35 protein-coding genes, 1 rRNA gene and 1 riboswitch (1 of these 37 cut by a window edge) are annotated in these 42,663 nt (G+C 35.3%); of the genes, 23 read left to right on the forward strand and 13 right to left on the reverse strand.

Annotation, left to right across the window (positions count from 1 at the left end; translation table 11 throughout):
- The 6 genes from B6C84_RS05465 to B6C84_RS05490 form a co-directional block, all read left to right on the forward strand.
- Window positions 1-986 carry the 3' portion of a nickel pincer cofactor-dependent isomerase, group 22 gene (locus tag B6C84_RS05465; RefSeq protein WP_086320874.1) on the forward strand. The gene continues 313 nt to the left of window position 1, outside the view, so only the last 986 of its 1,299 coding nucleotides appear in the window; its start codon lies beyond the left edge, outside the window; it ends in the stop codon at window positions 984-986.
- A gap of 75 nt (window positions 987-1,061) precedes the next feature.
- Window positions 1,062-2,339 carry an MFS transporter gene (locus B6C84_RS05470; RefSeq protein WP_086320873.1) on the forward strand — a complete coding sequence of 426 codons (1,278 nt, stop codon included), beginning with the start codon at window positions 1,062-1,064 and terminating at the stop codon, window positions 2,337-2,339.
- Between the two features lie 127 nt (window positions 2,340-2,466).
- On the forward strand, window positions 2,467-3,768 hold the full coding sequence (gene larC, locus B6C84_RS05475; RefSeq protein ID WP_086320872.1) for a nickel pincer cofactor biosynthesis protein LarC: 1,302 nt from the start codon (window positions 2,467-2,469) through the stop codon (window positions 3,766-3,768).
- On the forward strand, window positions 3,765-4,586 hold the full coding sequence (gene larE, locus B6C84_RS05480; protein WP_086320871.1) for an ATP-dependent sacrificial sulfur transferase LarE: 822 nt from the start codon (window positions 3,765-3,767) through the stop codon (window positions 4,584-4,586). Before larC ends, larE begins: the two co-directional genes overlap by 4 nt.
- Window positions 4,587-4,610: 24 nt before the next feature.
- Complete coding sequence (larB, locus tag B6C84_RS05485; protein ID WP_065578388.1) at window positions 4,611-5,288, forward strand: nickel pincer cofactor biosynthesis protein LarB; 678 nt, start codon at window positions 4,611-4,613, stop codon at window positions 5,286-5,288.
- Between the two features lie 16 nt (window positions 5,289-5,304).
- Complete coding sequence (locus B6C84_RS05490) at window positions 5,305-6,081, forward strand: class I SAM-dependent methyltransferase (protein WP_086320870.1); 777 nt, start codon at window positions 5,305-5,307, stop codon at window positions 6,079-6,081.
- 107 nt (window positions 6,082-6,188) lie between these two features.
- Here B6C84_RS05490 and metA read toward each other — a convergent pair whose 3' ends face one another.
- The 6 genes from metA to rne all read right to left on the reverse strand — a co-directional run bounded on the left by metA (window position 6,189) and on the right by rne (window position 13,671).
- A complete protein-coding gene (gene metA, locus B6C84_RS05495; RefSeq protein ID WP_065651708.1) occupies window positions 6,189-7,121 on the reverse strand; it encodes a homoserine O-acetyltransferase MetA in 933 nt (310 codons plus the stop codon).
- Between the two features lie 188 nt (window positions 7,122-7,309).
- Window positions 7,310-8,122 (reverse strand): peptide ABC transporter ATP-binding protein, encoded by an 813-nt coding sequence (locus tag B6C84_RS05500; protein ID WP_086320869.1) that lies wholly within the window; start codon window positions 8,120-8,122, stop codon window positions 7,310-7,312.
- Window positions 8,123-8,143: 21 nt separating this feature from the next.
- Window positions 8,144-9,133, reverse strand: a complete 990-nt coding sequence (sapD, locus tag B6C84_RS05505) for a putrescine export ABC transporter ATP-binding protein SapD (protein WP_086320868.1) — start codon at window positions 9,131-9,133, stop codon at window positions 8,144-8,146.
- Window positions 9,134-9,135: 2 nt separating this feature from the next.
- Window positions 9,136-9,996, reverse strand: coding sequence for an ABC transporter permease subunit (locus B6C84_RS05510; protein ID WP_086320867.1), 861 nt, complete (start codon window positions 9,994-9,996; stop codon window positions 9,136-9,138).
- The gene (locus B6C84_RS05515) at window positions 9,989-10,918 is read right to left on the reverse strand and encodes an ABC transporter permease subunit (RefSeq protein ID WP_086320866.1); all 930 of its coding nucleotides are present in this window, start codon (window positions 10,916-10,918) and stop codon (window positions 9,989-9,991) included. Before B6C84_RS05515 ends, B6C84_RS05510 begins: the two co-directional genes overlap by 8 nt.
- A 68-nt stretch (window positions 10,919-10,986) precedes the next feature.
- Window positions 10,987-13,671 carry a ribonuclease E gene (gene rne / locus B6C84_RS05520; RefSeq protein ID WP_086320865.1) on the reverse strand — a complete coding sequence of 895 codons (2,685 nt, stop codon included), beginning with the start codon at window positions 13,669-13,671 and terminating at the stop codon, window positions 10,987-10,989.
- A gap of 740 nt (window positions 13,672-14,411) precedes the next feature.
- Here rne and syd point away from each other — a divergent pair.
- The 5 genes from syd to gluQRS all read left to right on the forward strand — a co-directional run bounded on the left by syd (window position 14,412) and on the right by gluQRS (window position 18,510).
- Window positions 14,412-14,945: a SecY-interacting protein gene (gene syd, locus B6C84_RS05525; RefSeq protein ID WP_086320864.1), complete on the forward strand. Its 534-nt coding sequence runs from the start codon at window positions 14,412-14,414 to the stop codon at window positions 14,943-14,945.
- Between the two features lie 129 nt (window positions 14,946-15,074).
- On the forward strand, window positions 15,075-16,250 hold the full coding sequence (locus B6C84_RS05530) for an amino acid aminotransferase (RefSeq protein ID WP_086320863.1): 1,176 nt from the start codon (window positions 15,075-15,077) through the stop codon (window positions 16,248-16,250).
- 257 nt (window positions 16,251-16,507) lie between these two features.
- Entirely contained in the window at window positions 16,508-16,993 is a 486-nt protein-coding gene (gene folK, locus B6C84_RS05535; protein WP_065614637.1) for a 2-amino-4-hydroxy-6-hydroxymethyldihydropteridine diphosphokinase, read from the forward strand.
- A gap of 135 nt (window positions 16,994-17,128) precedes the next feature.
- A complete protein-coding gene (gene dksA, locus B6C84_RS05540; RefSeq protein WP_065614638.1) occupies window positions 17,129-17,584 on the forward strand; it encodes an RNA polymerase-binding protein DksA in 456 nt (151 codons plus the stop codon).
- Between the two features lie 35 nt (window positions 17,585-17,619).
- Window positions 17,620-18,510 carry a tRNA glutamyl-Q(34) synthetase GluQRS gene (gene gluQRS / locus B6C84_RS05545; protein WP_086320862.1) on the forward strand — a complete coding sequence of 297 codons (891 nt, stop codon included), beginning with the start codon at window positions 17,620-17,622 and terminating at the stop codon, window positions 18,508-18,510.
- On the opposite strand, the gene moaA is transcribed toward gluQRS, so the two are convergent.
- Entirely contained in the window at window positions 18,490-19,464 is a 975-nt protein-coding gene (gene moaA, locus B6C84_RS05550) for a GTP 3',8-cyclase MoaA (RefSeq protein WP_065578418.1), read from the reverse strand. The two genes, gluQRS and moaA, sit on opposite strands and share 21 nt — an antisense overlap.
- Window positions 19,461-19,586: riboswitch (molybdenum cofactor riboswitch) on the reverse strand. (Overlaps the previous gene by 4 nt.)
- Window positions 19,587-20,000: 414 nt before the next feature.
- Here moaA and ppnN point away from each other — a divergent pair.
- A complete protein-coding gene (gene ppnN, locus B6C84_RS05555; protein WP_086320861.1) occupies window positions 20,001-21,377 on the forward strand; it encodes a nucleotide 5'-monophosphate nucleosidase PpnN in 1,377 nt (458 codons plus the stop codon).
- Window positions 21,378-21,471: 94 nt separating this feature from the next.
- On the opposite strand, the gene radA is transcribed toward ppnN, so the two are convergent.
- From radA to B6C84_RS05575, 4 genes are all read right to left on the reverse strand, one after another.
- Entirely contained in the window at window positions 21,472-22,848 is a 1,377-nt protein-coding gene (gene radA / locus B6C84_RS05560; protein WP_086320860.1) for a DNA repair protein RadA, read from the reverse strand.
- Window positions 22,849-22,857: 9 nt separating this feature from the next.
- On the reverse strand, window positions 22,858-23,832 hold the full coding sequence (gene serB, locus B6C84_RS05565) for a phosphoserine phosphatase (RefSeq protein ID WP_086320859.1): 975 nt from the start codon (window positions 23,830-23,832) through the stop codon (window positions 22,858-22,860).
- Between the two features lie 234 nt (window positions 23,833-24,066).
- Window positions 24,067-25,356, reverse strand: coding sequence for a 16S rRNA (cytosine(967)-C(5))-methyltransferase RsmB (gene rsmB, locus B6C84_RS05570; RefSeq protein WP_086320858.1), 1,290 nt, complete (start codon window positions 25,354-25,356; stop codon window positions 24,067-24,069).
- A 31-nt stretch (window positions 25,357-25,387) separates the two neighbouring features.
- Window positions 25,388-26,731 carry a Na+/H+ antiporter family protein gene (locus B6C84_RS05575; protein ID WP_086320857.1) on the reverse strand — a complete coding sequence of 448 codons (1,344 nt, stop codon included), beginning with the start codon at window positions 26,729-26,731 and terminating at the stop codon, window positions 25,388-25,390.
- 360 nt (window positions 26,732-27,091) lie between these two features.
- Here B6C84_RS05575 and B6C84_RS05580 point away from each other — a divergent pair, with 360 nt between their 5' ends.
- The 11 genes from B6C84_RS05580 (at window position 27,092) to B6C84_RS05630 (ending at window position 41,670) form a co-directional block, all read left to right on the forward strand.
- Window positions 27,092-27,964 carry a shikimate dehydrogenase gene (locus tag B6C84_RS05580; protein WP_086354088.1) on the forward strand — a complete coding sequence of 291 codons (873 nt, stop codon included), beginning with the start codon at window positions 27,092-27,094 and terminating at the stop codon, window positions 27,962-27,964.
- A gap of 23 nt (window positions 27,965-27,987) precedes the next feature.
- Window positions 27,988-28,752 (forward strand): type I 3-dehydroquinate dehydratase, encoded by a 765-nt coding sequence (gene aroD / locus B6C84_RS05585; RefSeq protein ID WP_065614646.1) that lies wholly within the window; start codon window positions 27,988-27,990, stop codon window positions 28,750-28,752.
- A 349-nt stretch (window positions 28,753-29,101) separates the two neighbouring features.
- On the forward strand, window positions 29,102-31,522 hold the full coding sequence (plsB, locus tag B6C84_RS05590; protein WP_065614647.1) for a glycerol-3-phosphate 1-O-acyltransferase PlsB: 2,421 nt from the start codon (window positions 29,102-29,104) through the stop codon (window positions 31,520-31,522).
- A gap of 287 nt (window positions 31,523-31,809) precedes the next feature.
- Window positions 31,810-34,878, forward strand: a complete 3,069-nt coding sequence (fdnG, locus tag B6C84_RS05595; protein WP_086320855.1) for a formate dehydrogenase-N subunit alpha — start codon at window positions 31,810-31,812, stop codon at window positions 34,876-34,878.
- A gap of 15 nt (window positions 34,879-34,893) precedes the next feature.
- Window positions 34,894-35,868 (forward strand): formate dehydrogenase subunit beta, encoded by a 975-nt coding sequence (fdxH, locus tag B6C84_RS05600; protein ID WP_086320854.1) that lies wholly within the window; start codon window positions 34,894-34,896, stop codon window positions 35,866-35,868.
- Window positions 35,861-36,559, forward strand: coding sequence for a formate dehydrogenase subunit gamma (locus B6C84_RS05605; protein WP_065614648.1), 699 nt, complete (start codon window positions 35,861-35,863; stop codon window positions 36,557-36,559). Before fdxH ends, B6C84_RS05605 begins: the two co-directional genes overlap by 8 nt.
- 89 nt (window positions 36,560-36,648) lie before the next feature.
- A complete protein-coding gene (fdhE, locus tag B6C84_RS05610) occupies window positions 36,649-37,557 on the forward strand; it encodes a formate dehydrogenase accessory protein FdhE (protein ID WP_086320853.1) in 909 nt (302 codons plus the stop codon).
- A 119-nt stretch (window positions 37,558-37,676) separates the two neighbouring features.
- Window positions 37,677-38,639, forward strand: a complete 963-nt coding sequence (locus B6C84_RS05615; RefSeq protein WP_065578409.1) for an ABC transporter substrate-binding protein — start codon at window positions 37,677-37,679, stop codon at window positions 38,637-38,639.
- Window positions 38,640-38,888: 249 nt separating this feature from the next.
- Complete coding sequence (locus tag B6C84_RS05620) at window positions 38,889-39,866, forward strand: ABC transporter substrate-binding protein (RefSeq protein ID WP_217332101.1); 978 nt, start codon at window positions 38,889-38,891, stop codon at window positions 39,864-39,866.
- Window positions 39,867-39,928: 62 nt separating this feature from the next.
- Window positions 39,929-40,873: an ABC transporter permease gene (locus B6C84_RS05625; protein WP_086320852.1), complete on the forward strand. Its 945-nt coding sequence runs from the start codon at window positions 39,929-39,931 to the stop codon at window positions 40,871-40,873.
- A 2-nt stretch (window positions 40,874-40,875) separates the two neighbouring features.
- Window positions 40,876-41,670: an ABC transporter ATP-binding protein gene (locus B6C84_RS05630; protein ID WP_065578412.1), complete on the forward strand. Its 795-nt coding sequence runs from the start codon at window positions 40,876-40,878 to the stop codon at window positions 41,668-41,670.
- A 101-nt stretch (window positions 41,671-41,771) separates the two neighbouring features.
- Here B6C84_RS05630 and B6C84_RS05635 read toward each other — a convergent pair whose 3' ends face one another.
- On the reverse strand, window positions 41,772-42,275 hold the full coding sequence (locus tag B6C84_RS05635; protein ID WP_108720919.1) for a riboflavin biosynthesis intermediates N-glycosidase: 504 nt from the start codon (window positions 42,273-42,275) through the stop codon (window positions 41,772-41,774).
- 285 nt (window positions 42,276-42,560) lie between these two features.
- Window positions 42,561-42,663: ribosomal RNA gene (gene rrf / locus B6C84_RS05640) — 5S ribosomal RNA — on the reverse strand; the annotation flags it as partial.

Genomic DNA, 42,663 nt, shown 5'->3' on the forward strand with positions numbered 1-42,663 from the left:
TTCTAGAAAAATTAGGCATGACAGAAGAATTTTTAGGATGTGAAATTCGCTCTTCAATGGAAACAATAAAAGTTGGACAGTTACCTAATGGGCTTGAAGTATTAATGGATAAAAATGCCATGCAAGCTGATGGTATTATTTGTATTAATCGCATAAAAGCACATAACGCATTTACTGCACCAATTGAAAGTGGAATTATAAAAATGCTTTCAATTGGTTTTGCTAAACAAAAAGGTGCGGATTCTTGCCATACTTATGGATTTGGTTGTATGGCAAATAATATTGTCGAGATGGCAAAAGTAAAAATAGCCAATACACCTTTCTTATTCGGAATCGGAACAATTGAAAACGCCTATGATCAAGTCGTTGATATCGAAGCTATTCCTGCCAATAAACTTGAAGAACGTGAAAAAATATTGTTATCAAAATCTAAAAGCTATTTCCCGAAAGTGATGTTTGATAATGTCGATGTTTGTATTGTTGATCTAATGGGAAAAATTTATTCTGGTGGAGGCATGGATTGTCATGTAACAGGCAGAGCTTGTACACCATTTATGCAACCGATTGCCACAATCCGTCCTGACCGAATAGTAGTTTTAGATCTACATGAAAAAAGTGGCGGAAATGCTACCGGAATGGGATTTGCGGATTTTTCAACTCAACGTTTGTTAGATAAAGTAGATTTTCCTGAAACTTATCCAAATGTACTAACCTCTCGATTAAGCCAAGACGGCTATGTACCAGTAATATTAGCTAATGATAAACAAGCCATGCAAGCAGCTATTAAGACATGCATTATTTTAGATGGACGAAAAGAAGCACGCATTATCAGAATAGCTAATACATTACATATTGATGAGTTTTATATTTCAGAAAATATGCTTGAAGATGCAAAGTCAAATCCACAAATCGAGATTCTAACTAAACCTGAATACATATCTTTCGATGACAATAACAATGTAACTGATATAGGTATTGGCATGTAAATATGTGATTAATAATAGCTAAGAATTATTAAAAATTTAAATTATAGTCTTCAATTGAAGGCTAGGGAGTTCTCTATGAGTAATATTAACTTATTATCGGTAATAAAAAAAACAAAAATTCGATTAATTCCATTTATGTTAATACTTTATGTTTTAGCATTTTTAGATCGTTCAAATATTGGTTTTGCCAAAGAAAGTTACCAAATTGACATTGGATTAAGTAATGAAGCTTATGCATTAGGAGCAGGATTATTTTTTGTAGTATATGCATTTTTAGGTGCACCAGCAAACTTATGTCTAAAGAAATTTGGTGCCAGAAATTGGATTGGTGTAACTACATTGGCTTGGGGTGTTTTATCAGCAGGAATGGGATTTGCTGATTCAGAAGTTAAATTCTTAACAATCAGGGTATTACTTGGTGTTACTGAAGCTGGTTTCTTTCCAGGTATGATCTATTTAACATCACAATGGTTCCCTCAAGCAAATCGTGCCGCCGTGATGGGCTTATTTTATATGGGTGCGCCATTAGCTATGGCATTCGGTTCACCGCTTTCTGGTGCTCTTTTAGAACTTCATGGATTTTTAAACCATCCGGGATGGTTTTGGATGTTTATAATTGAAGGTGCACTTGCAATTATTGCAGGTATTTGGACATTCTTCTATTTAGATGATACCCCTGAAACAGCAAGATTCTTATCTGCCGAAGAAAAACAATTGCTGGCAAATCAAATGCAATCAGAAGAAAACAACAAAAAAGCAGCTTCAGCTAAACTTATGGATGCCTTAAAAAATCCAAGAATATGGCACTTTGCTATTATTTATGGCTGCATTCAATGTGGTGTATATGGTCTTATCTTCTTTTTACCAAGCCAAGTTGCTAGCATTATGGGAAGTAAAGTTAACTTCATGACATCTTTAGTTACAACATTACCATGGTTATGCGCATTATTAGGTACATTTTTTATACCTAGATATTCAGATAAAGTTCAAGAAAGACGTAATACCTGTGCAACAACATTATTAGTCGGTGGACTGGCATTGGGATTATCGGCTTATGTTGGAGCTGTACCTGCTATTATTGCGCTATGTATCGCGGGTACTGCTTATTTCGCCTGCCAACCTATTTTCTGGATTATGCCTTCATCAATTTTAACTGGTAATGCTCTAGCTGCAGGTATTGGTTTTGTTAATATGTTTGGTGCATTATTTAGTTTTGGCGCACCTATTTTAAGGCAACATTCTGAAAATATCGTCGGTACTCCTGCTGCCGGTTTATTATCAATTGGCATTGTGGTAATAATTGGTTCTATCCTTATTTTTGTGCTACCAAAAAATGTGGGTACAAATGATTAGGTTATAACAGAAAAATAACCAATAAATTAAGTAATATACAGATTAAATAACTAGTATAACGAATACAATGTATTTAGAATAAATTTTAAGTACATTGTATTTTAGGAAAATTTTAAAAGGTTAAATAATGCATATTCATCTGGACATCGTTGGAGGAATAGCTGGAGATATGTTCTGTTCAGCAATGCTAGATGCATTTCCTGAACTAGAATCCCCATTACGGGCATTTTTATCTCCTTTAGCTATTTTTAGATCATATCAATTAGAAATCAAAACAACACGACAAAAAGAGATTGTAGGTAAACAGTTTGTTGTTTTAAAAAATAATCAGGCAATTGATGATTCTCAACATCTGATATTAAAACCTTTAAAAACACAAGCTCACTTTGTAGCTAAAAATACACAAACAAATAATCATGAACACTATGCATGGCAAGATATATTAGTGAAGTTAAATCAAATTAAAGCACATGATAAAACTTACCAATGTGCAAAAGAGATTTATATGATTCTTGCTCAAGCTGAGAGCGAAATACACGGCATTGATTTACAAAATATAGCTCTACATGAAGTAGGTGCCGACGATGCCATAATCGATATAATTACAGCTGCATTTCTAATCACCCATAGCAATGTATCAAGTTGGTCTTGTTCTGCACTACCTTGGGGACAAGGTTCGATAAAATGTGCACATGGAACCTTACCCGTTCCGGCGCCAGCTATATTAAAGATACTAACAAATTTTCAATGGATTCATGATGATGAAATTGGTGAACGCATCACTCCAACAGGAGCTGCCATTCTTGCTTGGCTAATGAAGCACAATTCAAGCTTCTTAAATGGTTCATTTGTTAAAAGTGGTTATGGTTGCGGACAGCGAACTTTTAAACAAAAACCAAATATTTTAAGAGCCAATGTTTTTACAACACAATCACAAGCTAATTTAGAACAAGATAGTATTTTTATTATTCAATGTGATATTGATGATATGACATCTGAAAGCCTTGCAATAGCAGAAGATAAATTAAGAATATTATCTGGTGTTATTGATTTAGTTAGTCTACAAATAAAAGGCAAGAAAGGACGTTGGATGAACCGAATAGAGATATTATGTTTATCAGAACAATTGACCAATATCTGCCATCAATTATTTACAGAAACCAGTACATTAGGTGTTAGATATTGGCCGATTAATCGTTTCAAACTTTCAAGAGAGCATATCACGTTAAATATAGACCAACAACAATGGCCAGTGAAAGTCGCTACTCGCCCTAATCATAATTACACAGCGAAATTAGAATCTGACAAATTAAAATTAATAGATAAATCATATGCTGAATGCCAAATAATCAAATATAAAATTGAGCAAACAGCCTTAAAAAATCTTAGTCAAAAATTAAATGATCATGAAAAGGATATCAAATCATGACAACTTTAGATATTGAATCAACCGTTTTATCACTAACAAAGTGGTTTCAAACAATCAAAACATGCACAATTGCGACAAGTGGTGGCATTGATAGTATGTTACTTGCTTATATAGCCAATAAGACTATAGGAAAAGAAGCTCTAATTGCTCATTCAACGTCAGTTTCTGTTCCTATTTTAGATGCTAATCGTATCCGAGATTATGCTAACAAATATTGTTGGCATGTAGAATTTATTGATACTGGAGAATTAAATAATGAATCTTATAGAAATAATCCCGTCAATCGCTGTTATTACTGTAAAAGCTGTCTATTTGAAAAATTGAAAAAACTAAACCATGGAGTTTTGATAACCGGAACAAATCTAGATGATTTAGGTGATTATCGACCAGGACTAATAGCAGCAAAAGAACAAAATGTAAGACAACCCTATGTTGAACTAAACATTGATAAAGCAATGATAAGGAAAATAGCTAATTATTTTCAACTTCATGATTTAAAAGATATTCCAGCATCACCTTGTTTATCAAGTCGTATTGAAACAGGTGTTAAAATTGATATTAATCATCTACAAACAATTGATAAAATAGAAAATATTATTCGTTTAGAATTAAAAGTATCTTTGGTTAGATTTAGGATACGCAATGATAAAGTCGTACTTGAATTAGAACCTCATATTGTTGAACAGTTAACAAATTCTCAAAGAGATCTCATTATCAATAAAATAAAAATTATCATTACTCCACTAGCTATTCCACATGATATCCAGATATCAACTTATGAAAAAGGAAGTGCGTTTATTGGCGTTAAAAATAATTGATTATATTTCAAAGGAGCAATAAAAATGAAATCCTCTGATATTATTATGGATTTTGAACGGAGCCAAAGATGTGGTATTTCAGAAGCCGTGTTTAGCCAATATAAAACAGTTACACAACTTGAAAAGATCTTATCTATTGCTGAACAAAACCAAACATCACTACTATTCACTCATTTATCTTATGAAAAATATAATAATTTAAATAACTATTGGCAAAAACAAATCAAGTATCATGAAATTAGTCAATGCGCTATATTTGCTAAACGAGAATCAGTCAATGAAAAAGAACAAACTCATATAGCTATCGTCTCTGCTGGTTCGTCTGATGCTTCAGTGTGTGAAGAAACACTAATTACCTTAAATTACCATGGCATAAAAGCAGATTTATATCAGGATATAGGTGTTGCAGGATTATGGCGTCTACAACAACAACTTCCTAACTTGCAAAAATACAGCATTATTATTGCTATTGCAGGTATGGAAGCGGCATTACCTACTGTTTTAGCTGGCCTTATTGATACTCCTATTATTGCTGTACCTACATCAGTTGGCTATGGCGTAGCTACTGGAGGTCATGTTGCTCTCAATGCCTGCTTATCAAGTTGCACAGGAGGAATCATGACAATGAATATTGATAATGGTTATGGGGCTGCGTGTGCTGCAATAAAAATTTATAAAAAAATAATTAAAAATGTAAAATAAAAAGCGAGAAGAATAAGTGATATTAGCAAATAATATTGATGATAATATTTTGAGAGATCTTATTATCTATTGGGCAAGCCGAGCAAAAGAGTACAGCCAAACTAATCAAGATGAACTGGCTACTGAAAAAAAAATTATCTGGCAAGAGTTAATTTTGCGTCATGCTCCGCAAAAAGAGAAATTACGCGTATTGGATATAGGTACTGGTCCCGGTTTTTTAGCTATCACGTTAGCGTTAGCCGGACATGAGGTAACTGCTGTAGATGCTACTGAAGAAATGATAAATCAAGCAAAAAACAATGCAATACAATACCAAGTAAAGGTTAATTTTGTTTTATCAGATGTTCATTGCTTACCATTCCAAGACAATAGTTTTGATTTAATTATATTGCGTAATGTAACGTGGAATTTGAGTAATCCAACTTTAGCATATCAAGAATGGTTTAGAGTGTTAAATACTAAAGGTAAATTACTTAATTTTGATGCCAATTGGTATCTATTTCTTTTTAATAAAAATCTTTATTCACAATATATGCAAGATAGACAAAATACCATGGAATATGGCATTGAGGATCATTATCGACAAACCGATACACTAGAGATGGAACGAATAGCGAAATTACTACCATTAAGTAAGGAAATTAGACCTGAATGGGATAGGAGTATTTTACAATCAATTGGTTATAAAAATATTCGTATTGAAAACGATATATCAAAAGTTGTTTGGGATGAAATTGAACAAATTAATTACCATTCAACTCCAATGTTCTTAATAGTAGCCGAAAAGGAATAAAATAGTTTTCCCATAAAATCTAGTCATTACTAAATTTGACCAAGAAAATGGTCAAATTTAGATTAATTATTTATATTACAACGTAAAATAACTGATATATATAATTTTTAATCATCAATCGTCAAATTACGAGTCGTTAAATCAAATGGCGTTAATTGATAAACGTAATAGTTGAGCCAATTACTAAATAGTAAATAAGCATGACTTCGCCATGTTGCTTTCGGAGTTAAATTAGGATTATTTTCTGGGAAATAATTAAAAGGGATTTCAGGGTTTATACCTGCTTTCAAGTCACGATAATACTCATTAGCCAAAGTAAATGAATCATATTCTGGATGCCCAGTAACAAACGCCATTCGTTTATCAGCGGTTGCCATTAAGTATGGGCCAGTTATATCTGATTCAGCTAAAATATTTAAATCGGTATAGTTTTTAATTTTATCAATTGGAAAATCAGCATTACGAGAGTGTGGAGCTAAAAACGTATCATCAAAGCCTCGGGTTAAAATAGCATTTGGCTGCAAGATTTGGTGTTGATAAACACCGGATAACTTTTGTGAACGAGTGAATTTAGGTAAATCATATAAAACATTTAATGCTGCTTGCACCCCCCAACAAACAAACATGGTTGAGGTTACATGATCTTTCGCCCAAGTAATAATTTCAGCTAACTTAGGCCAATACACAACATCTGAAAAAGCGACTTTACCTAATGGCGCTCCAGTAATAATAAGTCCATCAAAATTCTGTTCACGAATATCATCAAAATCACAATAAAAGCTATTCAAATGTTCTATTGGCGTATTTTTGGATTCACGTTGATCTATTCTTAATAACTGAATATTCACCTGTAAAGATGAGTTAGAAAGTAACCGCAAAAATTGATTTTCAGTCTCTATTTTTTTCGGCATCAAATTTAAGAAAAGAAGCTTAAGTGGGCGAATTTCTTGAGTATTAGCACGCGTTGAAGTCATTACAAATACATTTTCATTACGAAGAACATCAACTGCCGGTAATGAATCAGGAATACATATAGGCATAACAAAAGCTCCTAACAATAATAAATTATCTTCTATAACATTGAAAAACGGACGTCTAGAAATCTATATAGCTAAATATAGAGCGTTTTAAAAAATTTGTCGAGTATTTATTGGAAAATAAATAGAATATTTTAAACAAAATCAGAATAATAACTAAGTTATTTGGTTTATTCTGCTGCAAAATAAAACTAAAAAGCTCGAGTATCTGTCCGCCAAGTATCGGCTGTTAATGCTTCACCAAAATAACTATTTATAAGTTTTTGAGTAATATCACTTAGTGGCGAAGCTAAAACTTCGGCAGTATTACCATATTCAACCAATTCACCATTATGCATAACGATAATTTGGTCACTAATATGTTTCATCATGCCAATATCTTGTGTGACATAGACATAAGATATATTTTGTTCTTGTTGTAGCGACAGCATCAAATTAACAATTTGTGAACGCATTGAGATATCTAAAGCCGCTAAAGCTTCATCAAGAATAATCACTTTTGGTTTTAAAATTAAAGCTCTAGCTAACGCAACGCGTTGTTTTTGCCCGGCAGCCATCACAGATGGATAATAAGAGGCGTGTTCCGGCAATAAACCTACTTGTTTTAAAACATCATTGATTAATTTTTCCCGTTCATGACTGCTATAATTGGCATTGCGTTTAAGTGGAATTTCAAGCAATTGGCCAATACGCAGCCGTGGATCAAATGAACTTTCAACATGTTGGAATATCATTCGAATCAGTTGAGAACGATGGCCAAAATCGCCATATTCTACTTTGTTACCATCAATCCAAATATCGCCACTATCTGGTTTAATCATACCAACCAGCATTTTAGCTAATGTCGATTTTCCGGAACCATTTTGTCCAATTATGGCTAACGTTTTCCCTTCATTTAGCGAAAACGACAAGGGTTTAACGGCATCAATTTGTAAATGACCAAAGAGTCCTTTAGGGATTTTAAATCGCTTTGATAAATTTCGGACTTTTAATATTGGGTTCATTAACTATTCCTATATCTCAAACTACTCATCAGTATTTAATGGAAAATGACAGGCTACCGAATGATCTTTGATTGGGATAAGTTCTGGTGCTTGTATACATTTTTTTTGTGCATAAGGACAACGAGGCCCCAATCGACAACCAATGGGTAAATGTTCCAATGATGGAATAACGCCAGGTAAGGTATTTAAAGGGCTTTTATGAGGCATCGCTTTACCAAAATCAGGAATAGCATAAATCAATGCCTGAGTATAAGGGTGATAAGGTGATTTAATCAAATCTTCACTATCAGCAACCTCAACAGTTTGTCCGCAATATAGGACATTGATACGATCAGTCCAGCGAGTAACCATTTGCAAATCATGGCTAATCAATAAAATAGTTGTCCCCATATTTTGATTCATACTCGCAAGCAAACGAAATATTTGCGCTTCGGTGGTTGCTTCCATGGCATTGGTTGGTTCATCGGCAATAAGTAATTTAGGTTGATTAGCTAATGCTATAGCGATCATCACTTTTTGACATTCGCCTTCCGTTAATTCAAATGGGTATGATTTAAGTATTTCTTTATGATCTTTAATCCCAACACGATGTAGTAACTCAATCGCGCGATGCTTACGCCAAAATAGTCGTTGCCACCAATGTCCTTTAAATGTTCTTCGCGGAATAGCCTCAATTAACTGTTGGCCAATTTTCATAGATGGATCTAAACAAGATTGTGGCTCTTGGAATACCATGGATATATTATCACTAATCACTTTTCGTCGTTGTTTCGGTGTCAACTTCAATAAATCAACATCATTAAAATAGAAGCGATCAGCAGAAATCTTCCAATTATGGTTATTCACACCTAATATCGCTTTAGCAATTAAACTTTTACCTGAACCTGATTCACCAACTAGACCTCGAATTTCACCTTCTGATAGTTTTAAATTGACGCGATCAATCGCCCGTAGCAGGCCATCAGGAGTAATAAACTCTATAGTTAAATTACGAATGTCTAATAGTGCCATGATTAATGCCCTACTCGCTGACCATATAACCCAAAATTGAATAAGTAAACCAAAATAATTGTAACAGAGACGGCGATTCCTGGAGCTAAAAAGGCCAATAAATTAACATCCATTATGTCTTTCATCTTAAACATCATCATGCCTAAATCAGGTCGAGAAAAATCATTCGCAAAGCCTAAAAACGTAATGGTTGTGATAGCTAAAATAACCGAACCAAATAATGACACTATCTCGGTCAAATAAACCGGTAGGATATTAGGTACAATATAATGATTTAAAATAGAAAATGAAGATAAACCATCAAGTCGATAAGCGGTGATGTAGGTTTTATTCCATTCTTTAATAACACGTTGATGGATATTATAAATAAATCTTGGCGCATAAGATAAACCAATGATCACTAAGATATTGGTAATATCATCTTCTAATAGCAAACTAATTACAATCACACCCAATAATGGTGGCACCACCATAAAGAATCTAAAGATAAATAAGATAAACGGTCGAATAAATGCGACAAAAAACATCAAATAATTAATCACACCACTAATGATAATGACATAAAAAACCGCTTTTAATGTCATTGAGATAGTTGACCGATAGCCGATCAATAAAAAATCGAAAATATCTTGTCCCTGAGCCGTTGTTCCTAATATATGATTGATATCACCAGTCGGCCACCAAGCGGGAGGCAAAGAAGCGACATATACTGGATTTAAATGAGCATGAAAAAACCATTTAGTCGATAATGCAATAAAAGCAATTGCTAAAATCCCATAAAAGCTGACAATCAGATATAAATTGCTATGAAGTCGATGAAAGCACGAATTTATTCGCTTACCTAACTGAATTATCCTAGACATAATGTTCCTTATGACGTAATGGATAAATAGCAATAGCCGTTATCTCACCTAATAAAGTTAATAAGCTAATTACTGTTCCACAAGCAAGGATTGCTATCGAAATAATAAAATAATTATGATTACGATAAGCCAACATAACCCATTGGCCAAGACCAACACGGTTAAACAAGATTTCAATCACCATCGTTGAAAATAATAGAGTCGTTGTATTATATGTCAATTGTGGGATTGTCGCCGGAATTGAATTTGGTAATAAATGTCGACGTAAAATCTTAAATGGTGAGCGCTCGCGTATAATTGCCATTTTAATATAGTTTTGCCTTGAGGTATTTTTAACATTTTCACTGACTAATTGAATAGTCATAATGCTTGGTTGAATCGCTAAAATGATTGTTGGCAAAAGTAAATAATGTAGTTGATCCATAATTGCCGGTAATTTGTCTGTTCGCGATGAAAGAATAATATCTAATAAAGAACTTCCCGTTACTGATATTGATATATCGAAGTTCATTGATATTGGCAATGTTGATGAAAGATAAAACATCACTAATGCTGCTAACATAACAATCGGACAGGAATAAAAGATTAAACAACCTAATCGAATTGTGGTATTTAGCCAATTTATATTACTTAAACCAAGAAAAATTCCTAACGGAATACCAATAAATAACGCAACAAGTAACGCTAAAATACAAAGCTCAAATGTCGTTAATAACGTATCGAAAAAAGGAACGGTTTCACCAGATATTAACTTAAATTGACCTTGCAATAGTTGCTTAAAAAAAGCGCTATATGCATCAATAAAAGTTAAATCACTAAAAATAGATTGAGGAACAAAATAAACCAGACAAAAGCTGATCTGGGCAAGTACGCAGATAATAAATAAAAACGTCACTATTTTTTTTAAAATATAGATAATCATTGTTTATCTTTATCGCTTTTATGAGTTAAGAATAACGGTGACATTTGTCACCGTTATTTATCTATACACTACTCAGGTATAACCGGTTTACTTGCAGCTGCATAAGCGTGATCTTGTGCACTTAAGCCACCCGCGTTACCTTTACCTTCATAATGATAATCTAACTCTTCTCGAGTTTTTATCCCACTATTAGATTCTACATAATCTGGAGCAGGAGCCTTTGTCATCACTGATGAAGAATAACCAGCAGTCGTTTCTGTTGCAGGCATAGTGACGACTTCATCTGTCTGCGGTTTATTTTCTTGAACATCAATATCAGCTTGAGAGCTTGTTGCTGCTACTTTTGGTTGTTGTGGTTTTCGGTCACTAACAACCGCTTTTTCAGAACTATTAGTATTCACCTCATCTTTAATTACGATTGGTAATAAAAGTGAAGGAATGACTGGTACAGCGTTATTTGGTTGTTCACTATTCACTTGACTATAATCAACCGCTACCCGACCTAATGCTAGCTCTAAAGACGCAGCAGCAAATGACAACGGCACTGGCGACTGTTTTAGTTCAGTATTTTTACCACGACGTTTGGTACGCGGTGTATTCATACGCAAATGTCGAGATGTGCGTCGTTGACGTTTTGGTTGTGATTCGCCAACAGCTTTATTTTCACCTGTTTCTGGAACAATAATTGGTAACAATAAAGAAGGGATCACAATACGCTCTTGTTCGTTCTGAACTGGCGCATCACTATTTTTGACCCGAACACTCTTAGTTAAGTTTCGTGGTTGTCTGCGTGGCTTAGCTTCTTTTTGTTTTGGTTGTGCAGTCTCATTAACTACTTTATCTGCCTTGATATTATTCGTTGTATTGGTGTTGCCATTGTTATTTTGTTTGCTACGACGATTGTTACGTGTCGGCTCTTTAACTTCTTCAGTAGTTGTATTATTTGCTGCAGCTGCCGCATTATTGTTACGATTATTACGTTGACGTCGATTATTTGAACGTTGATTGTCTCGTCGTCTATTTTGCTGAGGCTTAACTTCAGGTTTTGGAGCCTCTTTTTCAGTAACAAATAGTTGGCGAATCTTTTTAAACAATCCACTAAATAAACCTGTTGATTTTTCAACTTTCTTCGGCTCAGCTTTTGCTTTTGGCGCTTTGCTTGCTTCTACTTTAGGGCCAGATAATACTGCTTCTTCTACTACCAATTCAGTAACTTGATCTTCTTCCTCTTCTTCAAGCTCACGAATCAACTTAGGTAAATTGTAGCTTAATACATCGGTCTCTTCACCACGACGTTTACGGATGACTTTATAAAGCGGTGTTTCCATCTCTTCATCACCAGCAATAACGATTTTAACATCTGGATGCATTCTTTCGATATTGGTAATGGCTCGACGTTTTTCATTAAGCAAATAACTTGCAATTGGCACTGGCACAATCACATCAATCTGCACGGTATTATCTTTCATCGCTTCTTCTTGAATTAAACGAAGAATTGATAGTGATAATGAATTATTATCACGAACCGTACCTGTTCCTTGGCAACGAGGACAAATATGGTGAGTAGCTTCACGCAACGAAGGGCTTAAACGTTGGCGAGACATCTCAAGTAGACCAAAACGAGAAATACGTGTAGTTTGAATTCTTGCTCGGTCAGTTTTCATCGCTTCTTTCAAGCGATTTTCAACTTCACGCTGATTACGGATTGGCGTCATATCGATAAAATCGATCACAATTAAACCACCTAAATCACGCAAGCGTAATTGACGAGCAATCTCTTCCGCTGCTTCAAGGTTAGTATTAAATGCAGTCTCTTCAATATCGCTACCACGGATAGATTTCGCTGAGTTGATATCAATAGCGGTTAATGCTTCGGTCGCATCAATAACAATAGAGCCACCAGATGGTAATCGAACTTCACGCTGGAATGCTGATTCAATCTGCCCTTCAATTTGGAAATGGTTAAATAATGGTACATCACCCTCATAAAGTTTTAAGCGACTAACATACTCAACTCGGCCTAAATCAGCTAATCGTTTTTTAGCAATTTCAAGCACTTTTGGATTATCAATGAGAATATCACCAACATCATCACGGAGGTAATCACGGAATGCGCGAGTAATAATATCGCTTTCTTTATGGATTAGACTTGGCGCTGGATGATTTTTAGATTCATTTTGAATCGCAGTCCAATAATTGACCAAAGCATTCAAATCCTGTTGCAACTCTTCTTGGCTTTTACCAACACCAGCGGTTCTAGCAATAACGCCCATACCTTTTGGCTTTTCCAACGCATCAATAATACGCTTGAGATCAGCACGCTCTTCACCTTCAATTCGACGAGAAACACCACCGGCTCTAGGATCATTTGGCATTAAAACTAAATAGCTACCAGCTAAACTAATATAAGTCGTTAAAGCGGCACCTTTTTTACCACGAATTTCTTTTTCTATTTGAATAAGAACTTCTTGGCCTTCTTGTAAATGTTTAATACTACGACGACCAGAGATATTGGAAGGGAAATAGCTTTCAGCAATCTCTTTTAGAGGTAAAAAACCATCTCTTTCACCACCGTAAGAGACAAATGCAGCTTCTAAACTAGGATTGATTTTAGTGATTTTGCCTTTATAAATATTGGCTTTTTTTTGTTCGTGACCAAGGCTTTCGATATCTAAATCATACAAGCGTTGGCCATCAACAAGGGCAACACGCAGCTCTTCTTGCTGGGTTGCGTTGATTAGCATTCTTTTCATTATTCTACACTCTTCATTAATCTAAATTAACTGTAGGTAGAACTTTATTATTAACAATAACCGCTTATTTTAACAATGATAAACAATAGTACTTACTTAAATATTTTTTATACCGTATTCATTATTTTATTTGTGTTATTTTTGTTATTATTTTATGTGAAATCAGTATAACTTATCCAACATCAATACACTTTTTAGAGGTAATATTACATTCAAAACACCTATACACTTTTTGAACACCACTAAATATACAATTATTGATATTATTTCAATGATGAGTTTGCAAATTCTATTTTTCTACAATTTAACAAACCACTAAATCTTTATATGATTGTTTAAAATAAACATATTAATTAATTATAATAATTCTACTTACGCTATTTTATTTTGACAAACTGTAATGTCTAACGCCATTGCTGCATTACATGGATAAAATATCCATGTCTATTATTCACGTTTCAGCAACGGATAGCAAGCAAATTAAACTGACTATTTTATAAACAATTTAATGCTGGTTTTGTACTACCTTAAAATTAGACTGAAAATACAATAAAAAAAAGCTTTGATCACTAATTTTTCATCATTTAATTGTCGATAAATTCGGCAAATTTTTTACATCGATTTATAACGCATTTATGAATTTAAAAACTTAACTTTAACAATTGTGTATATGTCAATTTAATCCGTATAATATTAGACAACTATCGATTATAAAATAAACTATGAGATAATATTTAGTTATGGAAGCGCCTGAAAAAGTAGCATTGCTTGATTTTACCCAGCGTTGGATCGCTCAATTTGAACATGCACCACAAAGTGAAGAATTACATGGTTTACCCTCGCCTTGCATTATCAAAACTGAAAATCTAGTCGTTTATTGGCAACCTTTTTTACTTAATCCACCAAGAGATTTAACCATCGCAGAACAAGTTATTAACATCAGAATCCACCCAAGTGCACATATATTTTACGGCACACAATATGCTGCAAATCTGACAGCAAAATTTGCTGACGTTAATTTAATTTTGTTACAAGCGTGGAATGATGATGACTTTTCAAATTTAGAAAAAAATTTAATTGCTCACCTATCGCAACAAAAAAAATTAAAGCGAACGCCGACCATTTTTATCGCCTCAACCAATGAAGATACTGAAATCGTCGCATTAAATAATTTGACAGGCGAAGTGGTTAAAGAAGATTTAATAACTGGGCAATTGACAACATTATCATCTAATTTAGCAACATTTCTTGAAAAACTTATCGTTATAGCATAATAATTAGCTTTCGATAATTACTAAGCAGTGGTAAAAATGAGGCTCAACCACATTGTGGTTTACAAATTGTAACTTGCCAAACAATGTGTATATAATGCAATAAGTGTCACTTAAAGAAATAGGTAACTTATGTTTGAATATTTATTAGCAGCACCGGCAGATCCTATTTTAGGTTTAGCGGATCTCTACAACAAGGATGAACGCACTAACAAAATTAATTTAAGTGTAGGTGTTTATAAAGATGAGACCACCAAAACACCTATTTTAGAAAGTGTAAAAAAAGCTGAACATCTATTGCTAGATGATGAAACCACAAAAAGCTATTTACCCATTGATGGTGTTAATTCATTTAATATTGCTACTCAAATCTTACTATTCGGTAGTGAAAATCAACGAGCGAGAACTGCACAAGCCCCTGGCGGAACCGGTGCATTACGCATTATGGCAGATTTTTTATCTCGCCGTACGAAAATAAAACGAGTATGGATAAGCAATCCATCGTGGCCTAATCATCGCAGCGTTTTTCAAACTGCGGGATTAGAAGTTCGCGAATACCGTTATTATGATGCTCAAACTCGAAGCCTAGATTTTGATGGTTTAATGAGTGATTTAAATCAAGTTGTCGCCGGCGAAGCCGTGCTATTTCATGGTTGCTGCCATAACCCTACTGGTATCGATCCGACTCCAGAACAATGGCAAGCGATTTCAGAGTTAGCCTTAAAAAATGGTTGGTTACCACTATTTGACCTCGCTTATCAAGGGTTTGGCCAAGGTATAGAAGAAGACGTATATGGACTTAGATTGTTTGCGAATAATCAACCTGAACTACTAATCGCTAGCTCTTACTCAAAAAATTTCGGTCTATATAATGAGCGTGTTGGTGCATTCACTTTAATTGCTGCGGATAGCGAAATTGCCGATCGGGCATTTAGTCAAGTCAAAACCATTATCAGAGCCAACTACTCTAATCCTCCAGCCCATGGTGCTAAGATTGTCTCTTATATATTAAACAATGCTGAATTAAAAGAAGAGTGGATTGATGAATTAACAGGCATGCGTCAACGTATTCATCGTATGCGCCAACTATTTGTGAAAACTTTACAAGATAAAGGTGCCAACCAAGATTTTAGTTTTATTGCCAAACAAAATGGTATGTTTTCATTTAGTGGTTTAACTGAAGAACAAGTACTTAAATTGCGTAATGATTATGGTATTTATATTGTTAATTCAGGACGAATCAATGTCGCCGGAATGACTATCGATAATATGTCTAGACTTTGTGAATCAATTGTCGAAGTTTTATAGTATAAACTAAAATAACGTATATTCTTCATAATTGGATGTGTTTATGGTTAAATTGAACCAAATTCACATCCAGTTTTTAGTAAAAATATCATAGAAAAATAACAATAAATAGATAGTTATAAAACTCAAAAAAAACGGCTCCTCAATTTTTTTCAAAAATTTAATTGAAACATTATTCTATTTCCTTTATTAGTTACTAACTTGTTTATATGTTAAAATATCACTATGTTTTAACATCACCTCAATTGAATCTAATTATGTCAATTTGTTATATTGCCTTAGGCAGTAATCTTAACGATCCATTAGAACAAACTAATCAAGCTATTGCAGCCTTAAAACAATTACCGGAAACAGTTGTTTCTGATATTTCACCGTTTTATCGTAGCAAACCATTGGGACCACAAGATCAAAATGATTATCTCAATGCAGTCATAAAATTAACCACATCTCTAACACCAATAGCACTATTAGATCATTTACAAGCCATTGAGAAGTCACAAGGTAGAGTCCGTAAAGAAAATCGTTGGGGAGCAAGAACATTAGATTTAGATATATTGTTATATGATGACTTAGTTATAGATACAGAAAGGCTTACCATACCACACTATCATATGAAAAAGAGAGAATTTGTACTTTATCCTTTATTTGATATTTCACCTGATCTGATATTACCTGATAACGATAAGCTGTTTAATTTATTAACAAAATGTCCCATGAATGGATTAGAAAAATGGCATGAATAATTAATCTTATTAATAACATATAGTTGTAAATTTTTATGGTCTTAATGCCAAAAAAATAATAAAAAAAATTTGCCAAAGGCTAAATTATTGCTATAGTTTACCGCTCGCAAATAATCTGTACTTAAGGGGATTGCTGTGAAAAAGGGACAAAAAGTAAATACATCTTCTCTTAGCCTACTTGCTATTGCAGGGCTTGAGCCTTATAAAGAGGCAAAAGGTGAGGAGTACATGAATCCTAAGCAATTAAAACATTTCAAACTTATCTTAGAAGCATGGCTGTCACAGTTACAAGGTGAAATGGGTAAAACAGTTTCTCACATGCAAGATGAGGCTGCAAATTTCCCAGATCCGGCTGACCGCGCTACTCAAGAAGAAGAGTTTAGCTTAGAATTAAGAGCGCGTGACAGAGAACGCAAATTGATCAAAAAAATTGAAAAGACATTAAAGAAAATTGAAACCGATGATTTTGGTTTTTGTGAATCATGTGGTGTTGAAATTGGTATTCGTCGTTTAGAAGCAAGACCGACAGCTGATTTATGTATCGATTGTAAAACATTAGCTGAACTTCGTGAAAAACAAATGGGTATATAATTTCCATTTAAACCGTTGTTTTATTCAATACGCCCATGCAATATATTGGTCGTTTTGCCCCCTCACCATCTGGACCATTACATTTTGGTTCTTTGGTGACGGCTCTCGGTAGTTACTTACAAGCCAAAGCCAATTTTGGTAAGTGGCTTGTTCGCATTGAAGATATTGACCCACCACGGCAAGTCAAAGGCGCCGCATCGTTAATATTAAAAACCTTAGAGGCTTTCGAGCTGTATTGGGATGACCAAGTTTTATATCAATCAAATTGTAGTGAGCGTTATCGAGCCGTACTACAATCACTTATTACTCAGCAAAAAGCTTATTATTGTGATTGTACCAGACAAAGGATCCATAATCTTAGCAATGGGATATATGATGGCTTTTGTCGTGAGCGACATTTAGCATCCACTAGCCAACAGCAATGTGCTATTCGATTAAAGCAAAGTCAGCCAGTTTTTTCTTTCGATGATAAAATTCGTGGTCAACAAACTATTGATTCCGCTAATGCTTTAGAGGATTTTATTATTCATCGTAAAGATGGTCTATTTGCTTATAATTTAGTTGTAGTATTGGATGATAATTATCAAGGAATAACTGAAATTGTTCGCGGTGCAGATCTACTGCCGGTGACCGCTAAACAAATTTCGCTTTATCGATTATTTAATTTTACTATCCCCAATTACTGCCATTTACCATTGGCTTTAGATAGTCATGGTAATAAACTGTCAAAACAGAACCATGCTAGCCCGATTGATAGTAAAAAAGCGAATTTATTAACCGCACAAGCATTACAGTTTTTAGGTCAACAATTACCGGAAAGCTGGCAAGATGCCTCACAAACACAGTTATTAGATTGGGCAATCACTCACTGGAAAATTAACCAAGTACCGAAACAAAACCAAGTGTTAACCACCGATATAAGATAAATTAGGAGAGATGCCTAGATTATGCTCATGTAATAAATGTTTTTCCGGTTTTATTAATAGCGAAGCTAACACTCGTGCCTTAAGTTGTGCTTTCTGTTCTGGACTGCTTAGCAAATCTCGTAAATCAACTGCGGCATCACCAAACAGGCAATAATGAAGTTTACCAAGCGATGAAACTCGTAACCGGTTGCAACTTTTACAAAAATCCTGCGAATAAGGCATAATTAGACCAATTTTACCTTTATAATCACTATGAGCATAAACTTTAGCAGGACCAGATAATGCCTCTTTTGCTTGTAACTGCCAACCTTGTTCAATAAGTTGAGACTCCATCGCTTGACCAGCTAAATGATAGTGATTAAATAACTGACGGCTTTCGGTTGTCTCCATCAGTTCAATAAAACGTAATTCTACTGGTCGGTGTTTAATCCAAGCTAAATAATCATTCAGATGATCATTCATATTTTTCATTAGAACAGTATTAATTTTAACTTTCTCAATACCAACATCTAATGATTTTTCAACTCCTTGCATTAACTCTTGCAGTTTATCTTGGCCAGTTATTCGTTTAAAAATATAAGGAGAAAAACTATCAATACTAATATTAATAGCATTAAGCCCAGCTTGTTGCCAATAATGGACATTTTTTAATAATCGTGAGCCATTGGTGGTAATTGCCAATTGTTTAATACTTGGATAAGCCGAAATAATCGACAAAATATCCATAAAATCTCGACGTAAAGTCGGTTCGCCGCCAGTTAAGCGAATTTTGTGCACACCAAGTTCGGTAAATGTTGATATGACATTATCAATTTCATTTAACGATAAAAATTTATGATCTTTATTAGGTCGATACCCATTAGGTAAACAATACTGACATTGAAAGTTACATAGTTCAGTAATTGATAAACGCAAATATTGAAAGCGACGCTGATAATTATCGACTAATTGCATATATGTTATAAACACCTTATCCAAATCGGGAAGCATAGCCATTTCTGCGCTATACCGCGGCTAAATTACCATATGAATAATATTATCACTTAGGCAAAGTAGCTTCAGAGTTTGGTTTAGTCTAGCATAGCGTTTATTTTTTGACTATGAACAATTATTTAATATCAATCTAATAAAAAACAATTTATTTTTAACTAACATCCAATATGGTTATTACTATACTCAGTAGCGATAACGCTAAGTTAATCAGGTAATGTCCTTGTTTAGCTGACTGACTCTACCCATAAGTAAAAAAATCTGTTTTCATTGATGACACACTTATTTAATAACTAAAATTGCGATAATTTTTTACTACAATGATATTTAAATCATTGGTTAATGTAATATTGAAAAATTCAATTTGAAAAAATAGTTACATATTTTCATGTTAAATTAATTTAATTGATAAATTAGGTTATTATCAGCTTTACTTATTTTTTATTCTGTTTGAATATATAATGATTTTTTGTCGATAAAACCGTCAAATGGAGGTTGTGATGATTACCCATATTAGTCCATTAGGATCAATGGATTTACTTGCACAAGCAGAAGTCGATATTCTGAAAAAATCAGCAAATAGCGAACTATACCAATTATTTAGAAATTGTTCACTAGCCACACTAAATGCAGGTAGCAAAACTGATAATACTCAAGAATTATTGGATAGATTTAAATCTTTCGAAATTAACGTTATCAGCAAAGAACGAGGGGTCAAATTAGAGCTTATTGATGCTCCTGAAACCGCATTTGTCGACAAAAAAATTATTCGCTCCATTCAAGCCAATCTATTTGCGGTGTTGCGTGATATCCTGTTTTTAAATAGCCAAATTAGTGCAATTAAACATTTGGTGCCTAATGATAAACTGGAAAAAGAACACTCCTATTACATCACCAATCTGGTTTTCTCAATTTTACGTAATGCCAATGCCTTACATGTGGGTGAAGAACCTAATTTAATTGTCTGTTGGGGTGGGCATTCCATTAACGAAAGTGAATATTATTATGCTCGTCAAGTTGGTATGCAGTTAGGGCTACGCGAACTCAATATCTGCACAGGCTGTGGTCCGGGAATTATGGAAGCCCCGATGAAAGGCGCTGCTGTTGGTCATGCACAACAACGGATCAAAGATAGTCGCTTTATTGGTATGACCGAGCCATCCATTATTGCCGCAGAGCCACCAAATGCACTGGTTAATGAACTTATTATTATGCCGGATATTGAAAAAAGACTTGAAGCCTTTGTGCGTATGGCACATGGTATTGTTATCTTTCCTGGAGGCCCAGGTACCGCGGAAGAATTGCTTTATATTTTGGGGATTATGCTCAATCCAGCTAATAAAAATCAAACTTTACCAATTATTTTAACTGGTCCCAAAGAGTGTGAAAATTATTTTGCTGCAATTGACCAATTTATCCGCAACACCTTAGGAGAAGAAGCAACTAAACTGTATGAAATTATCATTGATTCGCCAGAACAAGTTGCTCGCATCATGAAACATGGCGTCAAACAGGTTAAATCATCACGTTTAGCAACTGGCGATGCTTACGGATTTAACTGGTTACTTAAAATCGATGAATCATTACAGCATCCATTTGAACCAACCCATGAAAATATGGCATCCCTCAATCTACATAAAGATCAACCTGTTGAATTATTAGCTGCTGATTTACGTCGAGCTTTTTCTGGTATTGTGGCCGGTAATGTTAAAGAGTTCGGGATGAAACAAATTGCCGAACATGGCCGCTATAAGTTACAAGGTGATCCAGAGATCATGAAACAATTAGATAATTTACTGCTTAGCTATGTAAAACAAGACCGTATGAAGTTACCTGGCGGCAGTGCTTACCAACCTTGTTATGAAATTTATTATTAACGCTAAAATTAAATAACTTCTTTTCCGCCGATAGTTAAATTCTAAGATTAAATTGCAGAATTAAATCGGCGGAATATTTTCAGCAAGAAAAACCCTACAAATCACTTAAAATATCTAGTGCTTCAGATACTTTCTTAACCGCAAAGATCTGCATATTTTCTGGTTTCTTTTTCGGCATATTGGCAATAGGTACTATCGCTTTTTTAAAGCCATGTTTAGCCGCTTCTGAAATACGCTCTTGGCCACTTGGTACCGGTCTGATTTCACCACCTAATCCTATTTCACCAAAAATTACCACATCTTGTGGTAAAGGACGATTACGAAAACTCGATACCAATGCGGCAATTAATGCTAAATCGGCACTGGTTTCGGTTACTTTTACCCCACCGACAACATTAACAAAAATATCCTGATCGGCCATTTGTAAACCACCATGACGATGTAAAACAGCCAATAACAGTGCCAATCGGTTCTGATCAAGCCCGACAGTTACTCGCCTTGGATTACCATAAACAGAGTGATCAACTAATGCTTGGATCTCAACTAATAAGGGCCGAGTGCCTTCCCACAGCACCATTACTGAACTACCAGATAACATCTCTTCACCACGACTTAAAAAGATTGCTGATGGATTACTAACCTCTTTCAAGCCTTGTTCGGTCATGGCAAACACACCAAGTTCATTTACGGCACCAAACCGATTTTTATGGCTACGCAAAGTACGGAATCGAGAATCCGCATCACCATCGAGTAAAATCGAGCAGTCAATACAGTGTTCAAGCACTTTAGGACCAGCCAGCGAACCATCTTTAGTCACATGGCCAACCATGATAATGGCAATTCCTTTAGTTTTCGCAAAACGAGTTAAATAAGCGGCTGTTTCTCGAACTTGTGCCACACTACCCGGTGAAGATTGAATATCAGCAAGATGCATCACTTGAATTGAGTCGATAACCATTAATTTGGGTTGAGACTGTTCGGCCAGTAAACAGATCTGCTCAATACTTGTCTCAGACAACATATTAATATTATCAGTTGGTAAACCCAAACGGTGGGCACGCATCGCCACTTGTTGTAGTGATTCCTCACCAGTAACGTAAAGCGTATTCATTTGTGCCGAAAGTTTACTCATTGTTTGCAATAGCAAAGTACTTTTACCTGCACCAGGATTACCACCAATTAAGATTGCACTACCTGGTACCACGCCACCACCAAGTACGCGGTCAAATTCAGAAAATCCAGTTGAAAATCGAGGTAAAGCCTCTAAACTAATTTCAGATAATTTTTGGATTTTAGTTTGCCCAGCACCACCAGCATAACCGGTTAATCGATCATTGCGTGACGAAGTACTCGCTAACCTTACTTCAGTAATCGTATTCCAAGCATGACAAGCACTACACTGACCTTGCCAACGAGGATAGTCCGCGCCACAATCATTACAAACATAAGCGCGCTTTACGGTTTTGGCCAAATTTTTCTCCTAACCTTCACTTAGTAAACTGGTTGATAAGATGCACCATAAACCAGTTAAATCGGCATAATTGATACTAATTCTTGCTTTTTCAACGACTTTAGGTTTGCCGTGATAAGCAACACCAAGTCCAGCAATTCTAATCATCATTAAATCATTGGCGCCATCACCTATTGCAACCGTCTGCTCAATAGGAATATCTAAAGAGGTAGCTAATTGTTGCAAGGTTCGAGCTTTATATTTAGCATCAACAATTTGGCCGATCACTTTACCAGTTAGCTTACCATTTTTAATTTCTAACTCATTAGCATGAGCATCTATTAGTTTTAGCTTCTGTTTTAAATGGTCGGCAAAATAGGTGAATCCACCGGAAACAATGGCAACATGCCAATTTTTTTTATGTAGCTCTTTAACTAAACAAGTCAATCCCGGCGTTAGTGGTAGTGCTTTTTTTACTTGCTCTAAAATATCTTGTGGTGCACCAGTTAACGTCGCCACGCGTTTGCGTAAACTGGTGGCAAAATCAAGTTCACCTCGCATAGCAAGTTCAGTAACTGCAGCAACTTGTTCACCAACACCTTGTAGCTTTGCCAGCTCATCAATACATTCAATACCAATAGCTGTTGAATCCATATCCATGACCAACAAGCCTGGAGAATGCAAGGAAGGTAAATTATCAATTGGTGCAACATCAATCCCTAAGCTTAACGAAATCGATTTGGCTTTTTTCGGCATTACCCCTGCAATACGTACAATTTGATAGGTTTTAATTTTCCATGAAGAAACCACAACCATCGGCATTGCCAACTGTCTTTGAAATTTTGACAGCAAGGTTTTATTTAACTTTTTACCATAAATAATCCAACCAGTTTTTCCGGCATTGTAATCTAATGGAACTACTTCACAACCATTTAAAGATAAAGGTAAACCTTGCCAATATTGTATATTTTCGGGGAGATCACTATAGGTTAATGTGTAAGCCATATTTCGAGAGTCTTAAAAGTACAAAACAGATTCGGAATTTACCATATCTGCCAAAAATTGTCCAAGTAACGATGATAAGATGTTATTGATTAAATTTTATGGTTTAAAAAAACCCCGTTCCTCAAAATTTTTTGAGTAAGAATTTAATTCATCATTAATCATTGCAAATAAACTAACAATTAAAAAGGCAAAAATGACAACTAAATTGCTTTACCCCATAAACATAACTAATAACTATTCTTTCCTTAATACAGCATAGAAAAAACCATCACCAGCCAATTCAGTCGGTAAAAACTGCCTAAGTTCTCCCTGCTGTTTGGCGTTGGGGGTTTGTTGTAAAAAACGGGCGATTTGTAACTTATTCTCCTCTGGCAATACTGAGCAAGTGGCATAAACTAAAGTGCCACCTGTTTTTAAATAAGGCCAGATACGTGTCAAAATAGCATATTGTAGTTCGGTGAGCTGAGCGATATCGCTATCACGTCGTAACCATTTTATATCAGGATGACGACGAATAACCCCAGTAGCCGAACAAGGTGCATCAAGCAAGATACGATCAAACTGATGCCCATCACACCACTTCTCAGGGGTTAAACCATCACCAACTTTGACTTGTGCATGTTGTTTTAGGCGTGCTAAATTTTCATCAATTCGTTTAATGCGGTTGGCATCAACATCTACAGCTAATACATTAGCGGTTGGCGCAAGTTCTAAAATATGGGTGGTTTTACCGCCAGGAGCGGCACACATATCTAAAATTTGCTCGCCATTTTTAGGTGCTAATAGATAAGCCGCATATTGTGCCGATAAATCTTGTACTGTTACCGCCCCTTCAGCAAAAAACGGTAACTTAGTCACATTTACCGCCGTAGTTAAGCGAAGCGCACCAGGGATATCAGCACAAGTCTCGGAAGCAATTTGTTGTTTTTCAAGTAATTGTTGGTATTCACTAACCGAATAATGGTTAAGATTAACTCGTAACCACATAGGTGGTTTCTGATTATTCGCATTAACAATTGCTTGCCACTGCTCTGGATAAGCTGATTTTAAACGATTTAATAACCAACTAGGATGTAAGGTCTGACTAATTTGTTGTTTACTATCTTGCTGAAATTTTTGTTTTAATGACGCCTGTTGGCGTAAAAATTCACGTAAAACACCATTAATCACACCTTTTAATTGCGGTTTTTTTAAATCATTAACCGCACCAACTGTTTCACCTACAGCGGCATGTTCAGGAATTCGGGTATAAAGAATTTGGTACAATCCAGTTAACAATAGGTAATGTAAAATTCTATTTTTTCCAGTTAAGACCTTGCTCATTAAGTTATGAATATAAAAATCTAGTTCTGGTAGCACGCGCATTACACCAAAACAGATCTCTTGCACTAGTGCTTTGTCTTTATCAGCAAGTTGATGATTCAAAGATGCTAAAGCCGTACTAAGCGATTGTCCTTCTTCAAGTACCGCAAAAATAGCTTTTGCACAAAGCGCACGAATATTTTGGTATGACTTTTTATTCATAACTAATAATAGCCTTAATTCTTTTGATTGTTTAAAGAATCAATGATCCAACCCATCCAGCAATAAATAACGGAATATTGAAATGGGTAAAGGTTGGAATAACACTGTCTCTAATATGGTCATGCTGTCCATCACTATTTAAACCAGCAGATGTGGCTAAAATAGTATCTGAAGGTGGTGAACCAGCATCACCGATAGCTCCTGATGCACCAATTAAACAAACTGTGGCAATTGGTGAAAATCCTAATTGAACACATAACGGAACATAAATTGCGGCAATAATTGGAACAGTAGAAAATGACGAGCCAATTCCCAGCGTAATGACCAAACCAACTAACATCATCATGAAAGAGGCCACGACTTTGTTACCAGCAAATAACGCTGCACTATTAATGACTAAAGGTTCTATTTCATGTGTCTGTTTTAATACTTCGGCAAACCCTTGCGCAGATATCATAACAAAACCAATCATTGCCATCATTTTGATACCATCGGTGAAGATTCCATCTGCTTCGCCCCATTTGATTGAACCTGAAACAATAAAGCAAATAAAACCAATTAACGCACCTAATATCATCGATCCAGTATAAAGTTGCACAGTGAAAGAAAGAATAATCGCTAATAATGAGATAATAAGTGAACGAGCACTTACATTACTAAACTGTTCGGCATGACTCTCTTCACGGATAAGTTCATACTGTCTCGGTTTACGATAACTGACAAAAATAGCCCATAGTAAACCAACAAACATGCCGAAAGCAGGAATAGCCATAGCATGCATGACATTAACATGACTAACATCCATTCCTGACGAAATAATATTTTTTAGCAAAATTTGGTTTAAAAAGATATTACCGAATCCGACCGGTAAAAACATATATGGCGTAATCAAACCAAATGTCATAATACACGCAATCATTCGTCTATCTAATTGTAATCTCGACATCACATATAAAAGTGGTGGAATTAATAGCGGAATAAAGGCGATATGAATTGGAATAATATTCTGTGAGGAAATACTAACTAACCCGATAATAATAATTAACAACCATTTAATTCGTGTTTTGGCATCATTAGTAGTTAATTGTTTAATGGCTTTATCAGCTAATAATTCTGGTAATCCTGATTTAGAAATAGCCACGGCAAACGCACCTAACATAGCATAAGATAAGGCAATATTAGCCCCGTTACTAATACCTGTATTAAAAGCGTCTATGGTTTCTTTTAGTGTTAAATGACTAGACAAACCACCTGCAAATGCACCAATAATTAAGCTAATTACCACATGAACTCGGCAAAGCGAAAGCACTAACATTAAAATAACAGCAACAACAACTGCATTTACTGAGGAAAACAGCTCAAGAATAGTATTCATAAATAGATTCTTCGTAGCGAGATAAAGGGGGTTATTCTAGGCGATAGCTATTTAAAGTGCAATTGTTAGTATACGCTTACTCGCATAAAGCCTTTTTAATCGCCAATTAACTGACCATGTTAAAATGTGAATCAATAAAACAAATAATATTGTTATATCTTTAGGTTGTAGCACACTTGATCTCGTGTCATTATAAAAGCAATAGCAAAACTGAAATAACAATTAAATAATTATCTTATTGAATTAAATAAGCTAAGGTCTAAATTGCCAGCTTTTTGGCTAAACAAAGTTAATATACACAAACATCATGGTATATGATCAGTTTTGGACAAAATTTAGATTAGTTACGGAGAATTTTAAATGAGAATTAATATTGATGGTCATTTTCTATTGATTGGTTTAATGGCTTATCCGATTCGTCATAGTTTGTCACCGCAAATGCAAAATACCATTTACTCTAAATTAAATATTCCGTTTATTTATTTAGCATTTGAAGTCGATCAACCAAAGCTAGCCGATGCAATAAAAGGTTTACGAGCACTTGGGTTACGAGGTAGTGCTATTTCAATGCCCAATAAACAACTTGTTTGCCAATACCTTGATAAATTAACACCTGCGGTAGAAATGAGTGGTGCCTGTAATACCATTTCAAATGATAATGGCGTATTGACCGGTTATAACACTGACGGCATTGGTTATATGCGTATGCTAGCAGAAGCTGGCATAAATATGCTAGATAAAAAAATAACCATTCTCGGTGCCGGAGGTGCGGCAACCGCAATTGCCGTACAAGCAGCACTTGATGGTGTAAAAGAAATTGCTATTTTTAATCAGAAAGATGAGTGCTATACAAAAATAGAATCGGTAATAAAAAAATTAAATGAACAGACAAAATGTAAAGTACATATTACCGATCTAGCTGATGAGAATGAACTAAAAAAACAAATTGCTGATAGCGATGTACTTTGTAACGCCACTGGTGTTGGAATGAAACCATTAGAAGGGCAAAGTTTAATTACCGAGCCAACAATCTTGCGATCAGATCTCGTTGTTACAGATTGTATTTATAGCCCACGCAAAACTAAGCTATTAGAAATGGCCGAACAACAAGGATGTAAAACACTCAATGGCATCGGTATGATGCTATGGCAAGGAGCGGCACAAATAAAAATTTGGACAGGCGAAGATGCACCAATTGATTATGTCAAAGAACAAATGGGATTTAATGATTAATTTAGTGGTGAACAGGAAATAAAATGAATATAGTAACAGTTAAACAGCTTGAGATAGGTAAAGGTACTCCAAAAATAATTGTGCCAATTATTGGAAAAACCGAAGATGAACTCATTGATGAAGTAAAGTTTTTACAAACTATTGATTTTGACGTTTTAGAATGGCGAGTTGACCACTTTACACAAGTTGATAATATTGATGCAGTCAAATCCATAGCACAAAAAATAGCTACCTTATTGCCCAATAAACCAATTTTATTTACTTTCCGTACCGCAAATGAAGGTGGCGTAAAACCATGGCCATTAGATGCTTATATACAACTAAATAAAGCAATGGCAAGCAGTGGCTTAGTTGATTTAATTGATGTTGAAGTCTTTATTGGCGATGACAATGTAAAAGAAATTATCGATATTGCGCATAAAAATAACGTATTCGTGGTTGCTTCAAACCATGATTTTGAAAAAACACCATCACAAAGTGATATTGTCTATCGATTAAGAAAAATGCAAGACTTAGGTGCTGATATTCCTAAAATTGCTGTGATGCCACAAAATACTAATGATGTATTAACATTACTTGCCGCAACCAGCGAAATGAATGAAAAATTTGCTACACAACCAATTATTACCATGTCAATGGCCGGTCTTGGTGCAATCAGCCGCATTGCAGGGACAACCTTTGGTTCAGCCATGACATTTGGTGCCGCCAAAAACGCCTCAGCTCCAGGTCAACTCGATGTTAAACAATTACGTTACATTTTGGATGTAATGTATCAAAGCAAAGCTTGATAATAAACTGATGCCATCACGATTTAAACTGGATTGTGATGGCTAGTTTTCGCTCATTAATTCAACCATTTTGACAACTTAATTTCAATAAACTATATAGTGTTGCTTTTAATATGTCTTTATAATGGGTAGGCATAAGCATCTATAAATTAAAATAATCTAGCTGAAAGATTATGCAAATTAACTAACAGTTAGACAATAACACATATATACTTGGATTAATGTTTATTGTTAAAAAGTAAAATAACAATATAAATTTGCAATTTATGCATCGACAAGTTAGTCGATAAACTAATAGCTAACAATGATTTAAATATATAATTAGCTACAAAATATGAGGTTTATTTTTATGTTTTCTTGGTGGACAAAAGTTTATTTTTCACTAATTCAGATCCCTGTTAAGCTTTTTGTTAAAAGTAAACCGATCCCTACCGATCCCATTACTGAATTGGATCTCGATATCCATCGACCAATTTTGTATGTACTACCTTATAATTCACAAATTGACTTAATGGTAGTGAGATCTCTTTGTCTTAAATATGATTTACCAGATCCTTTATTAGGCATTGATATTAATGGCAATACAATTCCTGCTTATGTTTATATTGATAAAGGACCGGGTATTTTTGCTTCTAAAAAACAAAAAAATAAATCAATTGAAATTTTAAGAGAATATATCTCAGCGCATCAACAAAATGATGAACTTGATGTGCAAATGTTGCCGGTTTCCGTTATGTTTGGGCGAAAACCAGATAAAGAAGGTAAAAAAATGCCTTCACTACAAGTTTTAGGCGCAACGTATAAACTTTATAAAATCTTAATTTCTGGTCGTGACTGTTACACCCGATTCTCTCGAACGGTATCATTTAAAAATATTAAGGTTGACGATAACCAAGATATCTCTGTTTTAGCCCACAAACTTGCTCGTGTCGCACGCATACACTTTGCCAAACAAAGGGCTGCCTCTGTTGGTCCGAAGTTACCTGTTCGTCAGGAGATGCTTAACAAATTATTAACTAATCCTGCCCTTGCCGAAGCTATACAAGAAGAAGCTAAAAGCAAAAAAATAGATCAGGATAAAGCCAGAAAGAATGCCTTATCATTATTAAACGAAATTGCGGCTAATTTTTCTTATCGCATGCTTAGAATGACTGATTTTGTTCTGACTTGGGCATGGAATAGACTTTATCAAGGTTTGAAAGTCACCAATGCAGATCCTGTTCGAGAATTAGCTGAAAATGGCCATGAAATTGTCTATGCGCCATGTCATCGCAGTCATATGGATTACTTATTACTATCCTATGTACTTTATCGACAAGGACTGGTGCCACCACATATTGCCGCAGGTATTAATTTAAACTTCTGGCCAGCAGGACCTATTTTTAGGCGCTTAGGGGCATTTTTTATTCGCCGCTCATTTAAAGGTAATAAACTTTATACCGCTGTATTTCGGGAGTATTTAGCTGAACTATTTATCCGAGGTTATTCGGTAGAGTATTTCATCGAGGGCGGTCGATCACGCACAGGTAGGTTACTTGATCCTAAAACAGGAATGTTAATGATGACAGTCCAGACATTATTGCGTGGTGATCATCGACCGATAACAATCGTTCCTGTTTATATAGGTTATGAACATGTTTTAGAAGTTGCCACTTATGCCAATGAACTTCGTGGCGCAAAAAAAGAAAAAGAGAGCTTGTGGCGTACAATTAAAGCATTTTTAAAATTGAAAAAATTAGGATTTGGTTATGTTAACTTTGGTGATCCTATCCCTTTAAATCAATTTTTAAATCAACAAATTCCCGATTGGCGAGATTCGATTGATCCAACAGGAACACAACGCCCTAGCTGGTTAACACCCACAACTAATCTGCTGGCTACACAAATAATGGAACACATAAATTCATCTGCTGCAATTAATGCCATGAATTTATGTTGTTCAATATTGTTAGCTGCTGACCAATGTACATTAACCAAAGTAAAATTATTAGAAAATATTGATTATCTCTTAAAATTATTAAAAAACATTCCTTATTCCGACTTAATTACCATTCCTGATCAAACTGCTGAACAGATGTTTGAACATGCTAAAGAAATGGGCAAATTTGTTATTACAACTGATGAAGTTGGTGAAATGGTAGGTCTAACAGCCGAGCAAGCAGTATTGATGACCTATTATCGTAATAACATTCAGCATTTATTGATCATTCCAGCAATTGTCGCGCGAATTTTACTTAAAAATAACCGCATTTCGATTGATGAAGTACTTATGCAAGTCAAACTGCTGTTCCCGTTAATAAAATCAGAACTATTTTTATATCACGATGATGAACAACTAACAGAGTACGTAAATAACATTATTGCAACTTATGCCGAATTGAATCTAATCAGTTACACGCCAGATAAATTAACCTTGAACTACTTAAAAATGTCAGGTTTACAGTTATTGGCTTCATCCTCAAAAGATACATTACAACGCTATGTCATTGCATTTTCATTATTGCAAAAAGATCCAACCATCAGCCGAGCAAGTTTAGAAAAAGAAGGCCGATTAATAGCCGAACGTTTATCGATACTTCATGGTATTAATGCACCAGAGTTTTTTGATAAAGGTGTTTTTTCAACCTTAGTTGCTTCACTTCGTGAACAAGGTTATTTAGATGATAAAGACGATGCCAATTTAGCAAAAATTGACACTATGAATAAAATACTTAAACCATTAATCACCAACCGAGTAATGCAGACAATTGACGAAATTAATCTAAAATAATAAACTAAGGCTTACTTGATTGCTATCAGTAAGCCGAATATACTACGCTTCCAACCTTTAATTTAAACATTTCCTTGCTTAATTAGTTTTACTAAAAATGTATTTAATCTTAATAAAATATTAAAACAAGCAAATAGCAATTGATATTTTTGACATATGTCAAACTTTTAAATATTTATCCCTTTATTTCCATTCAATTAAATATTATCATTACAATTAATAAGGATGTTTATAAATTCCTACATAATAATCTAAATAATGTAATGTCAGCTTTTTAAGGAGTTCATATGCTATTTAACCGTAGACAGTTCTTTAAGATCTGTGCTGGTGGCATGGCTGGAACCACAGTAGCTACGCTGGGACTTGCCCCGAGCATAGCTCTTGCACAAACTCGCCAATATAAATTATTAAAATCAAAAGAGACGCGAAATAATTGTACTTACTGTTCAGTAGGATGTGGAATGCTCCTCTATAGCCGAGGCGATGGAGCAAAAAATGCCGAATCATCTATTTTTCATATCGAAGGTGACCCTGATCATCCAGTTAGCCGAGGCTCTCTTTGTCCAAAAGGTGCTGGAGTACTTGATTATATTAAAAGCGAACAAAGAGTTAAATATCCTGAATATCGTGCTCCTGGTTCTGATAAATGGCAACGGATTAGTTGGGATGAAGCAATTGATCGTATTGCCCGACTAATGAAAGCTGACCGAGATAAAAACTTTCAAGAAAAAAATGCACAAGGTACAACAGTTAATCGCTGGACAACAACCGGCTGGTTGGTTACCTCAGCAGCGAGTAATGAAACGGGTTGGTTAGCCTTTAAAGTTGCTCGTTCATTAGGAATGTTAAGCCTCGAAACCCAAGCTAGGGTTTGTCATGGTCCTTCTGTTTCTAGCTTAGCTGCGACATTCGGTCGAGGCGCGATGACCAATAATTGGAATGATATCAAAAATGCTAATGTGGTTATCGTTATGGGTGGTAATGCAGCGGAAGCCCACCCGGTTGGATTTAAATGGGCTATTGAAGCTAAAATTACTAACGGTGCGGAACTGATTGCGATTGATCCACGTTTTCATCGAACTGCCTCTGTCGCCGATCATTATGTACCAATTCGTGCTGGTTCTGACATTGCTTTTTTACTTGGTATTATTAACTACCTTATCTCACATAACGAAGTAAACTTTGAATATCTGGTTACCCACTCTAATGCCAGTTTAATTGTCCGTGATGATTTTAACTTTGATACAAATAGTGGTTTATTTAGTGGTTATGATGCTGCTAACCGTCAATACGATCAAACCAGCTGGGCATATCAAAAAGATGAAAATGGTTATGCATTAAGAGATAAAACCCTAAGTCATCCACGTTGTGTATGGAATTTATTAAAACAACATGTGAGTCGTTATACGCCAGAAATGGTAAACAAAGTTACCGGTAGTCCAATAGACGGTTTTTTACATGTTTGTCGATCTCTTGCTAGTACCAAAACCAACGATCGTGCTGCAACTTTCTTATATGCCTTAGGGTGGACTCAGCACACCTATGGAACTCAAATCATTCGCACTGCAGCGATGATCCAACTTATTCTTGGCAACATTGGTGTTATGGGCGGTGGTATCAATGCTTTACGTGGACACTCAAACATTCAAGGTTTAACTGATGTAGGATTACTATCTAATCGATTACCTGCTTATCTTGACTTACCAAAAGAATCGCAAACTTCACTTGAGCAATATCTGACAGAAAAAACCCCTAAACCACTTGGTCCAAATGAGGTCAATTTTTGGGGTAATTACCCGAAATTCTTTGTTAGCTTTATGAAAGCAATGTACGGTGAGAATGCCACTCAAGATAACAATTGGGGATTTGATTGGTTACCAAAATGGGATAAAACCTATGATGTTTTAAGATTCAGCAAAATGATGCGTGATGGTCAAGCTAATGGTTTTATTTGCCAAGGTTTCAACCCATTAGCAGCACTGCCTGATAAAAATAGTATTCGTGATGGATTATCTAAGCTTAAATTTTTAGTTAGCATTGATCCAATGCCAACCGAAACCGCCGAGTTTTGGAAAAATCATGGCGAATCCAATGATGTTGATCCAAGCAAAATTCAAACCGAGGTATTTAGGCTTCCTGCTAACTGCTTTGCTGAAGAAAACGGCACAATTGTTAACTCATCACGTTTATTACAATGGCACTGGGCAGCAGCCAGACCACCTTACGAATCACTTTATGATCCAGAGATTATTGCCCGCATTTACCTAAGAATTAAAGAGCTTTATGAACAAGATGGTGGTGCTTATCACGAACCAATTAACAATTTAAGCTGGGATTATCTAGATCCAGAAGGTCCATCGGCTGAAGAACTCGCTAAAGAGTGTAATGGTCGAGCATTAGCTGACTTAACGGATAACAGTGGCAATGTCATCCTGAAAAAAGGCCAACTATTAAGCGGTTTTTCACAATTAAAAGCTGACGGATCTACCTCATCAGGGATCTGGATATTCTGTGGCTCTTGGACTGAGCAAGGTAATCTAATGGCTCGCCGCGATCCTAGTGATCCATCTGGTAAAGGTATCCATGCTGGTTGGGCATGGGCATGGCCAATGAATCGACGAGTATTGTATAACCGAGCCTCTGCCGACGAAAATGGTAAACCATGGGATCCAAATCGAGTGTTAATCAAATGGAACGGTACAAATTGGGATGGTAATGATGTCGCTGACTTTACCGGTACATTATCACCAAGCTCTGGTGCCGGTGCATTTATCATGAATAATGATGGTTTAGGTGGATTATTCTGCTTAAATCGTTTGGTTGATGGCCCATTCCCTGAACATTACGAGCCATTTGAAACACCAATTTCCAATAATCCTATGCATCCTAAACAAGTTAATAGCCCAGTTGCTAGAGCATTTAAAGAGGATTTAGCTCGCTTAGGTAAAGCAGATGAGTTTCCTTATGTTGGCACCACATACAGTATTACTGAACACTTCCATTTCTGGACGCAACATGCAAGATTAGCATCCATCACACAACCGGAACAATTTATTGAACTGAGTGAAAATCTTGCCAATAAGAAAGGCATAAAATTAGGCGATACAGTAAAAGTTACCTCTTATCGAGGTTATATCAAAGCCAAAGCAGTTGTGACAAAACGTTTACCAACTTTGACTGTTGATGGTAAAGAGATCGAAACCATAGGAATTCCAATTGTATGGGGATTCACTGGGCAAACGAAAAAAGGCTTCTTGGTTAATGAATTAACACCTCATTTAGGTGACGCTAATTCACAAACACCGGAATATAAGTCGTTTTTAGTTAACATCGAAAAAGTTACCACAGCGGCATAAGGAGGGAGATAAATTATGTCATTACAAACTCAAGATATTATTCGCCGCTCAGCAACTAACGCTTTAACCCCTGCACCTCGGGCTCGAGATTATCAGCAAGAAGTGGCTAAATTAATTGACGTTACCACCTGTATCGGTTGTAAAGCATGTCAGGTAGCTTGTAGCGAATGGAATGATCTGCGTGCCGAAATAGGTAATAGCGTCGGTGTTTATGACAACCCTGCCGACTTAGAACCTAAAGCATGGACCGTTATGCGCTATTCAGAAGTTGAAATTAATGGCAAATTTGAATGGCTTATTCGTAAAGATGGTTGTATGCACTGCGCCGATCCCGGTTGTTTAAAAGCGTGTCCATCAGAAGGAGCAATCATCCAATATGCAAATGGTATTGTTGATTTTCAATCGGAACACTGTATTGGATGTGGATATTGTGTGGCCGGCTGTCCATTTAATATTCCTAGAATCAGTAAAGAAGATAATCACTCTTATAAATGTACCTTATGTGTTGATCGCGTCGCAGTTGGCCAAGAACCTGCTTGTGTAAAAACCTGCCCAACTGGTGCAATTCATTTTGGCACCAAACAAGATATGATTCGTCATGCCGAGCATCGAATTACTGATTTGAAAAAACGTGGATTTGAACACGCTGGTCTCTATAATCCAGAAGGTGTGGGTGGCACACATGTTATGTATGTTTTACATCATGCCGATCAACCTGAACTTTATCATGGCTTACCAAAAGACCCGCAAGTTAGTGAAATTGTTAAATTCTGGAAAGGTGCTTGGAAGCCACTATCAGCAGCTGCTTTTGTCGCTACTTTTGGTGGATTGCTGTTCCACTATATGGGTGTCGGTGCGATTGAAGTCGATGAAGAAGATATAGAACACGAAAAAGAAGCAGATAAACAAGCAAGGAAACGTTTAGGATTGCCTATTTTTGGCCGGAAAAATACGCCTAATTCGTCGCAATCGGAGGCTCATCATGAATAAAAAAGGAATGATATTAAGAACACCACTTATTGTACGTTTCTGTCATTGGTGTATGGTCTGTTTGTTTATTCTAACGGCACTATCTGGTTTGTCGCTGTTTTTTCCATCCATTAAGCTATTTGGATTATTTCTTGGTACACCACAACTAGTTAGAGCGTTGCATCCAATCATTGGTTGTGTAGTATTCGTTTTATTAATGTTTATGTTTATAAAACTAGCACATCATAATATTCCAAATAAAAATGACCTGTTATGGATTAAAAACTTTAAACACGTCATTATGGGTAAAGAAGAAGGTATTCCGATCGGTAAGTATAATGTTGGTCAGAAATTTCTATTCTGGTGCATTATGAGTCTGATCTTTGTATTATTTGTCACAGGTTTAATTATGTGGCGTCGCTATGTTTCCGATTACTTCCCAATTCAAATAGTTCGTATTGCCATATTTTTACATTCTTTTGCCGCTATATGTCTTATTTTATTAGCCATTGGCCATGCTTATATGGCACTTTGGGTAAAAGGTTCCATAAAAGGTATGATAACTGGCTATGTTTCTCGAGCTTGGGCGTTTAAAAATCATTCATCATGGTACGAAGAAGAAATGAAAAAAGTTTATCAGCAAGAACTTAATGCCGAGAGTGAAACCAAGGTTGAGCAATCACCGCAAACTGAGCAAAAACCTGCTTTATAAAGTCTAATAGTAGATCTGCTGATATTAATCAGCAGATTAGCTAAATGGCTAAATCAATTCTGGATAAAACCTCAAAGTGGTAATCAATAATGAGTATAAAAATCATTTCACAAGAACAACTCGAACAACAAAATATAAGCTCAGTAATTAGGCAGATCCCATTGCTATTTTATCCATCAACGAAAACACTTTATATTCACCGCGCGGCACGTTTAAAAACTTTAGCCGAAAATAACCCATTAAGCGATTATTTACTATTTTGTGCAAAAATAGCAGAGCAACAAGCCAAATTAATTAATCAACAAAACGCTGTTGAAGCACCAAATTTACTCAATAATGGCTTAGCGCCATTAAGTTTAGAGAATTTACCATTAAATGATATTTGGCAAGATTATTTATCTGAACTATTAAATTCTTTTTCCGATACCAGTGAACAAATTGAAGCCGTAATTCAACGATTAAAACAAAATAATCCTGAACAACTTCAAGAAAAAGCGATTAGTTTATTACAGGGTAAATTTGATCTGGTCGAAGGCAACGAATCTATATTTATTTGGTCTGCATTATCGGTTTATTACAGTCAACTGGCTAATCAAATTAAAGGAAAAGCAGTTGCTGAAAATACTGATCAAAGTTGGCTATGCCCTGTTTGTAATAGCCTACCGGTTGCTAGTGTGATTCAACTTGGCGGTAATAATGGTTTAAGATATCTTCATTGTAGTTTGTGTGAAAGCGAATGGTATATACCGCGAGTAAAATGTACTTGTTGCGATAATATGCAAGATATCCAATATTTCTCATTAGATAACGAAATGGCAGCAATAAAAACTGAATGTTGTGATGCCTGTCATAGCTATTTGAAAATTTTAGATCAAGATAAAGATCCTCACATAGAAGTTATTGCCGATGATGTAGCATCATTAATCTTAGATATAAAAACAGAAGAAGAAGGATTCGCAAAAAGTGGGATAAACCCATTTGTTTTTGCACAAAAATAGAATTTTTCAATCAGGAACATTTTATCTTTTTATAATAATTAATTATAAAAATATTACTTAACATTTTAAATTATTAGGACTAGAATAATATCACTGTACTAGTTTATGAGTTCTTGATAATGAAACGTTATTTATTATTGATAGTGATGTTAGTAATTACATCATTTTCCTGTTTAGCTGATACCATAAAAAATGTTGCGATAACCGCAATTGTTGAACATCCTTCATTAGATCAAATCCGTGATGGGGTAAAAGATGAGTTAATCGCAAGTGGTTTTAAATTGAATGAAAACTTGCAGGTACAATATCGAAGTGCCCAAGGTAGTAGTGCTACAGCCGCACAAATTGCACGCCAATTTGTCGCAGCTAAACCTGATGTTATCGTCGCTATCGCTACACCAAGTGCCCAAGCAACGGTTGCCGCGACCAAACAAATCCCAGTCGTCTTTGCTGGAATTACCGATCCAATTGCAGCTAAATTAATCAAAAACTGGGAACCAACACATAACAATGTTACTGGTGTTTCAGATTATCAAGAAATAGGCCCTCAAATCGAGTTTATGAAGAAAATTGTGCCTAATGTAAAAGCTGTGGGTTATATTTATAGTCCTAGTGAAATTAACTCAACTGTAGTGCTAAAAAATCTACAACAGCAACTTAGTCAACAAAATATATCATTAATAGCGGTACCTGCTCAACGTACCGCAGATATCTCAACTGCTGCCAATACACTTAAAGGAAAAGTTGATCTTATTTATACGACAACAGATAACAATGTTGTTTCGGCTTATGAATCATTAGTTAAATTTGCCAACGAAAATAAAATACCTCTGTTAGCATCATTCCCCGATGCAATTGAGCGTGGTGCAGTTGCCGCTTATGGTATGAGTTATTACGATGTTGGCCGCCAATCAGGCAAACTTGTGGTAAGAGTTTTAAATGGTGAAGCACCAGGAAATATTACGCCAGAAATAGGTCAAGCATTACGTTTGGTGGTCAATATTGATGCAGCTAAGAAGCAAGGAATTGATTTATCAGCAGATGTTATCGAATCAGCCTATAAAGTTATCGGTCAAAAATAAATCCTTATCTTAAATAATCATCAAATCCCTTGCTCATTGAAATGAGCAAGGTTTTAAAAAACCCCTCTCCTCAAAAATTATTACTATCGTTTATTGCTAAATAACCCATTTATTTCGACCAAAACAACACAAACTGTAACAAATAATTTACACATATACTTTCTTTTAACTATAGAAAATTGTCCGATTTTGCTTTATAGTAAGCAAATATTTAGATTGAATGTAAAATAAATATTACAGGAGTAGCAAATGCGAAATTCAATAATCAAACTTTTTATGTTACTCAGTTTATCCGCAGTAACATTTTTTTCATCTGCTGATAATAAAACCGAACAAAAATTTGTTGCTATCACCGCTATTGTTGAACATCCTGCCTTAGATAATGTCCGTAAAGGTGTTGAAGATGAGTTAAAAGATAATGGCTATATTGCTGGTGAAAACCTAAAATTACAATTTGCTAGTGCCCAAGGTAGTAGCGCTAATGCAGCCCAAATCGCTAAACAATTTGTTGCCAATAAACCAGATGCTATCGTAGGGATTGCAACACCAAGTACCCAAGCGTTAGTTGCTACAACTAAATTAATCCCTATCGTTTTTACTGCAGTAACAGATCCGGTTGCAGCTAAATTGACACCAAGTTGGGATACATCTAAAACAAATGTAACCGGGGTTTCCGATGCGTTATCATTAGAATCACAAATCGATATGATGTTAAAAATCAAACCAGATGCAAAAAATATCGGTTATGTTTACAGTCCTAGTGAAGTTAATTCAACAATTGTACTTAAAGAATTACAAGTTGCACTTGAAAAACGTGGCATGAAAATCATTGCTGCACCAGCACAACGAACCTCCGACATTTCAACTGCAGCAAGAAGTTTAAAAGGAAAAGTTGATCTGATCTATACAACAACCGATAATAACGTCGTTTCGGCCTATGAAGCTTTAGCTAAAGTTGCCAATGAAAACAAAATTCCACTAGTAGCATCAGATCCTGATTCAGCTGAACGAGGAGCGATTGCCGCTTTAGGAATGAGTTATTATGATCTTGGCCGCCAAGCTGGTAAAATTGTTATTCGAATTCTTAATGGTGAAAAACCAGGTGATATTGCACCACAAGTTGGTAATATCACACAATTAACAATTAATAAGAAAGCGGCTGAACGTCAAGGTGTAACGCTATCGGAAGAAGTATTAAAATCAGCGGCAAAAGTTGTCGAAAAATAATTTAAACCGTTTTAATAACTAAACCGCCAAATTTGGCGGTTACTTTTTTAGTGGATTTTTTCATGTCATTTGAATTTTTATTAGGCTCAATTGGAATAGGACTTATTTACGCATTAGTTAGTTTGGGTGTGTTTATCTCATTTAGATTACTTGATTTCCCCGATCTAACAGCTGATGCAAGTTTTCCACTTGGTGGTGCAGTATGTGGATTATGTATGTACGTTGGTATTGATCCATGGATAGCAACATTTTTAGGTATGTTTGCTGGTTGTATTGCTGGTGCAATGACTGGACTACTCTATGTTAAACTTAATATATTGCAATTACTATCCAGTATTATTGTAATGATAGGTCTGTATTCTATTAATTTAAGAATTTTAGGGATAGGGCCATATATTATGGGCGAAACCCCAAGAATGGCAGGATCCCCTAATCTATCATTACTAGATGCAAAAACTATTTTTTCACCATTTATGGCTGAAGATTATAGCAATCAATATCTAGTACAACCTATAATGATTTTGGCGTTTGTTGTAGTTTTTTGGCTACTACTCAATCTATTTCTAAATACTCAAGTTGGATTAGCACTAAGAGCAACAGGTACTAATCAACGAATGGCAAAATCTCAAGGTATTCCAACGGGTGCGATCACTATTTTAGGGATGGCAATATCAAACGGATTAATCGCTCTAGGTGGTTCATTATTTGTGCAAACACAAGGCGGGGCGGATATCACTATTGGGGTTGGTACCATTGTTATCGGTCTTGCTTCAATTATTATTGGTGAAAGTATATTCCCAACAAAACGCATCTGGGCAGTTATGATTGCCGTTATTTTTGGTGCAATCTTATATCGATTATTTATCGCTTTCGCACTCAGTAATGAATTCTTACAAGAAATTGGTGTAGGTACTGAAGACCTAAATCTTATTACAGCAATATTGGTTGTTTTGGCATTAGTATTACCAAAACAACTAAAAAAATATTCTAAAAAAAGAGGTAAGTAAGCATGATTAAAGTAGGACAATTACAATTGACGTTTAATCAAGGAACACCAATTGAAAATCATGTATTACGTGGTTTGAATCTCAATATCAAAAAAGGGGAATTTGTTACTATTATTGGTAGTAATGGCGCAGGAAAAAGTTCATTACTTAATGTCATTAGTGGTGATCTGATTGCTGATTCTGGTCATATTACCATTAATAATAAAGATGTTACACGATGGCCCGCTTGGAAAAGAGCTGGAATGGTGGCACGAGTATTTCAAGATCCAATGGTCGGAACTTGTGAAAACCTGACCATAGAAGAAAATTTAGCTATCGCTTACAACCGTGGCAATAATTTTACTTTACGACCTGCTTTAAATCGTAGACTGCGTGTTCTATTTAAAGAAAAACTAGCAACGCTAAATTTAGGTTTAGAAAATAGACTATCAGATATGATGGGCTTGCTTTCTGGTGGACAAAGACAAGCAGTTAGCCTACTCATGTCAACATTGCAACCATCCAAGATATTATTACTTGATGAACATACAGCGGCTCTCGATCCCAAAACAGCACAATTTGTTTTGGATCTGACTAATGAAATTGTTCAGAAAAACCAACTAACCACTATGATGGTGACTCATTCAATGAAACAAGCATTAGAATATGGCACAAGAACAGTGATGCTACATCAAGGACAAGTAGTACTTGATGTGTCAGGAGAACAACGAGATAAGCTAACAGTCACAGATTTATTAGATATGTTTGAAAAAACTCGTGGTGAAAAAGTAACTGACGATGCCTTATTATTAGGTTAATAAATCAGCAAGCAATATTTAATAGCTGAATATTGCTTCTTATCCAATAAGATTCGTATAAATAATTCATTATTTTTCTTGTAATTGTTGGCGAACATTCATTAAAGCAAATTTTTTCCACGCCACATTAACGGATTATCAATATTAGGATCGTCCTGAGACAATCCTATCCCCCATATTTTATCAACCGGACTTGCTTCTACTAATATTCTTTGTTTGGTTGATAATATAAAATCAGTCAACTTTGAATTCTGTGAAAACTTAGCATAATTACCATTTATGACAATATTAAAGCAGTGTTCATCCCAAATCTTCGGTATGAATCCTTTTACTTGACGCCCTAATGCCTTTGCTAATCCAGGAGAATTAGCAGTAAGTATTTTTGATAATATTTGCTTATCACCGAATAATCTTGCTTTCTCAGCCATCATATAATGTTCTGCAGTTGGATAGTAAATATTATCAATCTCAAAACGACTTGGATACCATTGGCTAAAACAACTCTTTGTTATGATAGAAGGTTGCTTTTCTACATGTCCCCAAAAGTATATATATTTATACCGTTTACCACTTCTATATTGTTGGTGTAATTGCAATAAATCCATAGAAATTCCTTATCATCACTAACGAATATGTTATATGTATATTTATCAATATACCAATAAGATATTGGTAAAAATATTTTTTTAATAGAAAAGAATCACATCCATTCATATAGCTATTATGCCGATAAGAAGCATTTAAAGTTATGTATGATATGTAAAAGAAATATAACGTTATATTTTTGTGATAAGGCGTTGTATAGAAATTATTTGACTATCTACAATAGTATTTATTAATCCTAGAAAGCAAAAAAGCCCAGCATTGCTGCTGGGCTCGTATATTTAAAAGTCTGGCGGCACCCTACTCTCACATGGGTAATACCCACACTACCATCGGCACTACGGCGTTTCACTTCTGAGTTCGGCATGGGGTCAGGTGGGACCACCGCGC

The organism is Gilliamella apis (assembly GCF_002142155.1).
Taxonomy (GTDB): Bacteria; Pseudomonadota; Gammaproteobacteria; order Enterobacterales; family Orbaceae; genus Gilliamella; species Gilliamella apis.

Excerpts from the sequence above, each read along its gene's own strand:
- folK (WP_065614637.1), top strand. The coding sequence starts at position 16,508 with ATGTCAATTTGTTATATTGCCTTAGGCAGTAATCTTAACGATCCATTA.
- B6C84_RS05515 (WP_086320866.1), bottom strand. The coding sequence starts at position 10,918 with ATGATTATCTATATTTTAAAAAAAATAGTGACGTTTTTATTTATTATC.
- larB (WP_065578388.1), top strand. The coding sequence starts at position 4,611 with ATGAAATCCTCTGATATTATTATGGATTTTGAACGGAGCCAAAGATGT.
- aroD (WP_065614646.1), top strand. The coding sequence starts at position 27,988 with ATGAATATAGTAACAGTTAAACAGCTTGAGATAGGTAAAGGTACTCCA.
- B6C84_RS05530 (WP_086320863.1), top strand. The coding sequence starts at position 15,075 with ATGTTTGAATATTTATTAGCAGCACCGGCAGATCCTATTTTAGGTTTA.
- B6C84_RS05635 (WP_108720919.1), bottom strand. The coding sequence starts at position 42,275 with ATGGATTTATTGCAATTACACCAACAATATAGAAGTGGTAAACGGTAT.
- B6C84_RS05470 (WP_086320873.1), top strand. The coding sequence starts at position 1,062 with ATGAGTAATATTAACTTATTATCGGTAATAAAAAAAACAAAAATTCGA.
- moaA (WP_065578418.1), bottom strand. The coding sequence starts at position 19,464 with ATGCAATTAGTCGATAATTATCAGCGTCGCTTTCAATATTTGCGTTTA.
- rne (WP_086320865.1), bottom strand. The coding sequence starts at position 13,671 with ATGAAAAGAATGCTAATCAACGCAACCCAGCAAGAAGAGCTGCGTGTT.
- fdxH (WP_086320854.1), top strand. The coding sequence starts at position 34,894 with ATGTCATTACAAACTCAAGATATTATTCGCCGCTCAGCAACTAACGCT.
- ppnN (WP_086320861.1), top strand. The coding sequence starts at position 20,001 with ATGATTACCCATATTAGTCCATTAGGATCAATGGATTTACTTGCACAA.
- B6C84_RS05500 (WP_086320869.1), bottom strand. The coding sequence starts at position 8,122 with ATGAACCCAATATTAAAAGTCCGAAATTTATCAAAGCGATTTAAAATC.
- plsB (WP_065614647.1), top strand. The coding sequence starts at position 29,102 with ATGTTTTCTTGGTGGACAAAAGTTTATTTTTCACTAATTCAGATCCCT.
- B6C84_RS05620 (WP_217332101.1), top strand. The coding sequence starts at position 38,889 with ATGCGAAATTCAATAATCAAACTTTTTATGTTACTCAGTTTATCCGCA.
- metA (WP_065651708.1), bottom strand. The coding sequence starts at position 7,121 with ATGCCTATATGTATTCCTGATTCATTACCGGCAGTTGATGTTCTTCGT.
- B6C84_RS05580 (WP_086354088.1), top strand. The coding sequence starts at position 27,092 with ATGAGAATTAATATTGATGGTCATTTTCTATTGATTGGTTTAATGGCT.
- larC (WP_086320872.1), top strand. The coding sequence starts at position 2,467 with ATGCATATTCATCTGGACATCGTTGGAGGAATAGCTGGAGATATGTTC.
- fdhE (WP_086320853.1), top strand. The coding sequence starts at position 36,649 with ATGAGTATAAAAATCATTTCACAAGAACAACTCGAACAACAAAATATA.
- B6C84_RS05510 (WP_086320867.1), bottom strand. The coding sequence starts at position 9,996 with ATGTCTAGGATAATTCAGTTAGGTAAGCGAATAAATTCGTGCTTTCAT.
- B6C84_RS05605 (WP_065614648.1), top strand. The coding sequence starts at position 35,861 with ATGAATAAAAAAGGAATGATATTAAGAACACCACTTATTGTACGTTTC.
- B6C84_RS05575 (WP_086320857.1), bottom strand. The coding sequence starts at position 26,731 with ATGAATACTATTCTTGAGCTGTTTTCCTCAGTAAATGCAGTTGTTGTT.
- serB (WP_086320859.1), bottom strand. The coding sequence starts at position 23,832 with ATGGCTTACACATTAACCTATAGTGATCTCCCCGAAAATATACAATAT.
- B6C84_RS05630 (WP_065578412.1), top strand. The coding sequence starts at position 40,876 with ATGATTAAAGTAGGACAATTACAATTGACGTTTAATCAAGGAACACCA.
- gluQRS (WP_086320862.1), top strand. The coding sequence starts at position 17,620 with ATGCAATATATTGGTCGTTTTGCCCCCTCACCATCTGGACCATTACAT.
- rsmB (WP_086320858.1), bottom strand. The coding sequence starts at position 25,356 with ATGAATAAAAAGTCATACCAAAATATTCGTGCGCTTTGTGCAAAAGCT.
- sapD (WP_086320868.1), bottom strand. The coding sequence starts at position 9,133 with ATGGCACTATTAGACATTCGTAATTTAACTATAGAGTTTATTACTCCT.
- fdnG (WP_086320855.1), top strand. The coding sequence starts at position 31,810 with ATGCTATTTAACCGTAGACAGTTCTTTAAGATCTGTGCTGGTGGCATG.
- B6C84_RS05625 (WP_086320852.1), top strand. The coding sequence starts at position 39,929 with ATGTCATTTGAATTTTTATTAGGCTCAATTGGAATAGGACTTATTTAC.
- syd (WP_086320864.1), top strand. The coding sequence starts at position 14,412 with ATGGAAGCGCCTGAAAAAGTAGCATTGCTTGATTTTACCCAGCGTTGG.
- B6C84_RS05615 (WP_065578409.1), top strand. The coding sequence starts at position 37,677 with ATGAAACGTTATTTATTATTGATAGTGATGTTAGTAATTACATCATTT.
- larE (WP_086320871.1), top strand. The coding sequence starts at position 3,765 with ATGACAACTTTAGATATTGAATCAACCGTTTTATCACTAACAAAGTGG.